This window comes from Cellvibrio sp. QJXJ, assembly GCF_024452345.1.
Taxonomy (GTDB): domain Bacteria; phylum Pseudomonadota; class Gammaproteobacteria; order Pseudomonadales; family Cellvibrionaceae; genus Cellvibrio.
This window is the reverse complement of the sequence record NZ_CP101662.1, coordinates 2,364,536-2,422,206: the sequence shown is the minus strand read 5'-3', so window position 1 is coordinate 2,422,206 and position 57,671 is coordinate 2,364,536. Positions and strand designations below refer to the sequence as shown.

Sequence of the window (57,671 nt, the reverse complement as noted above, 5' to 3'; positions counted from 1 at the left end):
ATGGCATTATTATCGCCCACCACAATTTGCGTTTGGATGCAGCTGCCGTCGCGGCTTTGCAAGCGCGAACGCTCGCCAATCCTTACATCGGTTTGCTTGGCCCTGCAAAACGCAAAGCGGATGTGCTGGTCGCTGCCGGATTTGATGAGGCGCAATTGAATTGCCTCATTGCCGGGCCTATGGGTTTAGCCTTGGGCGGTGATTTACCGGAGAGCATCGCCTTGTCGGTATTGGCGGAATGTCACGCAAAAATATTTGGCAGCAGCGCCCAACCTCTGGGGCTAATGAGTGCATTGGGCGATACGCTACCCGCGCTCAATTTGGTCGCGGGCGCTGCTATTAATCGCGCTGTTTCTAACGAAGAGTTTCTGACTAAAAAATAGTTTCTGACTAATGAACAGTTTTTGATTAATCAATAAAAGGTGCGCCCATGAATAATAAAACGATAAATCTGGATTGCCTGATTTTAGCGGCGGGCTCTGCCAGCCGTTTTGGCAGCTGTAAACAATTGGCTGATTGGCATGGGCAACCCTTGCTTGCGGCGAGTATTGCTGCTGCGCGCCAATTAAAACCAGCGCGTATTGTGGTGGTGGGTGGTGCTTTTTATCCGCAATTATTACAGGCGCTGCCTGCGCTCAATGCACAGGTAAAAAACAAGACGGAAACGCCGGTTGAATTGCTGGAATTTCCCGCCTGGAATTTGGGCTTGGGCCATTCATTGGCGCACGCCGTTAAATATCTGCAAAACAGTAATCCGGTTTTGGTTTTATTGGCAGATCAACCCTTGATTAGCGCGCAGGATTTACAAAATTTATATCACCGCTGGTGTCAGCACCCGGAAAAAATCACTTGCGCCAGTTTTGCCAATACCTTAGGCGTGCCTGCGTTATTTCCTGCGCACTTTAAAGCGCGCTTGTACGAGTGTCGCGGTGATCGCGGTGCAAAAAGTTTATTGCTGCGTTACAGCAATCACGTGATTCCTGTTGCTATGCCATCGGCGGAATTTGATGTAGATACACCCGCCGATCTTTCTAATTATTTAAGAAAGGCTATTTAAAAAAGTTATTTAAAAAAGCAATTTAACCGTTTTGTTAGTCAATTGATTTTGCCAAGGAGTTACCCATGATTTCGCTTACGATTAATGGTAAAACCCACGAGCTGGATGTGGACCCGGATACGCCGCTGTTGTGGGCGCTGCGCGATGAATTAAATATGACCGGCACCAAGCTGGGTTGTGGCATGGCGCTTTGCGGCGCCTGCACGGTGCACATGAATGGCAGCCCGATACGCTCCTGCAGTTTGCCCATCTCGGCCGCGGCGGGAGCAAAAATTGAAACCATCGAAGGCATTAATTCCCCTGCATTCCAAGCGGTACAACAAGCCTGGCGCGAATTGGATGTGGTGCAGTGCGGCTATTGCCAGTCAGGACAAATCATGTCGGCCACCGCCCTGTTGCAAGGTAATAAAAAACCGACTGATGCACAAATCGATGCCGCTATGAGTGGCAACCTCTGTCGCTGTGCCACCTATCAGCGGATTCGCGGCGCAATTCACCAAGCGGCCGATAAGTTAGGAGGTAAAGCCTAATGAACTTTCTCAAACGACAAACAATTCACGCCCAGCAGCATAATGAACCTTCGGCTTTATCGCGCCGTAATTTTTTGCAGGCAGTGGGACTGGGTGGTGGTTTATTAATTGGCAGCGGATTTGTCGCCGGTAGCGCACAGGTTTTTGCTGCTGATACAACGTCTGCCGATGCCAGCGGCGATGTGCCGTTTTTTAATGCCTTTGTAAAAATATCGCCCGATAACAAAGTCACCATAGTGGTAAAACATTTGGATATGGGGCAGGGCGTCAGTACCGGTTTAACGGCGCTGGTGGCGGAAGAATTGGATGCAAGTTGGGAGCAAATGGATTGGGAATTTGCACCGGCGGATGCCAGCCGCTACAACAATTTATTCTGGGGCCCCGCGCAGGGCACGGGTGGTTCATCATCCATTGCCAACTCCTGGATGCAGTTGCGTCAAACTGGCGCCGCCGCGCGTGAAATGTTGGTCGCTGCCGCTGCCACTGAGTGGAAGGTGCCTGCCAATGAAATTCAGGTGAAAAATGGTGTGATCTCTCACGGCAAACGCACCAGCACTTTTGGTGCGCTCGCGGCAAAAGCGGCTGCGTTGCCGGTGCCGCAAAAACCAGCGGTAAAAGACCCGAAAGATTTTCAATTAATCGGCAAAAAAATTCCGCGTAAAGACAGTTTTGAAAAAACCAACGGCACCGCGATTTACACGCAGGATATTCAATTGCCCGGCATGCTCACTGCCTTAGTAGTCTACCCGCCGCAATTGTTTGGCAAGGTGAAAAAAGTGGATGCCGCCAAAGCTAAAGCAGCGCCCGGTGTTGTTGCTGTGGTGGAATTTCCGCGCGGCGTGGCGGTGGTAGCCGAAAGTTTTTGGGCGGCGCAAAAAGCGCGCAAATTAGTGCAGGTGGAGTGGGATTTATCTGCTTGTGAAACCCGCAGCAGCGATGAATTATTTAAAGCCTGTCACGACGCCGCCAATAAAACCGGTGCGGTAATAAAAACCGCAGGTGATGCCACTGCGACGCTTGCGAAAGCGGACGGTGTGATTAGCGCGCAATATGAATTGCCCTACCTCGCGCACGCGGCGATTGAGCCGCTGAACTGTGTGGTAAAAGCCGAAAAAAATAGCTGTGAACTCTGGTATGCCTGCCAGATGCCGACAGTGGATCAGCAACAGGTTGCTGCTGCTACGGGCGTAAAACCCGAGCAGGTAAATATTCATACACTCTATGCGGGCGGCAGTTTTGGTCGCCGCGCTTGCCCCAGTGATTATGTGGTGGACGCTGCCAATATCGCCAAACAAATTCCAGGGCGCGCAGTAAAAATGGTGTGGACGCGGGAAGATGAAATCCTCAATGGTCGCTACCGGCCTATGGCGGTGCATCACTTGCGCGGAGCGGTATCGGCTGATGGTAAAGCGCTCGCGTGGCAGCATCATGCCGTGGCGCAAGCAATTTTGCGCGGCACGCCGTTTGAAGCGATGATTCAAGGCCCGGTGGATAGCACGGTTGCGGAAGGCATCGACGATATGCACTACGCGATTCCCAACCTGCAAGTGCAGGCCACAGAAATTCCTATTAAGGTCTCCACACTCTGGTGGCGTTCGGTGGGCCATTCGGGCAATGCGTTTGTGGTGGAAACGTTTATTGACCAACTCGCCAAAGCAGCGAAAAAAGATCCGGTTATTTTTCGCCGTGAATTGCTCGCCAGTGAGCCGCGTGCACTCGGTGTATTAAATTTGGCTGCGCAAAAAAGTGATTGGAGTAAAAAATTACCGGAAGGTGTCAGCCGCGGAATTGCGGTGCATAAATCCTTCGGCACCTGGGTGGCGCAAGTGGCTGAAGTGCGAGTGAATAGCGATAACAGTTTTAAAGTCGAACGAGTGGTGTGCGCTGTGGATTGTGGGGTGGCGGTAAACCCCGATGTGATTCGCGCGCAAATGGAAGGCGGTATCGGCATGGGCTTGAGCGCGGCACTGGGTGAAGCGATTACGCTGAAAAACGGTGTGGTCGAGCAAACCAATTATCACAGCTACCCGCTGCTGCGCATCGACGCTATGCCCAAGGTAGAAGTGCATATTGTTCCCTCCGCGGAAATGCCGTCAGGCGTAGGTGAACCTGGTTTGCCTCCCGTCGCTGGTGCAGTCGCCAATGCTTTATTCGCCGCCACCGGTACACCGCGCACGCGTTTGCCCTTAGGGACTAAGGTTTAATACGCTGCACCAAGAAAACCAAGATTTGGTCTTTGATGTAAAAAATGCCGCTGGTTTGCGCCAGCGGCATTTTTTTGGATATTTTTTGGAGGTTTTTTGATATTTCTTGGTCTGTTTTACACTGACTTTTTTCACGTCACTACTGCTGTGCAATCGGCAATAAATTGGCTGCTATATCATTGCTCGCGACTTTGGTGCGCGCCTGTTCACTTAAATTTTGCAATTGGCTAATCACGTCGTTGGCGAGCCAGCTCACGGCTGGGTCGGGATCGTTGCGCAAATTTTCCGCCATGCGAATATGGCTCTGGTTGCCGGTGGCGCGCAGGGCGAGTAGGGCATCCAGTTTTACGCCGGTATCGCTGTCTTGCAGTAGCGGGGCAATGGCGGTGGCCGCGTTGGCGTAACCGGTTTTTGCCAATGCCACCAATGCTTGTTGACGCTCTTGCGGAGTGTCGCTCTCCAGTTTGGTTTGCAGCTTCGCGATGTGCTGCTCCAGCAAACGGTTATCGCCACGCAGCGACATTACCTGCGCTGCCACTCGTTTTATTTCCTCGTTGCTCTGTTGCTGATAGAGCGACTCCAGCGCGTAATCGGGCAGGATGCTGTGATTGTTCGCCAGATCCACAATGCTTTTGCTGGCGATGGCTAGATTGTCGCGCCCCGGGTTCTGCGCTAAAAAATCGGTTAACTTTTCTGAGAAGCTACGGGCATCGCGATCAGACAGGGTGCTCAGTTCTTTTAGTTGTTGATTGCTGTTGGCTGTCACCGCAGCCGCGTCGAGTTCCGCATCGGCGGGGCTTTTGCTTGCAGAAATAGCTGCTGTTTTTTCGCCATTATTGGCGGTGGATATTTGAGTGGTGTTGTGTATGCGGGTGTCTGGTGCATATTGTTGCGCGGTTGTTAAGGCTTGTTCTTGTTGCGCGAGTAAAAATTGCAAATCAAGAATTTTATTTTCCAGCTCGGTAATTTTATTAAGCTGCTGGCTGTCATCATTGCTCAGCATCATGACGCTATAACAAATCGCTGCACCCGCGAGTGCGGGTAACAAAAAATGTTTGTGTAAACCTGTGACAGTGTTCATGGCGTTGCCTCGTTATTATTAAAATATTTTTTATGATGGTAAAAAATAGATAAAAAAGGGGCAGAAAATCCGCCCCTTTTTTATGTCGTACAATAACGGCGAGTTAAGGATTACAAGTTGCCGTAACCAATTGCGCCGTTGCAGTGCATCCACTCGCTGCCACCATTGCCACCACCGCAGGCGCCATTTTGATAAACGCCGGTGTTGTAGGTTTGTACTTCAGATTGACGAGTGCTGCCGTTGACGCTGATGTAATCCACCTGCACATCACGATTGCCCGAATCGTTAAAGTATTCCACCAATGAACCACCGGATAAGCTGGTAGACACAGTGTAGTTGGACATAGTGGTAGAGAGTGTCCAGGTTTGCACGGTGGTGTTATTCACTTTCAGGCGAATTTGTTCACCACCGACAGTGCCACGCGCGCGTACCACAATGGTTTTGTTGCCCGATGGCGCAGAGCTGGAGCTACCGCCACCGCTGCTACCTTCGCTGACTGTAATGTCTGAGCTGCCGGTGCTTTGATAACCTTCAGTCGCCAACACTTGATAGTTGTGTGCACCCAGATTCAAGCCTTTGCTGGCCCAGAAGTTAGCGTGGTTAGCAAAGGTGATGGTGCCAGAAATGTTGCCAAAACCTTTTTTCGGTGTGCGCACGCTGAAGTATTGATAAAAAGTTTGGGTGCCATCGATAGACGGCTGTTGCGTGCGCAGGCAGCGACGAACGTTGTAGGTGGCACCGTCACTTTGGAAGCTGCCGTAGTCAGTACCACCGGCGCAACTGGAAGGGTTGTAAGAGCCGTAGCTTTCAATCACGTAGTATTCAATCAGCGGGCTGCGGGTCCAGCCATAAAGTGCGAGGTAGGAGTTTTGTGAATCGTTTACGTTGTAGCTGCCGGAGTAGCTGATCACACGCGAGCTGCTGCCAGGGTTCCAACCTTTACCGCCCACCCAGTTGTTGGTGCCGCTATTCCATTGCGAGGTGTAACGTCCTCCGGCTTGCAGGGTCATGGTCGCGCTGCCGGAATCTTTCCAAAAGGTGTAATAAAAACCGTTGTTGGTGCCGGTGGAATTGGAGCTGAGGGTTTGTGCACTAACCATTGAAGCGCAAAGTGCAGCAGCACCGATTAAACCACTAAAAAACATTTTGCCTGTTGTGAATTTCATTATTAGTTTCTCTTGTGAGCCACTCAACCAATACCACCCATAGAGGAGGAGGGACTGTTGAAGGTTTACCTGCCTATTGCGGGCAGATGTTTATCAAACGCCATACGACATGCTGTTATTGTTAAAACGGCGTGACGTTTTGATGTGAAATTTATAGCGCTGCACCAACGTTCTTGTCAATAAAACAATAAGCATATTGTCAAATAAACTATATAGGTTTTTTTTAGATTTTTTTGGCTGAATTTACGTGTAAATATTTTTTTAAAGGTTGAATAAATTTGCTAAAAATCGCGTCACTTTTTTATGCGTGAATAGGTTTTGATGAGGGAAATTATTTTTCTGAAATGGTTTTTTATGGGCGAAAAAATAGCGTTATTGCGCTACAAAAATTGTACCCAAACAGGAAAAGCAGAGGCATAAAAAAAGCTCCGGAGTGGATGTGTGATACATCTGCTCCGGAGCTTGCTGATTAACAATCCCTATTACAAAAACGGCGCATCCTTACCAATCGGCGGGTGTTTAAAGCCCGGCGATAGTGGAGTTAGCCCAGGTACGGTACAGCGCACCGTTAGGGCTTTGATCCGCACGCAATTTCAAGCCGAGGGTTTGATAAATCTCGGATTGGGTTTTGCCGCCAATATCGATCACACGGCCACCAGTAATACCGGCGCCCGCTACTATCATCGGTACGTTGTTGTTGCCGTGGGAGTCTGCGTCACCCATGTCAGAAACCTGGGTCACAATCGTTGAGCTAAACAGCCCACGCTCGTTGATCTTATCCAGCAGGTAGCGGGTTAAGCCCTGCATGTAGACAATATCTTCGGTGTAGGCCAAAGGCACGTTGCCCTGATTGTGGTGCGATTGGTGCGACTCACGCCCGAGTACATCAAAGAAATGGGTATGCGCATCGGTACCAAAGGCGATGGACGCAGACGCGGTCAAATTACAGCTCAGCGCCAAGGCCACGATGTCAGCGTGCAACTTGGCGGTTGCATCAAACCCACTGGCGGTGGTGTTGGAGAGCTGTGGACAGGAGCCGCCAGGATTGCTGCCGCCGGTATCGATGGCGGTTTCAATCTCGCGAATCGCGGTGAAGTGGCTATCCAGCTTCTCTTTCTCGTGTTGCCCCAGTTTGTTTTGCAAACTGCTGATCGCTGCATAGTGCAAGTCCACCACCGACTGGCGTGGCGCTGTGCCTGAACCGTTGCCACCACCACTGCCACCACCGGAAAAGAGCACGTCAAGCGCAGCTTGCGGGCTGGTGATCAGCGGTCTACCGGTATAACCCTCGCGGCTGAGTGCCGATTCCGCCGTGGTACCCACATTCAGGTATTTCACCGGGTAATTGGCGCCAATGGTACGGCCGAGGTTCACATCAAAACTGTCCTCAGACCAACTGCCGTTGTTGAAGCGATGAAACATTACCCCGTGACCTGCGCCGCTGAGCGAGGCGTTTTTAAACATTGCGATACGGTTGTAGTGAGTTTGCAGTGGCGCTGACTGAACGGGCAGGGTGCTCCCGGACGGGAACCACTTATCCGGGTGGCAGCCGCCGCCGGAAAACACCAGGCAGTGCTTGGTGGGAGTGCCGGATTGGGCTTCTGCGGTGCGCGCCAACATAACGCCCGCCAGAATGCTGGAGGCTTGAATTAATCCCGCAGCGATACCGGCATGTTTGACGACTTTCAGGAAGTCTCTGCGTTCTTTGTCGAAGCAGTCTTTGTATCTCATGTTATTTACTCCAATTCGTTAACAAGGCGATGAGTGTGAGGGGCGCGCATTAGCGCGCCCACTCCTGCCGGTACATCACAGAATCCAATGCGGGAATTTCTTCAAGCATTGCCCTTGGGCCACTGGTGCTCAGTACATTGGTCAGGTCGGCAATGTCGCAGCGATAAGCGTCTTCTTCCGCTTTACTGATGCGCGAATAGCCAACATCCCTTGTTGAATCAATCAGGAAGATCGAATGGATACCGGTGCTGTAGCTGACAAACTGGGTTGCCAGACAGCTTTGCGCAAGGCTCGATACCATGGGGTCTTCTACCACTGTGCGCGCGAGATCCTTACCGCCATTAAATTGAATGGCTGGCGAGTAAATCACGCGATCCGGGTCGTTGAGGAACTGCAATTGCGGGTAGGGCGAGAAGAAGGTGCCTGCCGCGTTAATCGCATTACCTTTCAGGTCAACTGAACGCACGCGACCGAGGCTGTCGTAGTTCTCCATGCCGCCGCCGAGTGGGTTGATGATCTCGCCATGGCAGTTGGAGCAGCTGGTGCCAGAGGTGATGCGGTCAAAGATCATGCGCTGGGTGGTGTGCGGGTTCTCAAAGAACTCTTTATCACGCGCAGCCAATGCTTCTCGGTCCAGGCTCACACCTGATGGTGGTTCTGGAATGTCCTGACACATCATCCGGCGACGCAGGGCAACGGCACGGGTGACCATGTTGGCATCGGTCGCACTGGCGTAACGTGACAGGAAGGCGCCAGAGATCAAGATCCCGCCGCGGTCACTGGTTGCGGTGCTGACGAAGCCATCGCTATCGGCGCCATTGGCGTTGTAGGGCAAGCCATAAAGGTTGGCCAGGCGCTGGTTCACGTGGGTGTAGCTGGGGTTGTACAGCGAGGCGAAACTGGAGCCGCTGCCCAACATGGCCTGGGCAAAGTTTTTACCCAATTCCAGCTTCATGTCGTTGGCCAGAGTGGCAAAGTTGGTTACACCGCTCTTCTCTTTGATCTCCAACTGTTCGGTACCCAACCAGCGGTTCACAAAGTCGCCCAGCAATACACGGGTATTGGCCGAGTTCAGCAGCAGTGCCGCCTGTTGGCGCACGCCAGCCACTGTATTCAAATCGCCACGGCCAGCAGCCGCCAGCAAATCTGCACTGGGGGTGGTGCCGGTAAAGGTGTAGCTCATGAAGGTCGCCATCTCATAGCCGTCCAACTTGTAAGCGCCGCCACTGGCGGTGCCCAACTCGGAGCGGTACAGGAATTGTGGTGACGACAACATCGCCGCCAGTGCGATTTCCATACCTTCGGTTACTGTGCGGCCACCGGTGGTGCCGCGTGCAACGCCGCGGTATGCGGTTTGCTCATCGGCGGTTAATGGGCGACGGAAAATGCGCGGTGCCAGTTCGTTCACCAGCTTGTCGGCGCAAGTGGTGCTTGGGCTACAGGCCAATACTGCGTTCCAGCGGCTTGCTACATCGGTAGCAATACGTTCGGCGGTAGAGATGTAGCTGGTGTAGCGGTTTTTATCCACGATCAGGGTGTTGTTGTTCATGAATGAGCCGGCGATAAAGTCGTCGGGCAAACGTGAAATGACATCCTGGGTGTAACCCACCAAATCGCGTACCGAGCGTTGATACTCGTTTTTGGTCAGTAAGCGCAGGGTGCGTTGGCCGTAGGTTGGGCCGGTGCTTGGGCAGCTGAAGTTGGATACCGGATTATCCGGAATACCATCAGACGGTCTGCGCCAGGTCCAGATATAGGCTTCCAAATCTGCTGCGCATTGGCCGGTACAGCTACCTGGGTCGGTCTGTGGCATCCACATGGCAATAAAGTCGCGCAGGCTGCGATCCTGATTGTCCTGACTGTGGCGATAGACCGAGCGGTTCGGGTTCAGCGGTGCTGCTGCTGGTGTACCGTTGGCATTTTTCTCTCCATCTACCCCGTGACAGGCTACACAGCTTTGGGTATTCCACAGGGTTGACCCGCGGGTGGCGTCGCCAATAATTTCACCGCTACCACTTGAGCTGCTGGAGCTGGAACTGCTGGACAGGCTGCTGGTGGAGCTGAGTGAGCTAGTGCTGGTAGCGCTGGAGCTGCTGGAAGAACTTTGGCCGTTGGAGTAGACCAGATTGATGGCGTTGCTAGCCACTGAAGGCACACTGTCGCGGTAGCTAATTACCTTGTAATCGTAACTGCCGTAAGCAGAGAGCAGGTTCTCCATGAAGCTTGCGCTATTGGCGGTCAGATTGCTTTGGGTTGTCCAGCGGCCATCGGTGCCTTTGCGGCGAATCAGGAAGCCGGTTTCGTTGTTGCTCACATCCGCCCAGGTCAGCGTCGCTTCGCCGGTAACCTGGCTCAGGTTACCCATCAAGCTGGCCGGTGCGGCAGGTGCCGTTGGCAGCGTGATCGCGGCGATGTTGGTGGGGTTGTCGCGGGTGAGGAACATCTTGAAGTACACCGGTGTTTTCTCGCCGATTGCACTTAAATTGGCAACCACACGCAGTGCTTCAACACCGGCATTCAGTTCAAAATCAACGCTATTGACCACTATGGGGCGACGCGGTGACACACTGATGCTGGTGCTGCTGTGTTTGACGATGGTGGCATCGAAACTGATCGGTTTATTTACCGCATGCAGAATCAAATTACCGGTCAAGGTTTGTACCTGCATAGCACCTACGGCCATGGCATCCAGCGCGCTCATATCCAGCTGCGTTGTAAAGTGCAGGCTGGGCAGGTAGCTGGATTCAAACAACAGGTTTTGCATACGCGTATTGCGAATATCAAACCCGGTTGAAATGCTCGCCAGAGGAATGGTCAGCGTTGCGTTACCGCTTGTCGCCACCGTGCCTTGCAGTTGGGTAAAGGTGAAGGTTTCCGCTGTGTTGGTGTTTTTAACCGCAACAAAGTGGAAGCTGGACTTGGTGGCATCCACTAGCCAGCGCGCCGCTACCGATGGCACAACACTGCTACTTGAGCTGCTGGAGCTACTGGGTGCAATGCTGCTTGAACTGCTGCTTACCGGAGTGCTGCCATTACAGCTTGCGCCGTTTAGTGTAAAGGCGGTGGGCACTTGGGTGCTGGGGTTATTCACCACAAAACCAAACTGTGCACTGGCATTAGTTGCCAGGTTGCCGTTGTAGGCGGCGTTGTTGACACACACATTTTTGCCGGTGGCGGTGAAGGTTCCATCCCACAGGTTGGCAATAGTTTCACTGCCATTGAAGGTCCAGCACAGCTGCCAGCTAGTCACTGCGGCACCGTTATTTTTGACGGCGACGGCAATTTGCGCACCACTGCCCCAGCTATTGGTTGTTGTGTAGGAAACATCGCATAGGTTTTGCGCTGTTGCTGGCACTGCCAGTGCAAGGGCTAAACCGAATGGGGAGAGCGCGGAGAGTTTACGTAAGTTTTTCATAATGGTTTCTCTTTAGCCTCCAATTAGCGCGCGTCAAAAACAAGCGCGAAGTCCACAGGCACTGCCGCACTGATCGACGTCAGGTTGACAATCGCACGCAGGGCTTCCACGCCGGCAGTCAGGTTGAAATCACCCGCACGAGTTAACACTGGGGCCATGCTCTGCACCAAAATGCGCGAATTGGACAGGCGCTGTACCGATACCCGGGTAGTCACCGGAAAGCTCACGCCATGCAAGTTGATATTGGCGCTCACATCGGTCTGGGTGGTTTGCCCCAGAGCTAATGTGCTGAGCAGTGTGCCCGGCACGGCGACAGAAATGGTGGCGGTGGGGAAGCTGGCGGTTTCAAACAGCAAATCGCGCACTCGCTGGTCGCGCAGGGCAACACCGGTGATGACGCTGTTCAGGTCGATAGTCACGGTTGCCAGGCCATCGCTGCCAATGGCACCGGTCAAGGTTGTGAAGGTGTGAACTTCCACGTTGTGGGTATTTTTAGTGGTGACAAAATTCAGATAGGAGGCGCTGCTATTCAGATCCCACGCTGCCTGATTTACCGCCGATGAAGACGAGCTGGTTGTCATACTGCTCGACAGCGACGAAGAACTGGAAGAGACCGGCGTTGGGCTGGAGCTGACAGATGCTGCGGAAGAGCTACTTGCTGACGACGCAGCGGCACCACACGCGGCACCAGTTACCTGCGGTACTTCAGGCGCTGCACTGCCTTTGCTGCCCTGAAAGCCTATCTCCACTGTTTGGTTTGGCTGAATACTGCCATTCCAACTCAAATTGGAGGCAGAGTAGGGGTTGGTGCCGCTGTAGTTGGCATTCCAGCTGCTGGTCAGGCGATTGTCACCGCTGTATTGCCAGCTCACATTCCAGCCATTGATCGGGCTAGTGCCACTGTTGGTTATTCTAATGGCGGCAGTGAACCCGTTATTCCACTGGTTGGTGACTACATACTGACAGCCAGCGTACACCTTGGCTGACAGTACAACAGTTGCCAGGCTGAACCCCAGCAGGCAGAGCGATCGGGTAACCCTGCCCCGTGGGCGCGGGGTGATCGCAGAGGCGGTAAAACTACTCATGGTGTTTTCCTCTTAAGTGAATGTCGGGCGAACCCGGCAAGGGGCCTTCAATAACCGGCAGCTGCTGAAACCCCACGCAACTGCCAATTAATCGACGGGTAAATAGCGCCCAAACAGTTGTTGCACTCGCTGTTTGAACTGTTAAAAAAAACGGTAGGCTCATCAGGTTTTTGAAATTCGTTTAGTGAGCTGAATTGAATCGGTAAGTAGCGGCGGCTCCGGGCGATTATTATTTCCGGCTCCTTTCGACGGTGGTAATGAATGAATAAATGTCTGCCCGACAATGCACGCTGGGGCGAGCAAAAAGAAATACACCAACATCACAAAGCTGTAATCAACGGTGTAATTCCATGGGCGTGCAATACCCAAGTAACAAGCGAACAACCAGGAAATGCTGGAGACAACACCCGTAAAAATGACTAATGTTTTTTCAATATTGCCCAGCCCCAAAATGCCACGGCTGGATACCACGCGCGGAAAACTGAAGTGATGTAACGCTATACCATTGAGTGTAAGAATTCCTACCACGGTGAACTTGGCCCAGAGTTTTTGATTTAATAAATACTCTTGCGGATTGTCTATGTAGCCAATTACCACCAGCATTAATCCAGAAATCCACAGCACAACCAAGGCGAGCGAAATTATTTTTGCCGCGCGTTGCAATTCGTCAATCGCTTGGCTTGGTAAAGCGCGGCCACGGGTTTTTGCCAACGCTAAATCCTGTATCAATAAAATGCCCACCGCCACACAGGCAGCAATTAAATGAACATAAATAATTAGGGTTTTCATGGGCCAATCCGCTGTTCTATTGTTGTTTTTGAATCAATCACTATCACTGCGGGTGAAATGATTGCGCTAACGTTTTGATTTGTTCAAAAAGTGAAAAAATAAAAATTCGCAGCTAAAAACAAAACGGTTTTTTTAAGGCAATAGAAACCACTGCGCTCTGTGCAGGCACAAAAACGATCGTGGTTGGTCGATGAGGGTTGTAAAGCGACAGAACAAAATCGTTTTACGGGGCATTGCGCGCGATAAACGCGTTGGCTCTCACAGCTCGGTCAAACTTTTTAATTATACTTTTTTACTAATGATTTTTTGTTGTTGGTACCCGCATTCCAAAATTATTTGAACTAGTGGAGAAGGGTACTTGTATGCGAAGCGCATGTTGCTTGCAAATCATACAAAAAATTGTGCGCTAGTCCACTAAAATGTGAGTAATTCCGGTGCAGTAATTCACGAAAAAATTATTTTGTCGTTAAAAACTTTATTTTGGCGCGTAAATCAATTTTTATTTTTTGCTGTTTTTCAGATTTGATCAGGTGATTTACTAAAAATTATTTTTCTAAAAAAGTTAAAAACTTTTTGCTAATTAATTTTTCAGTGGTTATTTTTTTCAAGCATGAATTTATGGTTTGCGGGTGAAAATTTGTGTGCAGATTCGCCGGTGGGTAAAGGGTAACAAAATAGAAACTTGCGGCTAGTGGTTAGGTCACGGGCGCCACTCTTTCGGGATAGGTGTGTTTGTTTGTAGTCAGGTGGTAACTTGCATTTTGGTCTCATCCCATCTAAACATGGCATTAGTTTGTATTTATTAATGCGGAAGATGAATCGATGTTTGAAATCAGTCAGTTGCGGTGTTTTGTGGCGGTTGCCGAAGAATTGCACTTTAGTCGGGCGGCAGAGCGACTGAATATGACCCAGCCTCCCTTGAGCCGGCAGATTCGCCTGTTGGAGCATCATGTCGGTGCGCAGTTGCTGGAGCGTACCAGTCGTACAGTGCGGTTAACGGCGGCAGGCAAAGCTTTTTTTCCGGACGCAGCGCGTATTCTGCGGTTGGCCGAGGAGGCAGCGGCAACGGCGCGCAGAAATGCAAAAGGCGAGAAGGGTTCGCTCTCTATTGGTTTTACCGCCTCCTTTGGTTATCACTTGCTGCCGGCCATGGTGCGGCGCTTGCGTGAACTAGCGCCTGACGTCTCCCTCACGCTCAAGGAGTTAGTGACCGGCGCCCAGCTGGAGGCGCTGCATGCTGGGGTGCTGGATGTTGGGTTGGTGCGCCCGCACAGTCATGATGGTGAATTGGAAACCGTGTTTCTTGCCGGAGAGGAGCTTTACCTGGCAATCCCCAAGCAGGACGCTGACCTCTGGCCAACCGAGCCTGACCTGACGTGCCTTCAGTCAAAACCCTTCCTCATGTATTCACCCTATGAGGCGCGCTATTTTCACAACCTGCTGTCCAGCTGCTTTCAGCGCGAGGACGTGCTGCCCCAAATTGTAGAGTATGTGGCGCAAATGCATACCATGTTGGCGCTAGTGCAGTCGGGCATTGGGGTGGCGCTGATTCCCAAGTCGGCCTCCAGTTTGCATTTTGAGGGAATACTGCTGCGCCAAGTGATCACTACGCCGCCCAAGCCGGTGGAGATGGTTTACAGCTACCGTAAAGACAACAACAACCCAGCACTGGAAACTTTTCTGCAGGAGGTGTTACCAGAATTCAAAAGCTGATTCATCTGTTGCATTGCGCGCCACGATTGATACATGAATTAAATCGTTTTATCTAGTGATTGATTTGATTCGTGAATAACATGCGCTCAGAATCAGTCACATCAGCGGGTGGTTTGAAGCGACGTTAATAGCAATAAATTACGCGACTCTCTTATCAAATCATGCCGCAATAATTGGCCTTGCCCAGCTCAACCCATGAGAGGTGGATATGTTCAACCACAATCCGGCGCCAGTATTATCCGACTATCTTCGCTCATAGCGAACTTCCTGCGCTTCTGTAAAGAGGCGTGGGCTTTTTATTCAGTGTGATAGCAGTAAAAAATAATTTTTCTAATTGTATTTTTATCAACTAATCTTTTTTGAGCTATTTAGCTCACCATAAAAATATCCAGCTACAAATTTTTGAATTTATCGTCAGTGGCGGAAGTTCAAGTGTTACGCGGTTATAAAAATAAGATCGAAGAAGCGGCAATGGATAATAGGAATAAAATTAATACATTATCCAAATTAAAAAAACAGCGAGGAGTTTCTATGAGAAAGTTTACCCTAAATCCGCTCGTGCTGGCGATGGCTGCCAGTGTATTGCCTGCAACCAGTTTTGCGCAGGATGCATCTAACGATCAACTGGAAGAAGTCGTAGTTACTGGCAGCTTTCGCGCCAGCTTGGCTAATGCACTGAATACCAAGCGAACATCCGCAAATAATGTCGATGCCATTGTGGCAGAAGACATGGGCAAAATGCCCGACCTGAACCTCGCTGAATCTTTGCAGCGTGTGCCCGGTGTAGCTATTACCCGCGAAGGTGGTGAAGGTAGAAATATTACCGTACGCGGCCTTGGCCCAAGTTTCTCTGCTACCACATTAAATGGGATGGAAGTGCCTTCCAGTACTGGTGGGTTGGATTCTTCCGGCGGTGTAAATCGCGGTCGTTCATTTGACTTTAATGTGTTTGCATCAGAATTATTTAACAAAATTATTTTGAATAAATCCTCCAAGGGTTCATTGGAAGAGGGTGGTTTGGCGTCAACCGTAGAATTGTATTCTGCTAAGCCATTTGATAACCCTGGCCCGCACGCGGTAATTGGCGGTTCCATGGCGGTGGATAATTTAACCGGTGAAGATGACCCGCGTATTGTCGCTATGGCAAGCAATACTTTTGCTGATGATAAATTTGGTGTGTTGGTCAGTTTTGCCCAGTCCGAGCGCAATATTCGTCAGGAAGGTTTTGGTACTGTGCGTTATACCTCGGCATTTGATAACTCCAATAGAAGTTTTGTCGGTAATGATTCCACAGTGGCGATTACCGGTACCCCCGATCCATTGGCTAACTATCCAGAGCTGAACCCTGCAGACCCTAAAGTAACCAACGAATCATTGGATTACATGTTGTTCCCGCGCTTGCCGCGTATGGACTCGTTTAATACCGATCAAAAACGCACAGGCGTAACAGGTTCATTTCAGTTCCGCCCAACTGATCGCATGGAATTCACATTGGACTATTTAAAGTCTGATCTGAAAACTGAAGTTTCTTCCTACAATTTCTTTGCGCAATTCCGTAATACTTTTGGTTCGATTACGCCCACCAGTATTGTATTGGATGAGGCGGGCCGTGTCGCCGTTGCGGGCGAATTTACCGGTGTAACACCGCGCGTAGAAAGTCGCGGCCAATTCAGTGATACCGAATTTGAGCAGGTGGTGCTCTCTGGTAAATTTGACTTAACCGACAATTTAAAATTGGATGTGATGTTTGGTAATGCGGCAGTAGTGCATGACGAAGAGCAGTATCGTTTTAACCTTGATGCGCTCAACCCCACTTATGCCAATGCGGACGCACCGCGTCGCCAAGCGATTAATGGTCTGAACCCGACTTATTTCTCTTATGATTTCCGCGAGAACAGTGATATCGCAGAAATGACTTACGGTTTCGATATTAATAATCCACTCAACTACCATTTCACGGCGCCCACCATTCGTAAAGATATTGTAGAGCGCGAGAACGATACTTTCCGTTCAGATCTGACCTGGGATTTGGATGAATCAAGCATCAAGACCGGGGTGATTTGGAACGAGCGCAATATCACCTCTGAGCGCCACGACCCAACTGAGGGGTCTTTGACTGATCCGGTTGCACGGGTAAGCACGGGCTCCGGTACCAGCACGATTATGCCTATTACCTCAGCAAGCACTAATTTAGTCACTACCTTGTCGGCAGTGACCAAGGGTTACGGCGATGCAATTGATCCACCCGCAGGATTTCCTACTGATTTTGTGATTAACGATTTTGCGGCTACCAAAGCAGCTTACGGTGCAGGTTCATTCACCTTGAACCCGAATGATCCGTCAACCTTTGATGTGACCGAAAACACCGCCGGTATTTATGCCGAATACACTCGCAGTATGGAATTGGCAGGCATGCCATTAATGGTGAACACTGGCTTGCGTTACGTGGAAACTGAAGTGGAATCATTGGGTGTCGCAGGTGGAGTTGCCTCCAAGCGCAGCAGTGATTATGCCGAGTGGTTGCCATCACTTAACGCCACGTTGGAAGTGGTGGAGGATTTCCTGATTCGCTTTAGCGCCAACCGCAATTTATCTCGTCCTAATTTGTCCAGCATGACGGCGACCGTAAATGCGACGCCTATCAATGGCAATATTTCTGTGGGCAATCCTGGTCTCGATCCTATTATTGCTGATGCGGTGGATTTGGGCGTTGAATGGTATTTTGCCGAAGAGTCAGTGTTAGGGATTACTTTCTTCCACAAAGATATCGACAGTTTTATTCTTAACAGTACCGTGTCTGGTTTATTGCCAGCTGACTTGAAAGCTATTATTGGCACGGCCTATCCACAAACCAATCCTGCTTCTCCGTCGTTTGATCCAAATGGTGTCAGCATGAATGATGAGTGGAATATTTCCACGCCCATCAATGGTGAAGGCGCTAAATTGGATGGCTATGAAATTTCCTATCAACAGCCTTTTAGTTTCTTGCCGGCAGCGCTTGAAGGTTTCGGTGTATTTGCTAACTACACCTATGTTGATTCCGAAATCACGTATCCAGGTGATATCAAAGGCACGCTAACCGGGTTGTCTGAAAACAGTTACAACTACGGTATTTATTTTGAGCGTGAGCAGTTTGGTGCGCGCGTGGTGGTGAATGGTCGCGACGATTACGTAACTGCTATTCCAGGCAGCGACAGAAACTATTCAGAAAACACTACCGGTCCAACCCGTGTTGATATGTCGGCGTTTTACAATATTACCGACAATATCAAAGTTAGCCTTGAAGTCATTAACCTGACGGAAGAGGACGAACGTCTTTACACAACCGGCCCACTCAGTTCTGGTGGCGATCTGAATTTGGTGCGCGAGATCAACAATACCGGTCGTGAAATTAGCTTGGGCCTTCGTGCGACCTTCTAAGGTTTGTTAGTCGTTATTTTCCTGCATTAATCCATCGAACCATTGGCAATTGCCGATGGTTCGGTGTTCTCCTGCAAATTTTATTTCCTGGATCAATCGCCATGAAAAAATTTCTCTCCTCTGCGCAGCTATTAATAGCTGGTGCTATGTTTAGCCTCTGCCTTTCTGTTCACGCACAAACCTCTACCGACAACGGCGCGCTGGCTACTGCGGAACTGATGGCCAAGTCCATTATGCAGCGCCACCCGGAAGCCTGGACTATGCGCGAATTCAAACAGCTCAAAGAGCCGGAATGGGGTTACCCTTATTCGCTAGTGCTGTACGGATTTCAAAAACTATATTTAAAAACCGGTAACGAAGTTTACCTGGCGTATGCCAAAACCTTTGTGGATCAGTTAATCGACGCGCAGGGAAACATAAAAGGTTATGCGATTACCGAATTTAATATCGATTCGATTAATCCTGGAAAACTTTTATTTTTACTGCATGAAAAATATCAGGACCAGCGTTATTTAACCGCCATGCAAACATTGCGCACCCAGTTGCAATGGCAGCCGCGCACTACTGCAGGTGGCTTCTGGCACAAAAATATTTACCCCTGGCAAATGTGGTTGGATGGTTTGTATATGGGCGCACCTTATTACGCCCAATACGCGCAACAATTTAACGAACCCGTTAAATCCTTTGATGATATCGCCCATCAATTTTTATTGATTGAAAGTAAAACTCGCGATGCAAAAACCGGATTGCTCTATCACGCGTGGGACGAAAGTCACTTGCAAGAATGGGCTAATAAAGAAACCGGTTTGTCGCCGCATTTTTGGTCGCGCTCCATGGGTTGGTACGTTATGGCGCTGGTGGATACCCTGGATTATTTTCCACAAAACCACCCCAAGCGTAAGGAGCTGATCCGTTTGTTAAATCAATTGGCGGAAGCATTGTTAAACGTTCAGCATTCGAGTCACCTTTGGTACCAAGTGACCGATCAAGGTGATCGCTACGGCAATTATTTGGAAACCTCGGGCAGTGCTATGTTTGCCTACGCCTTTGCCAAGGGTTATAACAAAAAATATTTGCCGCAAAAATACCAAAAAATTGCGACGGATATTTTTAATGGCATAGTGCAGGGGCACACCGAGATTGATGAACTGGGCCGCATGCACTTAAAAAATACCTGTGGCAGCGCCGGGTTGGGCAATGAACCTTATCGCACCGGCACCTTTGAGTACTATGTCAGTGAAGCCATTCGCACCGATGACCCTCACGGGCTGGGGCCATTTATTTTGGCTGGTGTTGAAATTGCCGCATTTAAGTGATTGATAAGAGGTAAGGGTAATGATGACGAATAAAATGATATTAATTAAGGCTGCCATTTTGCTGCTGTTACTGCAGTGCACGTTGGTTTCAGTGGCGCAGGCCAAAACAGATTTTTATAAACAGTCTGACTGGAAACAAATGGATGTAATTCTGAAAAAAATAGAATCCCCTAAAATTCCGCAAACCGATTATGTGATCACCGCGTTTGGTGCCAGTGCGGATGCGCAGGCCGATGCACGGCCGGCGATTATGCGTGCGATTAATGCCGCCGCCAAAGCCGGTGGCGGACGTGTTGTTATCCCGGCGGGAAAGTGGTTGTCCAATGGGCCGGTAGAATTGCAGAGCCGCATTAATTTACATTTGGAAGAGGGCGCAACACTCTTGTTCAGTGCCCAAACCAAACATTATTTACCAGCGGTATTTACACGCTGGGAGGGCACTGAAATTTACGGTTATTCGCCGCTGATTTACGCTAACAAAGTGACAGATGTGGCTATCACCGGTAAAGGCACTATTGATGGTAATGCACAAAGTGAATTTCTCGGCTGGGCAAAACACCAGGCGGCGGATATAGCCAAGTTGCGTCAAATGGGTTTTGATGGTGTGCCGTTGGAAAAAAGGCAATTTGGCGAGGGGCATTTTTTGCGTCCATCGCTGATTCAAATTCTCAATGCCGAGCGTGTGCTGTTGCAGGATTACACGGCGCTTAACTCACCGTTCTGGGTTAATCATTTGGTGTATACCGATCACGCGCAAGTGCGCGGTGTAAAAGTAGATAGTATGTTCGCCAACAATGATGGTTTGGATATAGATTCCGGTCGCTGGATTCTGGTCGAGAATAACCACTTCCGCACCGGCGATGATTCAATCGCGATTAAATCCGGTCGCGATTTGGACGGGCGTACCATTGGCCGCCCCAGTGAAAATATTGTGGTTAGAAATAACCTTTTTGATGGTGAAGACGGTGTTGGTTTAGGCAGCGAAATGTCGGGCGGCATTAAAAATGTGTATTTCACCGATAATGATTACCTAAAAGGCACCTCCGCATTTCGTTTAAAAGCCAATCTGGATCGCGGCGGCAGTGTAGAGCATGTGCGCATCCGCAATATGAAGATTGGCAGCGCCAAATATTTGTTCTGGTTCGATCTGAGTTACGTGGCTGGTTATTTGGGCGGAAACTTTCCCTCGCGCTATCAAGACATAGTGTTTGAAAATATCACTGTCGATAAAGTGGATACCTTTTTTATTAGCCACGCTCCGGAAGTGCAGCCGCTGCAAGATGTATTGTTTAAAAACATCAAGGTGAAATCCTCGGGTGAGTTTATGGAGTTTACCGGTTTAAAAAACGTGACTTTCTCTGATGTGGAAGTTAATGGCCAAAAAATGTCGGCACATTTTGAGTAGTGTGTTTTATGTAAAGAGTGTTTTTGTTTTGCACGGTATTTAGCGGTGAATAGTGCTTTGCATTTACACGGGTTAATCAAAAGCCTGCTGTTGTTCTGGTTGAGTACGGCAGGATTTTTTTGTTATGCCGCCTCAGTTGTCTATGTTGCTAACACTGATTCACACACTATTTCCGTATTTGTGCTGAATGAAACTAGCGGTCAATTAAACCTGCAGCAGACGCTTGCGGTTGATGGCGCCGTGATGCCCTTGGCGCTGTCGCCCGACCGGCAGCTACTTTATGCCGCCATTCGCTCTACACCTTATCAATTAATCGTATTGGGAATTGATGGTGTCAGTGGAGAATTATCGTTGCGCGCCAAGCTGCCCGTCGCGGATAGCATGGCGAATATTTCTGTCGATCCAGCAGGACGTTATTTATTTGCAGTCTCTTATGCCGGTAATACGCTTAGTAGCTATCCGCTGAATGCGCAGGGAATTCCTTCATCCCCAGTGCAGGTTTTGTCCGCGGGGAATCATCCACATCAAATCACTATCGACCCACAGCGCCAATTTGTTTATGTGTCGCTCTTGGGTGAGGATCGTATGGATTATTTTCGTGTGAATCACACACTTAAATCCGCTCCACTGGTACCAATGAATACACCCGCATTACATACCGTTTCAGGCGCGGGGCCGCGTCATTTTGTGTTTTCCGCGCAGGGGCTTTTTTTGTATCTGGTGAATGAATTGAACGGTACAGTGCAGGTGTACCAGCGCAATGCTAACAAGGGTACTGCCACATTGTTGGAAAGCCATGTGCTGGCAGAAGGGGTAAAACCCTGGGCGGCGGATATTCATCTCACACCCAATGGAAATTTTTTGTATGCCTCTGAGCGCACTGGCAGCACTATTTCCGGATTCAAGGTTAATCGCAACACGGGTCGTCTCAGTCCAATTAGTCGTTGGGCGACTGAGCAGCAACCGCGGGCATTCAGGATTACCCCCGACGGCCGTTTTCTGTTGGTGGTGGGGCAGTTGTCGCGGCGCATAAGTGTGCATGCGATTAACCCCCATAGCGGTGAATTGCAGCTCGCATCAACTCATCAAACCGGGAAAAATCCGGCATGGATTGAGGTAGTGAATCTACCTGTGACCGCACGGTGATTTGATATAGCAACTCGTTAATGGCATTTATCAATACTCAAAGTGGATCAATTTATTTATCTATTGGTTTGATTTGGAAATAATAAGCTCGCAGAATTGACTGTGCGAATTTGTCGCTTGACCAAAAAGACATTAACAATAAAAAACCAAGACGTTGAGAGGTAGAAGTCATGGGCAGCGCACCAGTGCTTAGTTCCACCAGCAAGATTGCGGCGGCATCGCGTACCCGCTGGGGCATTCTGGCGATGCTGTTTATTGTTACCACCATTAATTACGCCGATCGCGCAACCATTGCGATTGCGGGGCCGGATGTTGCCAAAGACCTTGGTCTCACCTCGCTGCAAATGGGTTATGTATTTTCTGCCTTCGCTTGGTCCTATGTATTGGCGCAATTACCTGGGGGTTGGCTGCTGGATAAATTCGGTTCCAAAACCACCTATTTTTTCAGTATTTTTCTCTGGTCACTGTTTACGTTGCTGCAGGGGTTTGTCGGTTTTGTTAGCGGTGGTGCGGCGCTGTTGTTGTTAATTGTCTTGCGCTTATTGGTGGGCGCCGCTGAGGCACCCGCCTTCCCGGGTAATAGCCGTATTACCTCCGCGTGGTTTCCCACTCACGAGCGCGGTTTAGCCGCATCTATTTTTAATTCTGCACAATATTTTGCCACTGTCGCTTTTGCTCCCTTAATGGGGTGGATGGTCTACTCCTTCGGCTGGCAGAGTATTTTCTTTTTTATGGGTGTGCTGGGTATTGTGCTGGCGCTTGTGTGGCGCAAGGTGATTTATAGCCCCAAAGAGCATCCGGCACTGAGTGCGAGTGAGTTGGATTACATATCACAGGGCGGCGCGTTGGTTGACTTGGACAGTGGCCGCAGCAATCAGCAAACAGCGAGCGTTAATACCTTTGCCTGCATCAAAGAATTATTAAGTTCGCGCATGCTGCTCGGTGTGTACATTGGTCAATATTGCATTAACGCGCTCACCTATTTCTTTTTAACCTGGTTCCCGCTGTATTTGGTGCAGGAGCGCGGCATGAATATTTTGCAGGCCGGTTTTTTAGCCTCACTACCGGCGATTGCCGGTTTTCTGGGTGGCATATCCGGCGGTTGGTTTTCGGATCGACTACTAAAAAAAGGTTACTCATTAACGGTGGCGCGCAAGCTGCCCATTGTGCTCGGCATGTTGATGTCCACCTCCATGATTGCCTGTAATTATGTGGATACCGATGTACTAATTATTGCGATTATGTCGCTCGCCTTTTTTGGCAAAGGCGTTGGCGCTTTGGGCTGGGCAGTAGTAGCAGATACCTCGCCCAAGGAAGCGGGCGGGCTCTCCGGTGGCTTGTTTAATACTTTTGGCAATTCGGCGGGCATTGTTACGCCGATTGTGATTGGTTACATAGTGCATAGCACCGGCTCCTTTGCTGGTGCGCTGGCTTATGTGGGCGCCCATGCGGCGATAGTTATTATTAGTTACCTGTTTGTGGTGGGCGAAATAAAACGCATCACCCTGAGTAAATCTATTGCTAGTGAGCCGGTTAATTAATTTTCGGTGCCGATTTTTTACGAGGTTTTGTCATGTCCCAACTGCTTATCAAAATACATCCGGCCGATAACGTTGCGGTAGTGGTGACTGCCGGTGGTTTGCCTGCGGGAACTGAAGTGGCAACAGGGTTATCGCTTAGCGAAAATATTCCGCAGGGGCACAAAGTAGCGCTGTGCGACATCGCCAAAGGTGATGCGGTTATTCGCTACAACGTAGTGATTGGTCGCGCTAAAGAAACGATTAATGCGGGCGCTTGGGTCAATGAAAATTTGTTGGAAATGCCCGCTGCGTTGGGGCTGGAAAATTTACCCATCGCTACTCGCGCAGGTGAAGTGGGGGAACCGCTCAGTGGTTTTACTTTTGAAGGTTATCGCAATGCCGATGGCAGCGTAGGCACGCGTAATATTTTAGCGATTAGCCAAACCGTGCAATGTGTTGCCGGGGTGGTTGAGTTTGCGGTGAAACGCATTCGTGAAGAATTATTGCCAAAATATCCCAACGTGGATGGTGTGGTGGGTTTGGCACACAGCTATGGTTGCGGCGTGGCGATTGACGCACCCAACGCGCCGATTCCTATTCGCACCCTGCGCAATATTGCACTCAACCCCAACTTTGGTGGAGAGGTAATGATTGTCAGCCTCGGCTGCGAAAAAATGCAGCCCGCACGCTTAATGCCACCGGAAACCATCCCCGCCACGCTGGTTGATGGCCCGCAAGTGGTCTGCCTGCAAGACGAACAGCACGTGGGTTTTATGAGCATGATCGAATCGATTATGCGTCAGGCCGAAACGCATTTAATACGCTTGAACAAACGCCAGCGCGAAACTTGCCCCGCCTCTGAATTGGTAGTGGGTATGCAGTGTGGTGGCAGCGATGCTTTCTCTGGCATTACCGCTAACCCGGCATTAGGTTTTGCCGCGGATTTATTAGTGCGCGCTGGTGCGACGGTAATGTTTTCGGAAAATACCGAAGTGCGCGATGGCATCGATCAATTAACCTCACGCGCTGCCACTGCGGAAGTTGCGCAAGGCATTATTAATGAAATGCAGTGGTACGACGATTATCTCGCTGCAGGCATGGTGGATCGCAGTGCGAACACTACCCCCGGCAATAAAAAAGGCGGCCTCTCCAATATTGTGGAAAAAGCCATGGGCTCAATTGTTAAATCCGGCTCGTCGCCCATTGTCGGTGTGCTCTCGCCCGGTGAGCGTTTGCGCGATAAAAAAATTCCCCATGGTTTGGTGTACAACTCCACACCGGCGAGTGATTTTATTTGCGGCACACTGCAATTGGCGGCCGGCATGAATTTGCATATTTTCACTACCGGACGCGGTACACCTTACGGTTTGGCAGAATGCCCGGTGATTAAAGTGGCAACCCGCACTGATTTGGCACGGCGCTGGCACGATTTGATGGATGTAAACGCCGGTCGTATTGCCGACGGTGAAAAAACCATTGAAGAAATGGGTTGGGAAGTTTTTCAGTTAATGCTCGATGTGGCCAGTGGCAAAAAAACCTGGGCGGAGCAGTGGAAATTGCACAATTCGCTGGTGTTATTTAACCCTGCGCCTGTGACTTGATATTTTATTTTTCCTACTTTGTATCAATACAAAAACCGTATTAACCCAGTCAGCAATTAATCTTTACCGGTATGGGTTGCGGTGTGAAAATTTGCTTCTACTATCCACTACCGGAGCGATACATCGTGACTCGTTATTCACCTAAAGAATTTGCCCAAATAGTTGGCAGCGGTTTGCTTTCTTTTCCCGTCACCCATTTTAAAGCGAGCGATTTGTCTTTTGATGAAGATGCCTATCGCGCCAATTTGAATTGGCTGTTTAAACACGATGCGGCGGCGATGTTTGCCGCTGGTGGCACCGGTGAATTTTTTTCGCTGACGCAAAAAGAAGTGGACCGTGTGGTGCGCGCCGCGGTGGAAGAAACCAAACATATTCCGGTAATTGCGCCCGCTGGTGGCGGCACCGCCGTCTCGATTGAGTATTGCCAAGCGGCGGAAGCAGCCGGTGCTGATGGTATTTTATTGCTGCCGCCCTATTTGACCGAAGCGGCCAAAGATGGTGTTGCCGCACATGTTGAGGCAATTTGTAAATCCACCAAGCTGGGTGTGATTGTTTACAACCGCGCTAACCAGCGTTTGGATGAAGTAGAGCTGGAGCGTTTGGCTGAGCGCTGCCCCAATTTAGTCGGCTATAAAGACGGCATCGGCGATATCGAATTAATGACTCGCATTTACGCACGCCTCGGTGATCGCCTCACCTACATCGGAGGGTTGCCCACGGCCGAAACCTTTGCGTTGCCTTACCTGGAAATGGGTGTGACTACTTATTCCTCGGCGATTTTTAATTTTGCGCCTGAATTTGCGTTGGATTTTTATAAATCAGTGCGCGCGCGCGATTACACCAAAGTCTATGCGGCGCTGAATGAATTTGTATTGCCCTACATTAATATTCGCAATCGCAAACAGGGTTACGCGGTATCGATTGTGAAAGCGGGCATGAAATTAGTCGGGCGCGACGCTGGCCCGGTGCGCACACCGCTCACGGATTTAACCGACGCAGAAATGGCGGAATTAAAAACGCTGATTGCGCGTATTCAATAAAGGTTACTGTTATGAAATCAAGCGGACAATTGTTAACAGGAAATTTGTTAATCGGCGCGCAACAAGTGGCGGGTAGCAAAGGCACCTTGTACGCCATTAACCCCGCAACCGGTGAACAGCTCCAGCCGGCTTATCATTTAGGTAGTGCGGATGATGTGGCGCGTGCCTGTCAGTTGGCGGAGCAGGCGTTTGATAGCTATCGCGCTACCCTGCCAACGGTACGCGCGAATTTTCTGGAAACTATTGCGCGCAATATCGAAGCGATTGGTGATCAGTTAATTGAGCGCGCCATGGCCGAGACGGGTTTGCCCAAAGCGCGTTTGGAAGGGGAGCGCGGGCGCACTTGTAATCAATTGCGTTTGTTTGCCGCGACCATTCAAGCGGGTGAACAAAATCAGCCGCGTATCGACCCGCGCCAGCCGGAGCGTAAACCGCTACCGCGTGCCGATTTGCGCCAGCGTCGTATTCCGCTCGGGCCTGTTGCGGTATTTGGTGCAAGTAATTTTCCATTGGCGTTTTCAGTGGCCGGTGGCGATACCGCTTCCGCTTTGGCTGCGGGTTGCCCGGTGATTGTAAAAGGCCATTCGGCGCACCCGGGTACTTCAGAATTGGTAGGGCATGCGATTCAAAAAGCTGTCGCTGAATGCGATTTGCCCGAGGGTGTGTTCTCGCTCATTTTTGGTGCCGGTGCCGAAGTGGGCGCTGCGCTGGTGGCACATCCACTGGTTCAGGCCGTCGGTTTTACCGGGTCGCGCGCGGGTGGTATTGCGCTGATGCGTATCGCCCAGTCGCGGCCGCAACCCATTCCGTTTTACGGTGAATTAAGTGCACTCAATCCCGTGGTGTTATTGCCGGGCGCCCTGAGTGAAAAGGGCGATGAATTGGGGCGCCAGTTTGTCGCATCACTCACCATGGGCGCGGGGCAATTTTGCACTAACCCTGGTTTATTGTTGGCGCTGGATAGCCCTGCATTGGACAGTTTTATTGCCGCAGCGAGTGCGGCACTGCAAGACTCTGTTGCCCAGACTATGCTCAGCCCCGGCATTCACAATGCCTACGAGCACAGCACTGCCTGCATCGCCGGCAGCAAACAAGTGCAAACCTTGGCACGGGGCCAAAGCTCTTCTGCCCCCAATACTTGCCGTGCGGCGCTTTATGCAACCCGTGCGGAGATTTTTTTAACCAACGCCAATTTGCATGAAGAAATGTTTGGCGCGGCCTCGCTGTTGGTGCGCTGTCGCGATGAACAAGAACTGATTAGTGTATTGAGTCATTTGGATGGGCAGTTAACCGCGACCCTGCAGTTGGCAGACGCCGATTTACCTTTCGCGCGTAAACTCTTGCCGCTGCTTGAGCGCAAAGCCGGGCGTATTCTCGCCAATGGTTGGCCGACGGGTGTGGAAGTCTGTCATGCGATGGTACACGGCGGCCCCTGGCCTGCCACTACGGATGTGCGCGCCACCTCCGTAGGTTCTGCGGCACTGGAGCGTTTTTTACGCCCGGTGTGTTATCAGGATTTGCCAGCGGCGTTGTTGCCCCCGGAACTGCAAGACAATAATCCGCTGCAATTAACCCGTTTGGTGGATGGAAAAAGCGCGCACTGATTGTGGTGCGCGTTGCTTCAACTCTTTTCTGAATTAAGTGCGCAACAGATCCACCGCCGCTTCCAATTCAGCGGCGAGGACTTTGGATTCGCCAATATCAATATTCGGGTCCAACCCCAAACGATCAAACGCGGGAATGCTGGAAAAATCCAACGCAGAAATTCTGTTGTCTCTAAAAAAATCGCACTGCAATACGGCTACTGTCACTAAATCGGCGTAGTCGGGTTGCGATTTCTGCGCATAAAATTTCAAGTGATCTTCTGGAATGCTCGCCAGGTTTTTATTAAAGCCCCAGGTTTTTAAAATCAGGCTACCAATCGGCCCGTGAATTTTTTCTATCACTTTATCCAGCGTGATGCTGTCATTTAACAGCGTTGGATTTTCTTCTGCATAGCTCAAAATAGGTAGCACACCAATTTTATGGATAATGCCGGCTAGTGTTGCCTGATCCGGGCGCAGCTTGGTGTAGTGTTTGCACAGCACGTGACTGACAGCCGCCACTTCGCTGGAGCTAAACCACACATCGCGCATGCGCATATCAATAATGTCCGAGGTGGATTGGAACATCTGTTCCATCGCGAGGCTGGTGGCAATATTGCACGCGTATTCAATGCCCAAGCGCATCAGTGCATTATTTAAATTATCGACTGGTCGCCCGGCGCGCAGTAAGGGGCTGTTGGCAACCCGAATCAAGCGCGCACTCAGCGCCGGATCGCAGCTAATCACACTCGCCAAACTCTCAATATCCGCCGTCGGGTCATCGGCCACTTCGCGCACGCGTAGCGCCACTTCCGGCAGTGTAGGTAACACCAGTTGATCACATTTAATGGCGGTGATGATATTTTCACTGACTCTATCGGCAATATTATCCATCAACTTTTCCCGGCAGCTAGCTGCAACTTTTATTTTTCTCAGTATAGGTGAGGAATGAAGCTGGGCAACTGAGCGCACTATTTGGCGCATCAATTAATAATTTCCTGCATTCGATTCGTATTTTTTAAATTCGCGGTTATATAAATTGCATAGCTCTTGATATTTCGGCCTAAGCAAAGCTATCTCACTGGCCTGTGCTAGTATCAGTTCACTTGGCTTTATTAAGAGTTGCCACTAATGGATGAATTTCATCGCCTCCGAAGCCTGCATTCTTATGACATTCTCGATACGGTTCCCGAAGCTGATTTTGATCAGCTGACCTGGTTAGCTGCACACATCTGTAAAACGCCAATTGCCGTGCTCACGCTGGTGGATGAAACCCGGCAATGGTTTAAATCGATTTATGGTTTGGATGTGCGTGAAACACCGCGCGAAATTGCATTTTGTAACCACGCAATTCAATACGTCACGCCTTTTGTGGTGGAAGATGCAGCGAAAGATTCGCGCTTTGCCAGCAACCCGCTGGTGATAAATGATCCGCGCATACGATTTTATCTGGGCATTCCGCTGATTTCACCCGAAGGTTTTGCAATTGGCACTCTTGCGGTTATCGATCAGGTGCCGCGTACACTCGCTGAAGAAACCGTTAAGGCGCTATGTCTGTTGGCACATCAGGCAATGCATAATTTAAATGCGCGGCGCGAGCGATTGGCCTCTGAACAGGCGGCGCATAATCGGGTAAAAGATATTATTTCTGCTGCCGCCACCGGTATTGCGGTATCAACGCTGGATGGAAAATATTTACTTTCCAATCCTTACTATTGCAATCTGTTTGGTTATGCCCCAGCGGAAATGTCGCGCACTACCTTGGCGGATATTGTATTGCCTGAGGATTATCCTGCTATGCAGGCCAGGCTGAAAGCGCTCTATAAAAATGAAGTGTCGCGCTTTACCTTGGAGTGTCGCAGCCTCACCAAATCACGCGGTGTTATTTGGATTAGAGCGCAGGTGTCCATGTTGCGCGATGCGCAGGAACAACCACTGGCTTTTGTCGGGGTGGTGGATGACATTACCCAGGCAAAACAAGCAGAGCAAGAGTTAAAACAATTAGATGCTATTAAACACGCACAACAAGTAGCGGAATTAGCCAATCAAGCCAAGTCCAGTTTTTTAGCGACCATGAGCCATGAAATTCGCACGCCCATCAGCGGCGTAATCGGCATGGTGGATGTTTTACATCAAACCAGTTTGAAAGGTTATCAAATTGAAATGGTGGATATTATTCGCGATTCTGCGAATTCACTATTGAGCATTATTGATGACATTCTGGATTTTTCCAAAATAGAATCCGGCCGTTTAGAACTGGAAGCGGTGCCCTTTTCATTGGAGCACAGTATTGAAAAAGTGTGCTCGCTACTGGATCGCATGGCGCTGGATAAAAATGTCGAGCTATCGCTTTTTATTGATTCCAACCTGCCAGAAACGCTGGTGGGCGACGAATTGCGGTTGCGCCAAATACTGATTAATTTGGTGAATAACGCAATCAAGTTTTCTTCCGGCGCGGAACCTTTTGGCAAAGTGAGGTTAAGTGTAAGTGTGCACGCAAAAAATGCGGGCGAGATGGTTATTGAATTTGCAATTAGCGATAACGGTATTGGTATGTCGGAGCAAACACTGGGGCGATTATTTAGCCCCTTTATGCAGGCCGATGCATCCACTACCCGCCATTACGGCGGCACCGGTTTAGGGCTGACAATTACGCGCCACCTGGTTGAATTAATGCAGGGCGAAATTGTGGTGGAAAGCCGCTTGAACATAGGTTCTGTATTCAGGGTGCGTATTCCTTTTTTAGTGAATGCAGCAACCGGTGTAACACCCGCGAACAATCCGAATTTTAGTTTGTTGCTGTGCATTGTGGTGGGTGACCTATCCGGCTTGTCTGCTATATGGGGGCAATATTTATCCACATCCGGTGCGGTGGTTATACCGGTGGCCGCGGTGGAACTGATTGAATGGCACGAGTTGCGCCATCACTACGCGCAGTATGAGTGGCTGGTATTAATTGATGAGTGCGGTGAAATTCCTGAGTCTTCACCGGCGCTGGCGGCAATTAATAAGCACCCTGCCAATCCGCGTGTGCATTGTTTGGTGATTGGGCGCGGACAGCGACGCGAACTGCGCAGCGATGAACAGGGCAATTGTTTTATCGATGGCAATTGTCTTGGGCGCAGCCGTTTTTTTGAGGCAATCAATATCGCCTTGGGGCATATCACAATCGCTAAGCCCCTGACACGCGGTTATCACGAACAGGATTTTATGCCACCCGCCCGCAGCGATGCACTTGCGCAGAACCGTTTATTGCTCTTGGCGGAAGACAATGAAACCAATCAAAAAGTGATTACCCGGCAATTGGCCTTGCTCGGCTACGCGGTGGATGTGGTGAGCAATGGCGAAGAGGCTTTTGATCGGCTTACTGCTGAGCGCTATGCACTCTTGATAACCGATATACATATGCCGGTCATGGACGGTTACCGTTTGATTGCCAAGGTGCGCGCGGCGCATCGCGCCTTCAATAAAATTCCCATTATTGCCTTGAGTGCCAATGCCCTGCGGGAAGAGGTGGATAAATGCAAACAGCTTGGTGCCAATGAATATTTGGTGAAACCGGCGCTGCTGCACGATTTAAAAAATATGCTCGACCGCTATTTTTCTGCTGAACCAAATGTTGCTATTTCCACCGCTGCAGATGCGCAGACCAGCTCCGCTTCTCCGGTTGTTAAGGATATACATTTGGATATTAATGTATTGCGTGAATTAATTGGTGCAGATGAGCAGGTGGTGATGGAGTTTTTAGCGGATTATTTAAAAACGGCCATACAGCTGCGAGGAGAAATGGCCACCAGTTTTCGCATCTCCGATATCAGTGCACTGGCCAGTAGTGCACATAAATTTAAATCTTCGTCGCGCGCGGTGGGTGCATTACAGCTGGGCAAAATTTGCGAATGTATTGAGCACAAATGTAATCAACAACAGTTCATCGAGTTGGCCACTGCCTATGCTGCCTTTGAGCAGGAATTTGAGCAGGTGCTGATGTTAATCAATAGAATATTTGTGGACGAATGGAGTGGGTGCAGTGCATCCAAAACAAAATGAACCAAGAAGCTAGTGTGGTAGATCTCGCCAATATCAACACCCTGGTGATTGATGATGATGCATTCATGCTGAAAATTATGCAGCGCATCCTGCATGTCAACGGTATTGCCAATGTCACCTGTTGTGATACTGCCCAAGGCGGGCTTGATGCGCTGAGACAAACACCAATGCCAATCGATTTGATATTACTCGATTTAAATATGCCGGAGATGGATGGTATTCAATTTGTTCGCCAGTTGGATTCTGAATCGTTTAAAGGCAGTATTATTCTGATTAGCGGTGAGGATGAAAGAATGCTAATCAGTGCAGAAAAATTAATTGCCGCCCGACACATTGGTATTCTTGGGCATCTGCAAAAACCCGTAACCCAGGAGGCCATAATACCGCTGTTAAAACAATTAGGTGCGCAAACTACATTTATACCCTCAAGCTTAAAAAACTACTCGGCGGAATCCCTGGCGGCTGCAATTAATGGTGGCCAGTTGTTTAATACCTATCAGCCTATAGTGTCGCTAAAAACCGGCAAGGTGAGCTGCGTGGAAGTGCTGGTGCGCTGGAATCACCCCACCGATGGTTTGGTGGGGCCGGATCAATTTATTCCCGTCGCCGAGGACAATAACCTTATCGATCAGTTAGCGAGCGTAGTGTTGACCGAGGCGTTGGCGCAGCATAAAAAATGGCAGGCGCTGTCACTGCATATTCCTATGGCGATCAATGTGTCTATGGAAAATTTGGCGTCACTGGAGTTTGCCGATAATTTTTCAAAAATTATGGCCGATGCCGGTTTACTCACCAAAGATATCACTCTGGAGATCACTGAAAGCCGCGCGATGAAAGACCCGATGATTACGTTGGATACCCTCGCGCGTTTGCGTTTGAAACGGTTTGTATTATCGATTGATGATTTTGGCACCGGCCATTCATCACTGGCGCAGCTGCGCGATATTCCGTTTGATGAATTTAAAATAGATAAAAGTTTTGTCACCGGTGCCTGGGCTGATCAGCGGATTCGGGTGATGTTTGAAACCAGTTTGAACCTCGCCAAACGGCTGTCGATGAAAGTCGTTGCTGAAGGCATTGAATCAGAAAAAGATTGGGAATTTGTGCGCTCGGCGCAATGTGATTATGCCCAGGGTTATTTTATTTCCAAACCCATGGCGGGTGATGCGCTGCCCAAGTGGTTAACACTGTGGGGGGAGCGGGTGCGGCGCGAGTTATTGCCCGAGGCCAATGCGGCAACCCTGACGGTAAAAGCCAGTAAACAGGGCACGGTATTAGTTATTGAAGACCATGATTTTCAGCGGCGTATTCAAAGCAAAATACTAATGGAGGAGGGGTTTTCGGTAGTGACTGCCGCAACCAGTGCGGAAGCTTTGTCGCTATTAAGAACCTTGCGTCCCGCATTAATTTTAATTGATATCGAATTGCCCGGGATGAGTGGTTTGGAAATTCTCAAGCGTTTACGCTCTACTGCAGTTTTTAAAAATACCCCGGTAATTATGTTGTCTGGATCCAATCAGAAAGACATAGTTGTGCAGAGTATGAAAACCGGCGCCTCGGGTTTTATCGCAAAACCCTTTGACCGCAAAACACTGGTCGCTAAAGTGTCGTCTGTCCTGCCTCATTAAAAGAGGCAGATGCTCAGCGCGTTTAAGCCGCGCTTGTTCTTCATAGCAGCAGAAAATGTCCTGCTTGTTATGCCCGCAGTAGATACTCATTCCGTCACGCCCGCGGTAAATACTCTCTCCGTCATACCTGCGAACGCAGGTATCCACAAAAAATTAATCAGCAGCTTGAGCGTTGTTATTCGCCGCCAGGTGTTGCGTTAAAAACGCAACCACCGCCTCAAACTCAGGGGTAAATAATTCAAATGCTTGTGCGAGTGAATCTCCTGTTTGTTGTTTTGCGTGATGTTCAATCGTGTTGCAAATATCGCCCAGGGTTAATGCACCTACGGTGCGCGCGGATGATTTTAAGGTGTGGGCATGGGTGCTGAGCTGTAGCCAGTTTTGTTGTGCGTAAGCGGCATTGATCTTCTGCGCGAGTTGCGTTGCGCTGGTTAAAAAGTCTCGCAGGAATTCGTTGAGTATTGTTGGGTCATCACCAATTAAGTTTGCCAGAATTTGCAGGTTTATAATCCCATCCGCCGGTTGTTGGCTTTCTGTATTAGTGCCCACATCTAAAACTTGCGTGTCGCTATGCAGGCATTTTGCCAAGCTCCTGGAAAGCGCATTGAGGGTAATGGGTTTGGTCAGGTAGTCATCCATGCCCTGTGCCAGGCAACGTTCCGCTTCGCCGCGCAGGGCATTCGCGGTTAGTGCAATAATTGGAATGCGGCTATTTTTCAGGGCTTCTTCAGCGCGAATTTTGGTTACTAATTCATAGCCATCCAGTTCAGGCATATGCAGATCTGTCAAAATTAATGCGTAAGCTTTGGTGCGCCATTTTTCTAATGCTTCTGCGCCATTGGACGCTATGTCTGTGTGGTAGCCAAGTAATTCCAGTTGATAGACAATAACTTTTTGATTGGTGGAGTTGTCCTCCACTACCAGTATCGGATTTGTTTTATCGCGCGGGGTAACTCCTTGTTCTGGTATTGCCTCGGGTGTTTTAAGCGATAGCGCCGCCTGCGCTTTATTTTCTATGGGCAAGCGCAAACGTACAATAAATTCAGCGCCCTGATCCGGCTCGCTTAGCAGGCGTACACTGCCGTGCATTAGTTGGATCAAACCGTGAGTAATGCTCAGGCCAAGGCCCGTGCCGCCAAAATGGCGATTCGTAGATGCATCTGCCTGCACAAAAGGTTTAAATAGTCGCGCCTGGCTTTCTTTGTTTAATCCAATCCCATTATCTTTTACTGCTATTTCAAATTCTGCGTCGGTTAGTGTTTTTTCAATGAGTAGGATGCTGATGTTAACCATACCTTGTGGTTTTCGTTTGCTGGAAAATTTAATCGCATTGCTAATTAAGTTGAGCAGAATTTGCCTGAGCCGCTGTTCATCACCGCGCAGTAGTTCGGGTAAATTATTGTCGGTATTAATACTGAGTTTTACGTTGGAATAAGCGGCGGCTGGCTCCATGAGCTGCACTATTTTTTTGAGTGTGGTGCCGGGTGAAAAGGGCAGGGATTCCAATTCAAGACGGCCAGCTTCTATTTTGGAAAAATCCAGAATGTCTTCAATGATATTGAGCAGCGACATAGCGGAGTCGCGAATAATATCCACCATTTCGGTTTGGTATGCGCGCAGCTGGGTTTGTTGTAAAACATCGACCATGCCGATAACACCATTAATGGGTGTGCGTATCTCATGGCTCATGGTGGCCAGGAAATTGGATTTTGCTTTGCTAGCCAGTTCCGCCAATTGGTGGGCTTGTTCCAGTTCAGCAATACGTTTGCGCTCGGTAATATTGCGCTCAACCGCAATCCAATGGGTAAAGGTGCCCTGGCTGTCGGCAATGGGTACCAAGTCCATTTCAACTTCTACTTGCACGCCGGACTTGGTGCTGTTTGTTAATTCGGCGCGCACCGCGTGATAATTTTTTAACGCATGGCGGACTTTATCCAATTCACTTTGCTGGGCGCTATTGCCGCGCAGAAACCGTGGGTTTTTGTGCATCACTTCATTTAAGCTATAGCCCATTAATTTTTCGAATGCCGGGTTTACAAATAAAATTTCTGGCCCTGCTTCTTCATTTTGCGCGGCATTAGTAATAATGACCATGTCGTTCATGTGCGCGATACAGGCTTCCATCAGGCGCAATTGCTGTTCGTTTTCGCGCCGCGAGGTTATATCCTGAAAATAGACAGCAAGCCCTTCGGAGGAGGGGTAGGCATTTACAATGAACCATCGCCCGAGCGGCGCATAAAATGCTTCAAAGGTAGTTTTCTCGCCCGTGGCTACGGCTTTTTTATAGTGAAATTCAAAATCACTATTGAGTGTTTGTGGAAATTCTCGCCACATAGTTTTGCCCAACAGCTCTGAGCGAGTGCGGTGCAAAAGCTGCTCAGCTTCCTGATTGATATAAGTAAAATTCCAGTCGGTATCCATAGTGATAAATGCGTCGGTAATACTTTCCAGCGTGACCGACAATCGGTCAGCAAGCGTCTGTGCTCTTTCTTCATTGGTTTTGGTGTCGTGAATGTCAATGGCGCTGCCGTACCAGCGCACCACTTCATGCTGTGCATTAAACACAGGAACCGCTCGGGCAAGGTGCCAGCGATATATTCCATCTGCCTGGCGCAACCTGAACTCCGTGAGATAGAGATCATTATGCCGGGTGGCGTTTTGCCATGCATTACCCGCGAGTAATTGATCGTCATGATGAACGACTTGCAGCCAGTCACTCTGATTGGTTATACGCGCCTGATCAACTCCGGTGTATTCGCTGAAGCGATTGTTAACATAATCAATCGTACCGTCGGATGTTGCCGACCAAATAATAATGGGCAGTGCATTGGCAAGTTGTTGTAAGCGCTGACCGCCTTGGGCGAGCAAGGTGGCCGCATGTTTTTGTTCGGTGATATCTTGAAAGGATCCTTCAAGACGAATTATTTTTCCCTGCTGATCGCGCATGGCTTCGCCCTGAGTGCGTATCCATAAATAGCGCCCACCAGCAGTGATAATTTGCAATTCTTCATCGTAAGGAATACCGGCATCAAGGCAGCGATTGATTGCCTCTACAATCACTTTACGCCAGCGCGGCGGGTACATGTCCAGACCTTTCAGGAGCGGCATGGTGGAGTGGGGTGGCAGCTCCAAAATTTTACACACCTCATCATCCAAACTAACTTTATTGGTGCGAACATCCAAAGACCAGCTGCCAAGGCGGGCAATGCGTGCGGCCTGGCGCAGTTGGCTTTCTTGTTGGCGCAAGCGCTGCTCAATGTGTTTGCGGTGGGTAATATCTGTGGCGAGACCGGCGATGCGATAGACCTTGCCTTGTTCATCGCGAATGGGAAAAGCCCGGTCTTCTATCCAGCGAATATTGCCATCAGGGCGAATAATGCGATATTCGCGGTGATAATTTCCGCGCGCTTGATCGGACAGTGCCTGTAATAATCCAGCTCTATCTTCAGGGTGAATGGGGTCCAGCCATGTCGCCGGGTTGTCGTACAGTGAATCGCATGGGCGCCCCCAAATACGTTCATAGCCGGGAGAAATGTAGAGCATTTTGTTTTTCTCTACATCGGTTAACCAAAACACTTCACTAATCGTTTCAGCTAATTCCCTGAAATATGTTTCGCGCTCTGCGAGTGACCTTCCATTGCGCACACGCGATAATTCAAACAGCCATGTCATGACAAAAATGATAACCAACAAGGCAAATACCACAATCAGCGCCATATAAAAGGATAAATCGCTATCGCCGGGCATAGGTGCAGTGTTTGAAAACTTGTGTGACAGTTTAATTTGCTGCCTGTGATAGACGTGAAATGCAGCAAGTAGCATGCATAAAAACAAGGCGCTGGAGGACAATACCCACACCCACAGGCGGGAGTGAGTCGATCTGGGAGGGGAGTACTTGAGTTCACCCATAGGTTACTTGCCTTGCAATTTTTTTCGTTAGATGCGCAATAAATAGCTAGCATAAAGTAGGAGTTTAGCTCAGCCTTGATAATTGACGAGACAATTGCGAGCCTGGTGCCAGCGGGTTGGTTTTATCCTGCGGCAATGATGGATTAAGCGCGTGTGCGAGGTTCACTATGACAGACCCATTTTCACCATTCCCATTTGTGTCGCGCACCTTGTGTGGCTGGGCAAGTGTTGTGGGTTTGGTTGCTGTTTTTATTACCGATTGGTTTACGCCTTTGGGGTTTGGCCACGGCATGTTGTACAGCCCGCTTATTTTATTGGCGCTGGTTAGCGGTAGCAGGGCACTCGTGTTGGGTGTTGCTTTATGTGCAATTTTATTCACTTTGATCGGGATGCTAATGTCGCCCGACGCGCCAGATATCCCGACAATAAACACTGTATTTGCCAATCGCGTGTTATCGATTTTATTAATTGTATTTACCACCGGGTTATCGCTGTGGTTGCTAATTAATGTGCAGCGTTTGAATAGCGCGACAGAAAAATTAATGGCTACCCAGCAGCGCTTGTCAGAGCAGCACCATTTATTGCGAATCGCGAGCCAAGTTGGTCACTTGGGTGGCTGGACAGTCACTGTGCCGGAGGGGCAGGTGAGCTGGACAGATGAAGTGGCGAACATGCATCACCTGCCGCCCGGCTATCATCCCAGCGTTGAAGAAGCACTTAATTTTTATCATCCGGATTATCGCGAACATGTGCGCAAATTGGTGCGCGATTGCATGGAGCAAGGCATCGCATTTGATGATGAGGTGCAGCTACTAACCAGTGACCGCGAGGTGTTATGGGTACGAATTATGGGAACGGCACTGCGCGATCAGCAAGATAAAGTTATTCGTATACAAGGCGCTATTCAGGATATTAGCCAGCGCAAACAAGTGGAAAATTTAATTAAACTCAGCCATGAAAAATTTTCCAACCTCGCCGATGCTATGCCAATTGCTGTGTGGAGTGCGCAAGCCAATGGGGTGGTGGATTATGTCAACCGAGCGCTCAGTGATTACAGTGGGCTTGCCGTAGAGGAGTTAGTACAGCCCGGTCGCTGGTTAAGTATTTTGCATCCGGATGATTATGATCGCGCCGAGGCTTACTGGAGTGAGTCAGTTGATACCGGTATGGATTATGTTATTGAATTTAGAATTCGTCGGAAGGATGGCGAATATCGCTGGCATTTAACCCGCGCCCAGCCTGTTCGCAACGAACAGGGTATTATCACTAAATGGTACGGTGGCACGGTGGATATTCACGAACATAAAATGCTTGAACGCGAGCATCAACTAATCGTAGATCGCCTGCTGCAGAGTTTGAAGTCCTCATAGACCTCGAACTTTCTCAATGGCGCAATTATTTTTTCTCCAGCAGCGCAATAATATCCTGGGTGTATTTATCAATTGTTTTGCTTTCGCTCAGCATTAAATCCATGCGTTGATAACACTCGCTGATGGCATTATCAAATACGGATTTGACTGCAGGCGATGGATTCATGAGTTTAACCGAGGCTTCTACTTCACGCGTAAAATCAATAATAATGCCTTTGGCATCGTTGGATTGAGCGTGATGCCTGACCTTGATCTGCGCAAGGGTAGAACTGATTTTGTGTAGCGCAGAACTCATTGCAGAATCGTGTCTGGACAATTTTATCTGCGAATCCAAATGACCAATCGTTGAGTTGAGTAACTGCACTAGCGTATCCAGTGTTGTCTCCATCAAGGCTTGTGCTTCATCTTCATCCGGTGGGTTGCGGATAATCACGCGGACATGCGGGCGAAAAAACAGTATGCCTTCATTGGTGTAGCCAATCGCGCTATTGCTATCCTGGATCTTTAAAGACTTTTGTTCTTGTGGCGAGGTTTTTCCATCCGAGTAGTGTTCGATTTTGTCCAGTTCACTATCCAAATAGAAACCATAAGCAATATTCATGGATTTTAATGTTGAGGCCAATAATTGCGCGATGGATTCGATGTTGTTGCAGTCCAGCAATTGGGTGGCAAATTTATTCACTATGCTGGCCTGTGAATATTGCTCGATGGTTTGATGCAGTTGGGACGACATGTGCTCAATATCGCGATTGAGTCGTTCAATATCCGGGTGCTGCAGTTTTTCATGCTCATCGGTCATCTGGTCGCGCAATAATTCTACTTCACTCTCAAGTGTTTCTATGCAGTACTCACACTCTTTGACCAGTCGTTCCAGTTTTACAATTTCCTGCCCTTTCTCGGCTTTTAAGGTTTCATCCTCTGTGTTCAGCATGGACTCACGCAGCAAACTAATTTCTGAATTGAGTTCTAGAATTAACTTGCGTTGATTTTGATTATTGCTGCGCAGTTTTTCGATTTCCTCTAGCGAGCGCTGCGGCCCACCATCCTCTACCCAAGAGAGCACCTCATCTTCACTGCCTGTTTCAGTGCTGGATGGTTCAGCACCGGGTTGATCAGTAGTGGATTGATCGGTTATTTCTTTGTGAGTGGTGGGGTAAAGGGCTGCATCTTGTTCCATTTGTTTGAACTGTTGGATGTTGTCGCGCGCACTTTTCAGTTCTTTTTGTAAATTAGTGATGTGGTGATCAGATTTGAGTATGTCAATTTCGAGGGCTTTAACTTTTTCCTCAAATTTTTCTTTTTCTCCTCTCTTCAGGTGAGTAAACGAATTATTCAGATTGCCTGTTAGTTGATTCAGTAATCCCTGCTTTCTTTGGCTGATATCGTTGATGTTTGCTATTTGAAAAATACTTCCTTCGTAGGCATGTGTTGCCCGTTCGTGGCGTTGATAGGCAGAGCTTTCTTTCTCATCGGAATCCAATGTGGCCGCGATACTGCTAGTAGGGAATGCACGCTGAAACGCATTGATCATGGTTTGTAGCTTGCGAATGCTATCGCGCTGGTTTTTATTTTGCTCGGTTAGCGATTCACTTTTTTGTCGCGCCAGTGTCAATTGGCGTTTCAGACGGGAGTTTTCTACCTCTTGTTTTTTTAAACTATCAATTTTTTCCTGCAGTTGTTTAATGCGGCCGCCACTGAGGTTTTGCTGTTTTGGCATGTTGCGCACCCAGCGCACTATGTCTGCCAGTTTTTTTTCCAGGACCAACCAGTTTTCCGGGCTATTTTGTTTGGTGCGATTTTCCGCCTCGGCCATCGCCACCAAGTAGCGTAGGGCTGCAATTTTGGCGCTAAATGGGGTGTCAGGCGACAAGGTAGGTATGCCGCCAGGAACTATTTTTTTGAATCGCTCAATAGAATATTGCGCGATGCTATGCAGGAAAATACCTACAGTATCGCCATGCAATTTTTCTGGAATTGCGTTGTTATCAGCAAAATTAAGTTCGCTAAGGATATGTCGTGTTCTTTTGCGTAACTCTTTATATTCCTCTTCAAGAGTGTCGCGTTCTTTTTTTAGTCTTATTGTTATAAAGATTAAAAAAGTGCAGCACACCAGCAGCAAAAAAATCACTTCACCCAGAATTAATGGAAGGCTACCCGGCACTGACATTAGCTATATCTCCTTTCTTTGGTCTCAGTATAGTCGTGACCTCGGGAAAAGCTGGTTGCGATTTAGTGGCGTGCTCAGAGCAAAGAGTCGTGCATAGGTGCGCGATCGGGAGCCTGTGCACAGCACTTCGGAAGCGTTTTTAAATGAAGACGGAGTCGGGTTAAGCTTGGGTATTGAGGTGAGTAGAGTGTGTGGGAGAGTCGATATGATTTAGGCGCTGCCAACTAGCGAGCCTCTGGCAAGGTATCTAACTAATTACCAGATTTAACTTGGCAAGAGCATCAATATATAGATGCTCACCGGAAATGGTGGGCCCAGCTGGACTTGAACCAGCGACCTGCCGATTATGAGTCGGATGCTCTAACCAACTGAGCTATAGGCCCCAAAGAGGAATTGCATAACTGCCAGACGGCAGGGAAGCGCATTATAGAGACAAGTTTTGCGTGTGGCTATAGTTCGTAACTTATTGTATTGCCTAAAAAATAAAACCCGCCGAGGCGGGTTTTATTTTGTGCAGCATTTAGACAATTAATCGTCCAGGAAGCTGCGCAGGTGGTCGGAGCGTGAAGGGTGGCGCAGTTTGCGCAGCGCTTTGGCTTCGATTTGACGGATACGCTCGCGCGTCACATCAAATTGTTTGCCCACTTCTTCCAAGGTGTGGTCGGTGTGCATGTCGATACCAAAACGCATACGCAGTACTTTCGCTTCGCGTGCGGTGAGGCCTGCTAATACTTCACGGGTGGCTTCCATCAAGCCTTCCATTGTCGCTGACTCCACCGGAGAAATAATGGTAGTGTCTTCGATAAAATCGCCCAGATGTGAATCTTCATCGTCGCCGATTGGCGTTTCCATGGAGATTGGCTCTTTGGCGATCTTCAGTACTTTGCGCACTTTGTCTTCGGGCATTTCCATGCGCTCGCCGAGTTCTTCCGGCGTTGGTTCGCGGCCCATTTCCTGCAGCATTTGGCGCGATACACGGTTGAGTTTGTTGATGGTCTCAATCATGTGCACCGGAATACGAATGGTGCGCGCCTGATCCGCGATAGAACGGGTAATCGCCTGGCGAATCCACCAGGTAGCGTAAGTAGAGAATTTGTAACCGCGACGGTATTCAAATTTATCCACTGCTTTCATCAGGCCAATATTGCCTTCCTGAATCAAATCGAGGAATTGCAGGCCGCGGTTGGTGTACTTTTTCGCGATAGAAATAACCAGACGCAGGTTAGCTTCCACCATTTCTTTTTTGGCGCGACGAGCACGCGCTTCACCAATTGACATGCGACGGTTGATGTCTTTGATACTGGCGAGACTGAGGCCGCTCTCGGCTTCGATTTGTGCCAACTGCTGTTGTGCTGATTGCACATCAGGCAGTACGCGCTCAAGTTTCTCAGGCGCTTCGACTTTGCCTTTTAGAAAGTCGGGTAGCCAAGCTTCGTTGGTTTCATTGCCGGGGAATTCTTTGATAAAGGTTTTGCGCTGCATTTGTGCTCTGCGTGTACACAGATCCATAATGTGGCGCTCGTGTTTGCGCACGCTATCCAGCGCTACACGTGCCTTGCTATAAATAGGCTCAAATTGGCGCGCAGGAAGTTTGAAGAATTTGAACAGGTCACCCAGTGCGGACAGTTCTTTTTCAGCTTGTTTACTGCCATAGCCATATTTGGCGAGTGCCTTGGTGGTTTTGTCGTGCTGTTTTTGCAGCTCTTCAAAGCGGGCACGTGCCTCTTCTGGGTCTACACCTGAAACGGCTTCCTCTTCATCTTCGGTTGCTGCCTCTTCCTCTTCGTCGTCTGCGGCGGGTTTGGCTCCTGCAGCAGCAACAGGTATTTCTTCTACCTCGGCGAGGGCAGCGGGGATATCTTCTACCGGATCCAGCCAGCCGATGATTACGTCGGCCAGGCGGCGCTCCTCTTTGGCAACCAATGCGTATTCGTCCAACACTTGTTGTACTGCGCCGGGCCAGTAAGCGATGGCGTGCATTAACTCACGCACGCCTTCTTCAATACGCTTGGCGATAACAATTTCGCCTTCGCGGGTGAGCAGCTCTACAGTGCCCATCTCGCGCATATACATACGCACTGGATCGGTGGTGCGACCGGTTTCGGTCTCCACGGCAACCAGAGCGGCAGCAGCTTCTGCGGCGGCTATCTCGTCGGCGGCGGAGTCACCATCGGTCATTAACAGGGTATCGGCGTCGGGTGCAGTTTCGTACACGCGGATACCCATGTCGTTGATCATCTGAATGATGTCTTCGACCTGATCCGGATCAGAGATGTCCTCCGGCAGGTGATCGTTTACCTCGGCATAGGTCAAATAACCCTGCTCTTTACCGCGGGCGATCAGTTCTTTAATACGGGACTGTTGCTGTTGGACGTCTTCAGACATTCGAAACCCTATTTAAAACCTGATGAGTGAAATGCAAAGCCCGAAATTATACTCCACTTGCGTGTGTGGATTCTAGGCGACATATGATTGAGGCCATGTTCTTCGGACTGTTTTGGGTCAATTTGCCGACCTTTGACCGGCTTTTGTGCTCAGTGTTGCAACTTTTTATCCAGAGCAGCGCGCACAAGCGCCTCTCTTTCCTCTTTGCTGAGTTGATTAAAGTTGGTGTTTTTCAACTTAGCCAAGGATTCATCTGCTTTTTTTTGTGTTTGCTGGAGTCGCAGCTTTTGCATCGCATGGGTGAATGCGGCTTCGGTGTCGTAGTCGGCTTTGGCAGGTTTGTCTTGCCGTGTTTGCGATATGGCATTAGCGGCTTGCAACAAATCATGGCCAGCAACGGCGGCTAATCGCTCTGTGTTTTCAGCGCCATAAATGCCCCGCCAATAGCCAATCAGATGTGACAGGTTGTAATGTGGGCGCTCATGAAGCACTTTCAAGAGCCGCCCGAGCATTTGACAGTCAAGATCATCGTCCTGCGCTAGCCATTCATCGTGATTGGGTTCCAAGCTGGCGAGGATTGGATGGGTAAGCAGTAGCGCCAAGGCTTTGCGGACGGGGGGCATCAGGTACTTGCTGCTTGCGCGACTTTGCAAATCAGGCTGATACGGCTTGTTACCCGGCTCGCGTCGCAGGCGTGGCTCTTCGTAGAATTCGTGATAATCCGCTGGTGGCAGTTCCTGGGGGAAGTCGCCATATTCTGCGTCCGGGTATTCTGATGGTGCTGGCGGTAGGTGGTCCCACTCCGGCTCCATCCTTTTAGGCATTGCAAGGTGGGGGATGCTTTCTTCCTGTTTCTGTGGTGCAGGTGGTGCGCTAAATAGCGGTTGCATCTCGCCTTTTTGTTGCTGTTCTTGAATCAGCTCTTGCAGGATGTTGCGATTAAGCCCTGTGCGGGTGGCGAGGCTTTCAAACATCAATTCGCGGAAAACGCCTTTGGGAAGACGATCCAGTAGTGGTGCCGCACGTTTGCTGAAGGTGGCGCGGCCTTCCATAGTGCGGATATTGATGCCTTCCGCAATCGCGTCGAATAAATAGTCCTCAAAGGGCACGGCCAGTTCGATCATGCGTTCGAATTTCTCCGGGCCGATTTGGCGCACCAGTGTGTCCGGGTCTTCGCCTTCGGGTAGAAATAGGAATTTTACCGTGCGCCCATCAATCATCGTATCGATGGAGGCTTCCAGAGCGCGATGAGCCGCGCTGCGACCAGCCTTGTCGCCATCAAAACAAAATACGACTTCGTTGGTGTATTTAAACGCGCGATCGAGATGATCCGGTCCGCAGGCAGTGCCGAGGGTTGCGACGCCGTAGCCTATGCCAAACTGGGCGAGGCTGACCACATCCATATAACCCTCTACCACCAGCAAACGCGGCAGTTCGCGGTAAGCCAGGCGCGCCTCGTAAAGACCATACAATTCTTGTCCTTTATGGAACACCGGTGTTTCGGGCGAGTTCAGGTATTTGGGCTTGTCATCGCCCAGTACCCGCCCGCCAAAACCGATCACCCGCCCACGGGTATCGCGGATGGGGAACATAATGCGGTGGCGAAAACGATCGTAGAGTTTCTTTTCCTGTTCCTGATGAATCAGCATGCCACCTTCAATCAGCAGGTGTTTGTCTTCGTCGTTTTGACCAAGGGCCTTGAGCAGGTTGTCCCAGCCGGGAGGAGCGAAACCTACGCCATAGGCTTTGGCGGTTTTGCCATCCAGACCGCGATTTTTGAGGTAGTTAACTGCCTGAAGTTTGCTGGGGTGATGGCGCAGCTGCTGCTGGTAGAATTCGTCTGCCTTTTCCAGCAGGGTATAAATGCTGCGTTTTTCCTGTTCGCGTTTGGCTTGCGCTTCGGTCTGGACTTCGCGCGGAACTTCCAGTCCGGTCAGGCGAGCAAGGGATTCAACTGCTTCGGGGAAGCTGAGCCGCTCGTAATCCATCACAAACCCCAGTGCATTGCCGCTCGCGCCACAGCCAAAACAGTAATAGAACTGCTTTTCCGGGCTCACGGTAAAGGAGGGGGTCTTTTCGTCGTGGAATGGACAGCAGGCGCTGTAGTTTTTGCCGGTTTTTTTGAGTTTAACGCGACTGTCGACCACATCGACTATGTCGAGGCGGTCGAGCATGTCATCGATAAAGCTCTGGGGGATTAAACCGGCCATGAGGAGTGTCGCTTGTGAGCTTGGAAAAATGACTGTTGGCGATTAATTGCCCAGTTTGGCTTTGAGCAGTTTGCTCACCTCGCCCATGTCGGCGCGGCCTTGTGCTTGGGGTTTAATGAGTGCCATGGCTTTGCCCATGTCGCGCATTTCGGTAACACCTGCATCGGCAATCGCCTGAGTCACAATCGCGTCCAGCTCGGCTGCGCTTAATGCGGCAGGTAGGTAGACCTGGATTTCACTGATTTCGTAGGCTTCTTGCGCGGCCAGTTCGCTGCGGCCAGCGGCGATGTATTGCTGTTCGGAATCGCGGCGCTGCTTAACCATTTTATCGAGCAGGGCGAGGGCGCGAGCGTCATCAACGTCGATACGTTCATCGACTTCAATGCGTTTGAATTCAGACATCACAAGACGCAAAACCGCGACGCGCTCTTTTTCTTTAGCGCGCATCGCGGTTTTCAAGGCATCATTTATGCGGTCTTTTAGCGTTTGTTGACTCATGACTCACCGTTTGGTCAGTAATACAGGAGTGGAACGCACAACTCGTTAGATGACAGATGCAAAACAAGGCTAACGAGCGCAACCGGTCAAACCAAGGGATATAGCTGCCGAATCAGGTTGGCAGTTAATAACTTAGTACAGACGGGTAAACTTTTTGGATTCGCGTTGAACCTTTTTAGCGTGACGCTTAACAGCGGCAGCAGCATCACGTTTACGGATAGTGGTCGGCTTCTCATAGCATTCGCGAGCGCGAACATCAGCCAAAATACCTGCTTTTTCACACGCGCGCTTGAAGCGACGCAGGGCTACATCAAAGGGTTCGTTTTCTTTAATTTTTACTGAAGGCATGCTGTTACCTTTAAAAGAGTGCTTAAAAATGATGTCTTGAGGATAGCTACAGGCGTATAAACACCGCGAAGCATCCGAGGGGTGCGGATTCTATACACTTATTATGGCTGTCGCAACCTTGCACCGTTTAGCGGTGCTGGGTTTTCGCGAGTCCAGCCTTTATTATGGCGCCCTGTTTTTTCTGTGGTTGTCTGAGCGGTTGTTCGTATTGCTGGCGTCTGAGCTGGGTTGAGGTTTTTATGCGTGTACTGGGGTTGGAGACGTCTTGTGACGAGACTGGCGTTGCTGTTTATGACAGCGAGCGAGGTCTGTTGGCGCACACGCTTTACAGTCAAATTGCGCTCCATGCCGAATATGGTGGTGTGGTGCCCGAACTTGCCTCGCGTGACCATGTACGCAAACTGCTGCCTTTAATCAATGAAGTTTTGGAGGCCAGTGGCTCAGTGGCTGCTGACATTGATGGAATTGCTTACACCTCCGGTCCGGGCCTTATTGGTGCGTTGATGGTAGGGGCATCTATGGGGCGTGCGCTGGCTTATGCATGGCAGGTACCGGCAATTGGTGTGCACCACATGGAGGGGCATTTACTGGCGCCAATGCTGGAAGCTAATCCGCCGGCTTACCCCTTTGTGGCACTGCTGGTCTCGGGCGGGCATACCCAATTAGTTAAAGTGGATGCTCTGGGGGTATATGAATTACTGGGAGAGTCAATTGACGATGCTGCTGGTGAAGCGTTTGATAAGGCCGCCAAAATGCTCGATCTGGATTACCCTGGTGGCCCGCAAGTAGCTGCCTTGGCGGAGCGGGGTGTTGAGGGACGATTTAAATTTCCACGCCCGATGGTGGATCGCCCCGGCCTTGATTTCAGTTTTAGTGGATTAAAAACCGCAACCCTGACCACGGTAAATGCCCATGCTCAAGCCAATGGTTTGCCTGATGATCAAACCTGCGCTGATATAGCCAATGCATTTCAAGCGGCGGTGGTGGATACCTTGGTGATTAAATGCAAGCGCGCATTGGAGCAGACGGGAATGAAAACCCTGGTGATTGCCGGTGGGGTTTCGGCCAATAAAAAACTGCGCGCTGACCTGGAAATCCAGCTCGCAAAAATCGGGGCAAGCGTATTTTATGCCCGCCATGAGTTTTGTACCGATAACGGCGCCATGATCGCCTACGCTGGCTGCCAGCGCTTGCTCGCTGGTCAGCATGAAGGTTTGGCGGTTAATGTAAAGGCGCGCTGGCCACTCAATACTCTCACTTCACTTTAAAAGAATTATTTATGGATATTGTCTACATCCGCGATTTACGCATCGACACCATCATCGGTATTTATGATTGGGAGCGCGAGGTGCGTCAAACCGTTAGCATCGATTTGGAAATGGCGAGTGATATTCGCAAAGCCGCCGCAACCGATGATATTCAGTTCGCACTTAACTATAAGGCGGTCTCCAAGCGCTTGATTACCTATGTGGAAAATCGCAATGCACTGCTGGTAGAAACACTTGCAGAGGAAATAGCACAAATGATTCGCACAGAGTTTGATGTGCCTTGGCTGCGTTTGCGCTTGAGTAAACCCGGCGCGGTGCGCGGTGCACGTGATGTGGGGCTGATTATTGAACGCGGCGAAAAACCCGGAGAACTACCCGAATGACGGCAATTTATTTAGGCCTGGGGAGTAATGTTGACCGTCACAAACACATAAGTGCGGCGCTAGATGCGTTAATTATGCTGTTTGGTGACTTAACGATTTCATCGGTATATGAAAGTAAATCGATTGGTTTTGATGGCAGTAATTTTTTTAATCTCGTGGTTGGTGCGCAAACACTGCTGACGATTCCGGAATTGTCCGAAATATTAAAACGGATTGAAAATGATAATGGCCGTATGCGCAGCGGGCCTAAATTCAGCCCGCGTACGCTGGACATTGATATCTTGACTTACGGCGATTTTGTGGGCGTGGAGGGTGGTATTGAATTACCGCGCGCTGAAATTACCAAAAATGCGTTTGTGTTGTTGCCCTTGGCCGAAATTGCCACACAGGTATTGCATCCACAATTACAGAAAACCTATGGCGATTTGTGGCAAACCTACGATCAGGCGTCTCAATCTTTATGGGCAATTGATTTTGAATGGCAAGGCAGAAAAATATCTACCCGCCGTTAGCTTTGCCTGGCTACAGCCATTTTTTATAGGCAATACCACCGAACCCTACAGCAATAATGAGCATCGCGCCAAGAGCGTAAAAATAGCCGTTGGGTTCGTGCAATTCGGGCATGTTGTCGAAATTCATACCGTAAATGCCGGCAATAAATGTCAGCGGTACAAAAATCGCGGTTATCACGGTTAGCACACGCATGGTGTTGTTTAATTGATGAGAGCTGATTGATAAGTAACCGTTAATTAAATCGCCACAAATTTCGTAGTACATGGTGCATAAGCCGTGGAGTCGTTCGCAGCGCTCAAATAAATCCTGCAGGGCGTGTTCTATGTCGCCATCTTCTTCGATGAGCTGCTGGGGAATATCTTGCAATAAGTTAACGACTAATTTTTCGTGATAGCTGAAAATGCGTTTCAGCTTGCGCAGTCGCGCTTGATAGGCAATTAGCTCACGCATTATTTCATCATTGGGTTTTTCCTGCATCGAGTCTTCGAGTTCGGTGAGTGAGGGTTCAAAGGCGAGGATGGCCTCCAGATATCGCCCGACAGAGAAACGCATAATACTGGAGGCCAATATGCCTGGGCTGATTAATAAGTTTTCAGTGTGTGCGTTTTCCCAATAATGATTGATACCCATGGAGTGGCGCGGATGACAACTGATCAGGCAGCGCTCACCCGCAAATAGTGCAATGGTCATTTGTTGAATGGTCAGGTCTTTATTAAATTCGGTGATGCCACGGTATAAAATCAGCGTGTAATTATCGAACGTTTCGGTTTTTGGCGGGTGGCGAAAGCGCTGTACATCTTCGACAGCAAGGGGGTGGCAGCCCATGGAGAGCAAAAAATTATTTTCGTGTGTAGCATCTTCGCCGAGCAAATCTATCCAGATGAATCCACTATTGTCAACGCGCCAGCGGTGTATCAGCTCATCACCGCCTGTCAGCCATTCGCCAGTCTCTGTTAATAATTGCACTCTGATCATGCTGGATTCCTGCGTTTTTTGAATTAAATCGTCAGTGAGCGGCCGCCATCGACTGTCAGGATTTGGCCGGTAACATAGGGCGCGTCATTTACTAAAAACAAAATTGCTTTGGCAATGTCTTGTGCTTGCCCGCGTTGCTGCAGCGGAATTTTGCACAGCACCTTTTCTTTATCTTCATCGGATAATGTATCTTCCTTTTTTTTATGGTTGCCGTCCGGCCAGAGAATCGCGCCCGGTGCAATGCCATTCACGCGCACACGTGGTGCCAGTTCCTGCGCAAGGCTTTTGGTTAGCATCAGATTACCTGCTTTGGCGATGGAGTAAATGCTGTGGTTGCGCAGCGGTTTATCAGCATAGATATCGGCAATGTTAATAATGCTGCCCGCTGCTGTAGTTAATTGCGCCGCTAATGCTTGCGCAAGAAAGTAGGGGGCTTTCAGGTTGGAGCCAATTAAATCGTCCCAGTCATCGCCATTCGCTTTGTCAAAAGGGGTTGGATAAAAACTGGAAGCATTGTTGACTAGCAGGTGAATGCCTTGCCATTTGCTACTGGCTTGCTGTGCGAGAGCAGTGAGTTGATCCTGATTATTTAAGTCAGCTTTGAGCGCGATAGCTGAATTTTCGCGGAGGTTATTCAGCTCATCCGCGAGTGCTAGCGCTTCTGTTGCTGAGTGATGGTAGTGAATTACCAAATTAAAGTGAGCCGCATGTAAATGGCGTGCAATTTCGGCACCGATGCGTTTTGCAGCGCCGGTTACCAGTGCGATTTTGGGGGTGTCAGGCATAAGGTTCTTCCCGCTGGACTGTATCAGTTGTTGTTATGATTTTTTTAATTCCGTGAGGCGTTCCAGCCGCTGTTTATCGAGCGCTTCACCAAAAGCAGGGCCTGTTAGCCCCATGTTTTTAACTGCTGCGATGTCGATATTTTTTGCGGCTTGCAAACACTGACGGAAATAATTGGCCTGCGGATAATCGCGTAATTCGAAACCGGTGCGCCCGCGAGCATCGGCTTCGCAGCACAATAAAAATTGTTCAAAACGTTCTGGTCTGCGCAGGGCATCGGTTGCATGCAATACTTTTAGCAGTGTTGTTGGTTTTAGCTCCAGCGCACGATGGCAGTGGGTATGCCATTGCGCTGTTAGTAACGCCAAGTCTTTAAATTCTTTAGGTGTTGCGAGGCGTGCACACAAATTTTTTACCAGTGGCAGGCTGCGCTCTTCATGCGCAATATGGCGCGGCCATTCTTCCGGCGGGGTTTTAGCTTTGCCCAAGTCGTGCAGCAGTGTTGCAAAACGAACGCAGCTATTGCCGCCTAATTTTACCGCTTGTTGCAGGCTCATCAGGGTGTGAATGCCGGTATCTATTTCAGGGTGATGTGTGGCGGTTTGCGGCACACCAAACAGCGCATCAATTTCAGGAAATAGACGCGCTAGCGCATTACAGTCGCGCAACACTTCAATAAAAATTTCCGGGTTGTTTTCGCCCAGGGCGCGCTCGGTTTCTTTCCATACTCGCTCGGCAACCAGATGATCTACCTCGCCATTGGCGACCATGGTTTGCATAAGTGCAATTGTTTCAGCAGCAACACGAAACCCTAAGTGATAGTAGCGCGCGGCAAATCGCGCGATGCGCAAAATGCGCACCGGGTCTTCGGCAAACGAGGGCGATACATGGCGCAATAATTTATCGGCGAGATCCTGCTGGCCGTTGTAGGGGTCGATAATCCTGCCATCATCATCTTCGGCCATTGCGTTAATGGTGAGATCGCGGCGGATAAGGTCCTCCTCCAGCGTCACTTCATCACCGCAATAAAAACTAAAACCGCCATAGCCCTTGCCCGTTTTTCGCTCGGTGCGGGCGAGGGCATATTCCTCTTTGGTGTGTGGGTGCAGGAATACTGGAAAGTCTTGCCCCACAGGTGTGAAACCACTGGCGATCATTTGCTCGGGGCTGCTGCCGACGACTACCCAATCTTTTTCGGTAACTCGGCGGCCTAATAATTTATCGCGGACAGCGCCGCCAACCAGGTATGTTTTCATTGCGTTTTATCGTTGCATCTTTTCATGAAAAACCAAGGCATGAGTATAGGGTAATTAGTTGGATAAAAAAAATCCAAAAATGACTTGTGGCTTAACGGAAATTAAATTAACCTCACTTCAGTTTTTCAAATCCTTATAACCTTAGATCAATTAATTATGTACCAAATGAATTCCATCAAGCACGTCGCCGCACTACGACCAATTTTTTGGTGCGTGGTCATGGCGCGTTGCTTGGCGGAATTTGTTGATTAGTTGAATAATCGTTATAAACAAAGGCCGCAGCATAAAAAACTGCGGCCTTTTTGTTTTCTGGGTTTCAGTTTTTAATCAGCAATCATTGCTGACGTTGTGCTGCGGCGAATTACCAATATGTTGCTCATAGGGCAATAAGGAGTTATGCCGTGGCCGTATTTTTTGCTTATTTTTCGGTGGTGCTCATTTGGGCTACCACACCTCTTGCGATCCAATGGAGTAACGATAGCCTGAGTTTTGTCGCGGCGGCTACTGCGCGCATGTTATTGGCCTTGGCTCTTGCACTATTTATTCACGCACTCTTGCGTCAATCGCTTCAAGCTTACTGGAAGCAGCGCAATATTTATTTTGCCGCTTCGCTGGGGATTTTTCCGAATATGCCGTTGGTGTATTGGGCGGCACAATTTATCCCTTCTGGTTTGGTTGCCGTTATTTTTGCGTTGTCACCGTTTGCTACTGGTGTGATGACGCTGATCCTTTTAAAACAAAATCCGTTTGGCATTAAACGTGTGCTCGCACTGTTGTTGGCGATTAGTGGTCTGCTGGTGATTTTTTATCAGCAAATACGTTTGGATGCCGATTCAATTTACGGTGTGGTGGGGATTTTGTTGTCCTGCGTGCTGTTTAGTTTCAGCAGTGTATGGGTCAAAAAATTAAGTGGTGATACTCAGCTGCAGGCATCCCCTTTTCAGCAGGCAACCGGCGCGTTGCTGTTTGCATTGCCGGGATTATTGCTCAGCTGGTGGTGGATGGACGGCAGCTTGCCGACGCAGGTATCACTGAAATCTGCCGGTGCCATTGTTTATTTGGCGATTGTAGGGTCGCTACTGGGAGCTGTGATGTTCTTTTTTATTTTGCAGCGGCTATCGGCGAGCGCAGTATCGCTCATCACTTTAATGACACCGGTGCTGGCCATAGTGATAGGTAAACAACTGGCCGATGAGGCGCTGCCTTTAACCACGTTAATTGGGGTGGGCATAGTACTTATCGCCCTCTTGTTGTATTCGCCCTGGTCGGTACGTGAGTGGCGGCTTGCACTGAGTGCAGCATTGTTGCGTTATTTGCGGGCGCCAGCGAATAGCGAGCAAATTGACGCCCAAATACTGCTGGAAAAGTCGCGGAAGGATGTAATTCGTTATAAGTGACTGTTATTGGTGCGTGCACTGCGAAAATGCTCACAGTGTGCGCACTCTATTGGTGCGACCGGTTGTTTTGTTTTTGGTATTCAATCTTGTATTCAATGGATAACTTTTTGATTTTTATAAAAAAAATAAAATTGGCTTGGTATCTGCTCTGTCTAGTTCAGGCTAGTGTGATTTATCAATAGCTGCATTAAAAGACAATCTAAAAGACCATTAATTAGAGGAAGAACTCATGAAAATGAAACAAAAGTTAGTTGCTGGTGCAATCGCTCTTTCTGCAATGGCAGGTTTTTCTGTGCCAGCCGTTCATGCTGCTGAAGTTGCTGCCTCTGTTGGTGCTTCCAACATGTATTACTGGCGTGGTTTTGATTTGGGCGGTGGTGCTGCGTTGATTGGTGACATCAATGTCAGCAGCAATGGTTTTATTGCCGGATTATGGACCTCTTCTGGTGACGATGCTTCTGTCGATGGTCTTGGCGGTACGGAATATGACATCTATGTTGGTTATTCAGGTAGTGCTGGTGACTTTTCTTATGGTGTGAGCGTTGTATCTTACGTTTACCCTACCCTGGGTGAAGAAACCGAAGAAGGCGCCCCTTCTGCGGTTAAGCCTGGTGAATATGTAGAAGTAATCCCGTTCATCGGTTACGGTCCATTTAAAGTTACTTATTATGATGCGGTAGTTGCTGATCATGCTCCTTTGGCTGATGAAGATTACAGTTATGTAACTGCTGAACTGAACTTTGAAAAATTTGGCTTCAAATACGGCCAGCATATGGATGATGTAGGTGTTGTAGATGGTATTTCCCACATTGATGCAACCTACAAGTACAACGATAAGCTCTCGTTCACTGTAGGCAAAATCATTGATGACAATGATGGCGCTGTAGATGACGAAGTGAATGTTGTGGTGACTCTGTCTCTGCCAATCATGTAATTCTGGCGTTATTCAGTTATGCAAAAAGGGTGAGCTTCGGCTCGCCCTTTTTTATTGGGGTTATTTTGCAATTTATCGATGTCTCATCTTATTTAAATAATAATTATATGATTTAATAAAAGATTCTTCCGTAGCCCTTATGTTGTGTTGGTAAGTCTGTTTCAATGCACGCCTGCGGCTTTTATTTATAAGGAATCTTACATGTCTCGCACACCTATTCTTGTAACCGGCGGTGCCGGGTTTATTGGCAGCCACGTCTGCGTGGAGCTTATCAATCATGGCTATTTACCGGTGGTGGTGGATAACCTCTGCAACAGTAAATTTGAAGCGCTCAAGCGCGTGGCAACTATCGCCGGTGTTGAGCCGGTGTTTTATGAAGTGGATATCAATGACAAAGAGGCTATGCGCAAAGTGTTTGCTGCGCACAGCTTTGCGGCAGTGATGCACTTTGCCGGTTTGAAAGCGGTTGGTGAATCCAACCAAATTCCTATGAAATACTACCGTTACAACGTGGCGGGTAGCCTGTCGCTGACGGAGGTAATGGAAGAATTTAAGGTCTGGAAACTGATTTTCAGCTCATCCGCTACGGTGTATGGCGACCCGGTTTCAGTGCCGATTGATGAATCCTTCGCGACCTCTGCCACTAATCCTTATGGCCGCAGTAAATTAATGGTTGAGGAGATGATGCAAGACATCGCCAAGGCTCCCAAGAGTCAGTGGAACATTTCACTGCTGCGCTATTTTAATCCGGTCGGTGCTCATGAAAGCGGCATGATTGGCGAAGATCCAGCCGGTATTCCTAATAATTTGCTGCCCTTTGTGGCACAGGTAGCAATTGGCAAACTCAAGGAATTAAGTGTGTTTGGCGATGACTACAGCACGGTTGATGGAACCGGTGTGCGCGACTATATCCATGTGGTGGATTTGGCTAAAGGACATGTCGCTGCCTTGCAGGGTTTGGATAAATCTGGCGTCGGCTGCCGCGCCTATAATCTGGGTACGGGCCGCGGTTATTCTGTGCTGGAAATGGTGAAGGCGTTTGAGGTTGCCAGTGGCCGCCCTGTACCATACAAAATTGTGCCGCGTCGCGCTGGTGATATCGCCAGTTGTTATGCTGATCCAGTCAAAGCTAAAAGCGAGTTAGGGTGGACGGCTGAGTTTGGCCTGGAGCGCATGATGCAGGATGCCTGGCGCTGGCAATCTAAAAACCCGAATGGGTACGATAGTTAATCGCTGCTACCACAAGCTGCCCGTTGAACAAAAAGCCTGCGCATCGCGCGGGCTTTTTTGTGGCTGACGAATCATTAGGGTTTAGGCAAAGCGTAAATTTACCGTTATAGTTGCGACCAAATTTAAACTCTGGAGGCTTATCCATGATTCATTTGTTCTGGTTATTTGTTGGCTTGGTATTGCTAACGGTTGGCGGTGAGGCGCTGGTGCGCGGTGCTTTGGCTGCAGCCCGACGGCTTGGTGTGTCGCCGCTGTTGGCGGGTTTGGTGATCGTCGGTTTTGGAACATCGGCACCTGAATTGGTGGTGTCGGTGCAGGCGGCAATCAGCGGCTCGCCCGCAATTGCATTGGGCAATGTGGTGGGAAGTAATATTGCAAACATCCTGCTGATCTTGGGTATTAGTGCGGTAATCATGCCCTTGGTAACCCATATCAAGTCCTTGCGTCGCGATGGCCTCACCATGCTGTTTGCAACGCTCTTGTTCATGGGGCTTGCGAGCTTTGGCGGTTTGGGGCGTCTGGAGGGGATTTTAATGCTTGGGTTCCTTACGGCCTATCTGGTTTGGGCATATCGTACTGAGCGTGAGGATACTTCCAGTCCTGAGGCCCAGCTCCATCAAGCTGAGTCTGAAGAAATTGAAGTTGTCCCTATGACTATACCCATGACACTACTGGCGACCATTGGTGGTCTGGCGATGCTGATTGTGGGCGCGAATCGATTCTTGCTTGGTGCGGTTGGTTTGGGGCAGGAGTTGGGGGTGCCAGAGGCAATTATTGGTTTGACAGTGGTTGCAGTGGGAACTTCGCTGCCTGAATTAGCTGTGTCAATTATTGCGGCTATTCGCAAGCATGCAGATGTTGCCGTGGGTAATATTATTGGCAGTAATATCTTTAACATCCTTTGTATTTTGGGTGTGTCATCGATTATTTCGCCTTTGCCCCTTGAGGGGCGTCTGCTCAACATCGATCAGTTCGTTATGTTGGCGGCCGCTGTGATCCTGTTGTTGTTCCTGTTTTTTGGATTGCGCTTGTCACGTCTTAAAGGAGCTATTTTGCTCGCTGGTTACGTCACTTATATTGCCGCCATGTTTGGCTTACAAAGCTAAAGGTGATTTTTTGGTATTGCTACAAACCCCGGTGAATCCGGGGTTTGTTGTTTAAGGCGATAGTTAAACCAGATCTTTATCGGTCGCAAAGGACAGGGCGAAGGATTTGGGGCCTACATTGACAGCGCCGGTCATGCTCATCATTGATAGCATGGTTTTGATGTTGGATTGTTTACAAAACTCGCGGAACTCCACGAGTACCGGTTCATCCTTTATCTCCTCCAATAAACCGCCATAGCTCATGGCGATGACATCGCTGGTCAAGCCCTGCTGGATTTGCTTTTTCACGTGTACCAGCAACTTTTCCAGTGCTCCCAGAAATCCTTTACCGGTATCGATTTTGTCGGTATTGCCGCGGTGTAACTGCACAATCGGACGCAGGTTCAGCGCGCTCGCTAACTTGAAGTTGACCCAGGATATATTGTTGTCACCTTTGCGCAGATGGCGGCGTTCACGCATGTATGACAGGTCGTTAGGAATTAAATAGCCGTAAACCTGATCACGCATATTGTCGATTTCACGGATCGATTTATTGAGCGGCAACTTATCTACCTGAATGCGTTTTACCAATTCGTAAACCAGCAGTGCATGGCCGGTGAACATGGACATGGAATCGTAGAGGCGGATGCGAAAGGGGGCGCGGCCTTCGTTGCGCTCCAGCTCGCGGAATTTGGGTTCATTGACCAATGCCGCTTCTGACACGCGTTTGAAGACATCACTTTTTTTGCTATTTATGGTGACAACTTGCACCAGGTCGTATTTGGGGAGCAGGCGCTGTTTGAGAATATCGGTCATATCGTTAACCGAGAGTGGGTCTGATTGCGCCAAACCATACACGTCGCGGCTGTGGTTTTTGTAAAAATTGAGCATGGTTTGTGGGTCGCGGTAATCCAGCTCCTGACCTTTGGCGTGATTGATATAAATAGGCAGCACTTCTATGTTGTGCTGTTGAATAAATTTAGCGGGCAAATCGCAGGTTGAATCTACGGCAATGCAAGTCCTGGCGGTCATGGCTCTTCTCTCCTCGAAGTCTTTCTTTTTTGACGAATGAGTGGGGCGCCGTCCATGGTAGATGTTGTGGTGTTCACGTCGCTGTGCGCACAATTGTTGGTGATGGTGCTAGTATCGGCGGTTGTTGACCTTCGTACCAGTCGCGAAAAGCCGCGTATGTTGTGAGGTTTGGAGGGGAGTTGTGTGCGCTTTGGCTTACAGCCTGTCAGTCGGAAGCGGTGGGGAGTGGCAGCAGAATGCTAAAGCGTGCGCCGCCCAAGTCGGAGCGGCTGATGTGTATGTCGCCGTCATAGCTGCGAATGATTTCGGCGGCCACAGCCAAACCAATCCCTTGGCCTGGTTGGTTGGTGTCCAGTCGCTGGCCGCGCTCCAGAATCCGTTCGGTCTGGTCTTCGGGGACGCCGGGACCGTCATCTTCTATATCGATACAGAGTTTATTGGCGCTTAGGCT

At 49.4% G+C, this 57,671-nt stretch carries 41 protein-coding genes and 1 tRNA gene (2 of these 42 running past the window's edge); 23 read left to right on the top strand and 19 right to left on the bottom strand.

What is annotated here, in order from left to right; genetic code table 11:
- The 4 genes from NNX04_RS10420 to NNX04_RS10405 all read left to right on the top strand — a co-directional run.
- Positions 1 to 383: the 3' portion of an XdhC family protein gene (locus tag NNX04_RS10420; protein ID WP_261945709.1), read on the top strand. Its footprint begins 721 nt before the window's first position; 383 of the gene's 1,104 nt are visible here — the last part of the coding sequence; its start codon lies beyond the left edge, outside the window; its stop codon occupies positions 381 to 383.
- Between the two features lie 47 nt (positions 384 to 430).
- Positions 431 to 1,057 carry a nucleotidyltransferase family protein gene (locus NNX04_RS10415; RefSeq protein ID WP_261945708.1) on the top strand — a complete coding sequence of 209 codons (627 nt, stop codon included), beginning with the start codon at positions 431 to 433 and terminating at the stop codon, positions 1,055 to 1,057.
- Between the two features lie 65 nt (positions 1,058 to 1,122).
- Positions 1,123 to 1,587 carry a (2Fe-2S)-binding protein gene (locus tag NNX04_RS10410; protein ID WP_007644715.1) on the top strand — a complete coding sequence of 155 codons (465 nt, stop codon included), beginning with the start codon at positions 1,123 to 1,125 and terminating at the stop codon, positions 1,585 to 1,587.
- Positions 1,587 to 3,791 (top strand): xanthine dehydrogenase family protein molybdopterin-binding subunit, encoded by a 2,205-nt coding sequence (locus NNX04_RS10405; protein WP_261945707.1) that lies wholly within the window; start codon positions 1,587 to 1,589, stop codon positions 3,789 to 3,791. Before NNX04_RS10410 ends, NNX04_RS10405 begins: the two co-directional genes overlap by 1 nt.
- A gap of 139 nt (positions 3,792 to 3,930) precedes the next feature.
- On the opposite strand, the gene NNX04_RS10400 is transcribed toward NNX04_RS10405, so the two are convergent.
- The 6 genes from NNX04_RS10400 to NNX04_RS10375 all read right to left on the bottom strand — a co-directional run bounded on the left by NNX04_RS10400 (position 3,931) and on the right by NNX04_RS10375 (position 13,058).
- Positions 3,931 to 4,872 (bottom strand): HEAT repeat domain-containing protein, encoded by a 942-nt coding sequence (locus NNX04_RS10400; protein ID WP_261945706.1) that lies wholly within the window; start codon positions 4,870 to 4,872, stop codon positions 3,931 to 3,933.
- Positions 4,873 to 4,982: 110 nt separating this feature from the next.
- The gene (locus tag NNX04_RS10395; RefSeq protein ID WP_261945705.1) at positions 4,983 to 6,038 is read right to left on the bottom strand and encodes a glycoside hydrolase family 11 protein; all 1,056 of its coding nucleotides are present in this window, start codon (positions 6,036 to 6,038) and stop codon (positions 4,983 to 4,985) included.
- 519 nt (positions 6,039 to 6,557) lie between these two features.
- Positions 6,558 to 7,769, bottom strand: a complete 1,212-nt coding sequence (locus NNX04_RS10390; RefSeq protein ID WP_261945704.1) for a DUF1552 domain-containing protein — start codon at positions 7,767 to 7,769, stop codon at positions 6,558 to 6,560.
- Between the two features lie 49 nt (positions 7,770 to 7,818).
- Positions 7,819 to 11,184, bottom strand: coding sequence for a DUF1592 domain-containing protein (locus tag NNX04_RS10385; protein ID WP_261948379.1), 3,366 nt, complete (start codon positions 11,182 to 11,184; stop codon positions 7,819 to 7,821).
- 23 nt (positions 11,185 to 11,207) lie between these two features.
- Positions 11,208 to 12,269 carry a cellulose binding domain-containing protein gene (locus tag NNX04_RS10380; RefSeq protein ID WP_261948378.1) on the bottom strand — a complete coding sequence of 354 codons (1,062 nt, stop codon included), beginning with the start codon at positions 12,267 to 12,269 and terminating at the stop codon, positions 11,208 to 11,210.
- Between the two features lie 162 nt (positions 12,270 to 12,431).
- Positions 12,432 to 13,058 carry a DUF2214 family protein gene (locus tag NNX04_RS10375; RefSeq protein ID WP_151054172.1) on the bottom strand — a complete coding sequence of 209 codons (627 nt, stop codon included), beginning with the start codon at positions 13,056 to 13,058 and terminating at the stop codon, positions 12,432 to 12,434.
- Positions 13,059 to 13,880: 822 nt separating this feature from the next.
- On the opposite strand from NNX04_RS10375, the gene NNX04_RS10370 reads away from it, so the two are divergent.
- The 9 genes from NNX04_RS10370 to NNX04_RS10330 all read left to right on the top strand — a co-directional run bounded on the left by NNX04_RS10370 (position 13,881) and on the right by NNX04_RS10330 (position 27,823).
- Entirely contained in the window at positions 13,881 to 14,771 is an 891-nt protein-coding gene (locus NNX04_RS10370; RefSeq protein WP_007644733.1) for a LysR substrate-binding domain-containing protein, read from the top strand.
- Between the two features lie 531 nt (positions 14,772 to 15,302).
- Positions 15,303 to 18,191: a TonB-dependent receptor gene (locus tag NNX04_RS10365; protein ID WP_261948377.1), complete on the top strand. Its 2,889-nt coding sequence runs from the start codon at positions 15,303 to 15,305 to the stop codon at positions 18,189 to 18,191.
- 101 nt (positions 18,192 to 18,292) lie between these two features.
- Complete coding sequence (locus tag NNX04_RS10360; protein WP_261948376.1) at positions 18,293 to 19,507, top strand: glycoside hydrolase family 88/105 protein; 1,215 nt, start codon at positions 18,293 to 18,295, stop codon at positions 19,505 to 19,507.
- A 19-nt stretch (positions 19,508 to 19,526) separates the two neighbouring features.
- The gene (locus NNX04_RS10355; protein WP_007644736.1) at positions 19,527 to 20,912 is read left to right on the top strand and encodes a glycoside hydrolase family 28 protein; all 1,386 of its coding nucleotides are present in this window, start codon (positions 19,527 to 19,529) and stop codon (positions 20,910 to 20,912) included.
- A 45-nt stretch (positions 20,913 to 20,957) separates the two neighbouring features.
- Positions 20,958 to 22,058 (top strand): lactonase family protein, encoded by a 1,101-nt coding sequence (locus tag NNX04_RS10350; RefSeq protein ID WP_261948375.1) that lies wholly within the window; start codon positions 20,958 to 20,960, stop codon positions 22,056 to 22,058.
- Positions 22,059 to 22,228: 170 nt separating this feature from the next.
- Positions 22,229 to 23,599, top strand: coding sequence for an MFS transporter (locus tag NNX04_RS10345; protein ID WP_007644739.1), 1,371 nt, complete (start codon positions 22,229 to 22,231; stop codon positions 23,597 to 23,599).
- Between the two features lie 32 nt (positions 23,600 to 23,631).
- Positions 23,632 to 25,179 carry a galactarate dehydratase gene (gene garD, locus NNX04_RS10340; protein WP_151054162.1) on the top strand — a complete coding sequence of 516 codons (1,548 nt, stop codon included), beginning with the start codon at positions 23,632 to 23,634 and terminating at the stop codon, positions 25,177 to 25,179.
- Between the two features lie 125 nt (positions 25,180 to 25,304).
- On the top strand, positions 25,305 to 26,219 hold the full coding sequence (gene kdgD, locus NNX04_RS10335; RefSeq protein WP_007644741.1) for a 5-dehydro-4-deoxyglucarate dehydratase: 915 nt from the start codon (positions 25,305 to 25,307) through the stop codon (positions 26,217 to 26,219).
- A gap of 11 nt (positions 26,220 to 26,230) precedes the next feature.
- Positions 26,231 to 27,823, top strand: coding sequence for an aldehyde dehydrogenase (NADP(+)) (locus NNX04_RS10330; RefSeq protein WP_261948374.1), 1,593 nt, complete (start codon positions 26,231 to 26,233; stop codon positions 27,821 to 27,823).
- A 33-nt stretch (positions 27,824 to 27,856) separates the two neighbouring features.
- Here NNX04_RS10330 and NNX04_RS10325 read toward each other — a convergent pair whose 3' ends face one another.
- Positions 27,857 to 28,696 carry an HDOD domain-containing protein gene (locus NNX04_RS10325; protein WP_261948373.1) on the bottom strand — a complete coding sequence of 280 codons (840 nt, stop codon included), beginning with the start codon at positions 28,694 to 28,696 and terminating at the stop codon, positions 27,857 to 27,859.
- A gap of 237 nt (positions 28,697 to 28,933) precedes the next feature.
- On the opposite strand from NNX04_RS10325, the gene NNX04_RS10320 reads away from it, so the two are divergent.
- Together NNX04_RS10320 and NNX04_RS10315 are read left to right on the top strand one after the other, a co-directional pair.
- Positions 28,934 to 31,849 (top strand): hybrid sensor histidine kinase/response regulator, encoded by a 2,916-nt coding sequence (locus NNX04_RS10320; RefSeq protein ID WP_261948372.1) that lies wholly within the window; start codon positions 28,934 to 28,936, stop codon positions 31,847 to 31,849.
- On the top strand, positions 31,846 to 33,477 hold the full coding sequence (locus NNX04_RS10315; RefSeq protein WP_157152615.1) for an EAL domain-containing protein: 1,632 nt from the start codon (positions 31,846 to 31,848) through the stop codon (positions 33,475 to 33,477). Before NNX04_RS10320 ends, NNX04_RS10315 begins: the two co-directional genes overlap by 4 nt.
- A 153-nt stretch (positions 33,478 to 33,630) precedes the next feature.
- Here the strand turns inward: NNX04_RS10315 and NNX04_RS10310 are convergent, their stop codons facing one another.
- Positions 33,631 to 37,386 carry a PAS domain S-box protein gene (locus NNX04_RS10310; RefSeq protein WP_261948371.1) on the bottom strand — a complete coding sequence of 1,252 codons (3,756 nt, stop codon included), beginning with the start codon at positions 37,384 to 37,386 and terminating at the stop codon, positions 33,631 to 33,633.
- Positions 37,387 to 37,553: 167 nt separating this feature from the next.
- Between NNX04_RS10310 and NNX04_RS10305 the strand changes: the two genes are divergently transcribed.
- Positions 37,554 to 38,756: a PAS domain-containing protein gene (locus NNX04_RS10305; RefSeq protein ID WP_261948370.1), complete on the top strand. Its 1,203-nt coding sequence runs from the start codon at positions 37,554 to 37,556 to the stop codon at positions 38,754 to 38,756.
- Positions 38,757 to 38,781: 25 nt separating this feature from the next.
- On the opposite strand, the gene NNX04_RS10300 is transcribed toward NNX04_RS10305, so the two are convergent.
- From NNX04_RS10300 to rpsU, 6 genes are all read right to left on the bottom strand, one after another.
- Positions 38,782 to 40,923: a hypothetical protein gene (locus NNX04_RS10300; RefSeq protein ID WP_261948369.1), complete on the bottom strand. Its 2,142-nt coding sequence runs from the start codon at positions 40,921 to 40,923 to the stop codon at positions 38,782 to 38,784.
- A gap of 306 nt (positions 40,924 to 41,229) precedes the next feature.
- Positions 41,230 to 41,306 (bottom strand) — tRNA-Ile (locus tag NNX04_RS10295).
- A gap of 145 nt (positions 41,307 to 41,451) precedes the next feature.
- On the bottom strand, positions 41,452 to 43,308 hold the full coding sequence (gene rpoD, locus NNX04_RS10290) for an RNA polymerase sigma factor RpoD (RefSeq protein WP_151059111.1): 1,857 nt from the start codon (positions 43,306 to 43,308) through the stop codon (positions 41,452 to 41,454).
- 149 nt (positions 43,309 to 43,457) lie between these two features.
- Entirely contained in the window at positions 43,458 to 45,518 is a 2,061-nt protein-coding gene (dnaG, locus tag NNX04_RS10285) for a DNA primase (protein WP_261948368.1), read from the bottom strand.
- Between the two features lie 42 nt (positions 45,519 to 45,560).
- Positions 45,561 to 46,016 carry a GatB/YqeY domain-containing protein gene (locus NNX04_RS10280; RefSeq protein WP_261948367.1) on the bottom strand — a complete coding sequence of 152 codons (456 nt, stop codon included), beginning with the start codon at positions 46,014 to 46,016 and terminating at the stop codon, positions 45,561 to 45,563.
- A gap of 132 nt (positions 46,017 to 46,148) precedes the next feature.
- On the bottom strand, positions 46,149 to 46,364 hold the full coding sequence (gene rpsU, locus NNX04_RS10275; protein WP_007644759.1) for a 30S ribosomal protein S21: 216 nt from the start codon (positions 46,362 to 46,364) through the stop codon (positions 46,149 to 46,151).
- Between the two features lie 239 nt (positions 46,365 to 46,603).
- On the opposite strand from rpsU, the gene tsaD reads away from it, so the two are divergent.
- From tsaD to folK, 3 genes are read left to right on the top strand one after another with little or no spacing between them, the layout of a single operon-like run.
- Positions 46,604 to 47,632, top strand: coding sequence for a tRNA (adenosine(37)-N6)-threonylcarbamoyltransferase complex transferase subunit TsaD (tsaD, locus tag NNX04_RS10270; RefSeq protein WP_261948366.1), 1,029 nt, complete (start codon positions 46,604 to 46,606; stop codon positions 47,630 to 47,632).
- Positions 47,633 to 47,643: 11 nt separating this feature from the next.
- Positions 47,644 to 48,015 (top strand): dihydroneopterin aldolase, encoded by a 372-nt coding sequence (gene folB, locus NNX04_RS10265; RefSeq protein WP_261948365.1) that lies wholly within the window; start codon positions 47,644 to 47,646, stop codon positions 48,013 to 48,015.
- Positions 48,012 to 48,527: a 2-amino-4-hydroxy-6-hydroxymethyldihydropteridine diphosphokinase gene (gene folK / locus NNX04_RS10260; protein ID WP_261948364.1), complete on the top strand. Its 516-nt coding sequence runs from the start codon at positions 48,012 to 48,014 to the stop codon at positions 48,525 to 48,527. The genes folB and folK overlap by 4 nt, the downstream gene beginning before the upstream one ends.
- A gap of 10 nt (positions 48,528 to 48,537) precedes the next feature.
- On the opposite strand, the gene NNX04_RS10255 is transcribed toward folK, so the two are convergent.
- From NNX04_RS10255 to NNX04_RS10245, 3 genes are read right to left on the bottom strand one after another with little or no spacing between them, the layout of a single operon-like run.
- The gene (locus tag NNX04_RS10255) at positions 48,538 to 49,503 is read right to left on the bottom strand and encodes a magnesium transporter CorA family protein (RefSeq protein ID WP_261948363.1); all 966 of its coding nucleotides are present in this window, start codon (positions 49,501 to 49,503) and stop codon (positions 48,538 to 48,540) included.
- 23 nt (positions 49,504 to 49,526) lie between these two features.
- Positions 49,527 to 50,288, bottom strand: coding sequence for a pteridine reductase (locus NNX04_RS10250; protein WP_261948362.1), 762 nt, complete (start codon positions 50,286 to 50,288; stop codon positions 49,527 to 49,529).
- Positions 50,289 to 50,321: 33 nt separating this feature from the next.
- Positions 50,322 to 51,542, bottom strand: a complete 1,221-nt coding sequence (locus NNX04_RS10245) for a multifunctional CCA addition/repair protein (RefSeq protein ID WP_261948361.1) — start codon at positions 51,540 to 51,542, stop codon at positions 50,322 to 50,324.
- A 401-nt stretch (positions 51,543 to 51,943) separates the two neighbouring features.
- Here NNX04_RS10245 and NNX04_RS10240 point away from each other — a divergent pair, with 401 nt between their 5' ends.
- From NNX04_RS10240 to NNX04_RS10225, 4 genes are all read left to right on the top strand, one after another.
- Entirely contained in the window at positions 51,944 to 52,939 is a 996-nt protein-coding gene (locus tag NNX04_RS10240; RefSeq protein WP_261948360.1) for a DMT family transporter, read from the top strand.
- 229 nt (positions 52,940 to 53,168) lie between these two features.
- Positions 53,169 to 53,873 (top strand): hypothetical protein, encoded by a 705-nt coding sequence (locus NNX04_RS10235; protein WP_151059097.1) that lies wholly within the window; start codon positions 53,169 to 53,171, stop codon positions 53,871 to 53,873.
- 201 nt (positions 53,874 to 54,074) lie between these two features.
- Positions 54,075 to 55,103 carry a UDP-glucose 4-epimerase GalE gene (gene galE / locus NNX04_RS10230; protein ID WP_007644780.1) on the top strand — a complete coding sequence of 343 codons (1,029 nt, stop codon included), beginning with the start codon at positions 54,075 to 54,077 and terminating at the stop codon, positions 55,101 to 55,103.
- Positions 55,104 to 55,246: 143 nt separating this feature from the next.
- Entirely contained in the window at positions 55,247 to 56,209 is a 963-nt protein-coding gene (locus NNX04_RS10225) for a calcium/sodium antiporter (RefSeq protein WP_007644784.1), read from the top strand.
- Positions 56,210 to 56,272: 63 nt separating this feature from the next.
- Here NNX04_RS10225 and NNX04_RS10220 read toward each other — a convergent pair whose 3' ends face one another.
- Together NNX04_RS10220 and NNX04_RS10215 are read right to left on the bottom strand one after the other, a co-directional pair.
- Positions 56,273 to 57,220: a DegV family protein gene (locus tag NNX04_RS10220; protein WP_007644786.1), complete on the bottom strand. Its 948-nt coding sequence runs from the start codon at positions 57,218 to 57,220 to the stop codon at positions 56,273 to 56,275.
- 205 nt (positions 57,221 to 57,425) lie between these two features.
- Positions 57,426 to 57,671: the final stretch of an ATP-binding protein gene (locus NNX04_RS10215; RefSeq protein WP_007644789.1), read on the bottom strand. The gene runs 1,155 nt beyond the window's last position; only the last 246 of its 1,401 coding nucleotides appear in the window; its start codon lies off the right edge, out of view; the stop codon is at positions 57,426 to 57,428.

Excerpts from the sequence above, each read along its gene's own strand:
- rpoD (WP_151059111.1), bottom strand. The coding sequence starts at position 43,308 with ATGTCTGAAGACGTCCAACAGCAACAGTCCCGTATTAAAGAACTGATC.
- garD (WP_151054162.1), top strand. The coding sequence starts at position 23,632 with ATGTCCCAACTGCTTATCAAAATACATCCGGCCGATAACGTTGCGGTA.
- dnaG (WP_261948368.1), bottom strand. The coding sequence starts at position 45,518 with ATGGCCGGTTTAATCCCCCAGAGCTTTATCGATGACATGCTCGACCGC.
- NNX04_RS10310 (WP_261948371.1), bottom strand. The coding sequence starts at position 37,386 with ATGGGTGAACTCAAGTACTCCCCTCCCAGATCGACTCACTCCCGCCTG.
- tsaD (WP_261948366.1), top strand. The coding sequence starts at position 46,604 with ATGCGTGTACTGGGGTTGGAGACGTCTTGTGACGAGACTGGCGTTGCT.
- NNX04_RS10415 (WP_261945708.1), top strand. The coding sequence starts at position 431 with ATGAATAATAAAACGATAAATCTGGATTGCCTGATTTTAGCGGCGGGC.
- NNX04_RS10320 (WP_261948372.1), top strand. The coding sequence starts at position 28,934 with ATGGATGAATTTCATCGCCTCCGAAGCCTGCATTCTTATGACATTCTC.
- NNX04_RS10400 (WP_261945706.1), bottom strand. The coding sequence starts at position 4,872 with ATGAACACTGTCACAGGTTTACACAAACATTTTTTGTTACCCGCACTC.
- NNX04_RS10355 (WP_007644736.1), top strand. The coding sequence starts at position 19,527 with ATGATGACGAATAAAATGATATTAATTAAGGCTGCCATTTTGCTGCTG.
- NNX04_RS10325 (WP_261948373.1), bottom strand. The coding sequence starts at position 28,696 with ATGGATAATATTGCCGATAGAGTCAGTGAAAATATCATCACCGCCATT.
- NNX04_RS10390 (WP_261945704.1), bottom strand. The coding sequence starts at position 7,769 with ATGAGATACAAAGACTGCTTCGACAAAGAACGCAGAGACTTCCTGAAA.
- NNX04_RS10380 (WP_261948378.1), bottom strand. The coding sequence starts at position 12,269 with ATGAGTAGTTTTACCGCCTCTGCGATCACCCCGCGCCCACGGGGCAGG.
- NNX04_RS10250 (WP_261948362.1), bottom strand. The coding sequence starts at position 50,288 with ATGCCTGACACCCCCAAAATCGCACTGGTAACCGGCGCTGCAAAACGC.
- NNX04_RS10280 (WP_261948367.1), bottom strand. The coding sequence starts at position 46,016 with ATGAGTCAACAAACGCTAAAAGACCGCATAAATGATGCCTTGAAAACC.
- NNX04_RS10245 (WP_261948361.1), bottom strand. The coding sequence starts at position 51,542 with ATGAAAACATACCTGGTTGGCGGCGCTGTCCGCGATAAATTATTAGGC.
- NNX04_RS10330 (WP_261948374.1), top strand. The coding sequence starts at position 26,231 with ATGAAATCAAGCGGACAATTGTTAACAGGAAATTTGTTAATCGGCGCG.
- NNX04_RS10225 (WP_007644784.1), top strand. The coding sequence starts at position 55,247 with ATGATTCATTTGTTCTGGTTATTTGTTGGCTTGGTATTGCTAACGGTT.
- NNX04_RS10315 (WP_157152615.1), top strand. The coding sequence starts at position 31,846 with ATGAACCAAGAAGCTAGTGTGGTAGATCTCGCCAATATCAACACCCTG.
- NNX04_RS10385 (WP_261948379.1), bottom strand. The coding sequence starts at position 11,184 with ATGAAAAACTTACGTAAACTCTCCGCGCTCTCCCCATTCGGTTTAGCC.
- NNX04_RS10360 (WP_261948376.1), top strand. The coding sequence starts at position 18,293 with ATGAAAAAATTTCTCTCCTCTGCGCAGCTATTAATAGCTGGTGCTATG.
- folB (WP_261948365.1), top strand. The coding sequence starts at position 47,644 with ATGGATATTGTCTACATCCGCGATTTACGCATCGACACCATCATCGGT.
- NNX04_RS10410 (WP_007644715.1), top strand. The coding sequence starts at position 1,123 with ATGATTTCGCTTACGATTAATGGTAAAACCCACGAGCTGGATGTGGAC.
- rpsU (WP_007644759.1), bottom strand. The coding sequence starts at position 46,364 with ATGCCTTCAGTAAAAATTAAAGAAAACGAACCCTTTGATGTAGCCCTG.
- galE (WP_007644780.1), top strand. The coding sequence starts at position 54,075 with ATGTCTCGCACACCTATTCTTGTAACCGGCGGTGCCGGGTTTATTGGC.
- NNX04_RS10255 (WP_261948363.1), bottom strand. The coding sequence starts at position 49,503 with ATGATCAGAGTGCAATTATTAACAGAGACTGGCGAATGGCTGACAGGC.
- folK (WP_261948364.1), top strand. The coding sequence starts at position 48,012 with ATGACGGCAATTTATTTAGGCCTGGGGAGTAATGTTGACCGTCACAAA.
- NNX04_RS10395 (WP_261945705.1), bottom strand. The coding sequence starts at position 6,038 with ATGAAATTCACAACAGGCAAAATGTTTTTTAGTGGTTTAATCGGTGCT.
- NNX04_RS10345 (WP_007644739.1), top strand. The coding sequence starts at position 22,229 with ATGGGCAGCGCACCAGTGCTTAGTTCCACCAGCAAGATTGCGGCGGCA.
- NNX04_RS10305 (WP_261948370.1), top strand. The coding sequence starts at position 37,554 with ATGACAGACCCATTTTCACCATTCCCATTTGTGTCGCGCACCTTGTGT.
- NNX04_RS10220 (WP_007644786.1), bottom strand. The coding sequence starts at position 57,220 with ATGACCGCCAGGACTTGCATTGCCGTAGATTCAACCTGCGATTTGCCC.
- NNX04_RS10300 (WP_261948369.1), bottom strand. The coding sequence starts at position 40,923 with ATGTCAGTGCCGGGTAGCCTTCCATTAATTCTGGGTGAAGTGATTTTT.
- NNX04_RS10375 (WP_151054172.1), bottom strand. The coding sequence starts at position 13,058 with ATGAAAACCCTAATTATTTATGTTCATTTAATTGCTGCCTGTGTGGCG.
- NNX04_RS10405 (WP_261945707.1), top strand. The coding sequence starts at position 1,587 with ATGAACTTTCTCAAACGACAAACAATTCACGCCCAGCAGCATAATGAA.
- NNX04_RS10365 (WP_261948377.1), top strand. The coding sequence starts at position 15,303 with ATGAGAAAGTTTACCCTAAATCCGCTCGTGCTGGCGATGGCTGCCAGT.
- NNX04_RS10235 (WP_151059097.1), top strand. The coding sequence starts at position 53,169 with ATGAAAATGAAACAAAAGTTAGTTGCTGGTGCAATCGCTCTTTCTGCA.
- NNX04_RS10370 (WP_007644733.1), top strand. The coding sequence starts at position 13,881 with ATGTTTGAAATCAGTCAGTTGCGGTGTTTTGTGGCGGTTGCCGAAGAA.